Annotated in this window: 45 protein-coding genes and 1 pseudogene (1 of these 46 running past the window's edge); 22 read left to right on the top strand and 24 right to left on the bottom strand. The window is 65.0% G+C overall.

The window, feature by feature from the left end:
• Positions 1 to 338: the 3' portion of a nuclear transport factor 2 family protein gene (locus QP045_RS18070; protein WP_422516395.1), read on the top strand. 40 nt of this gene lie to the left of the window's left edge; the window shows 338 of its 378 coding nt (coding positions 41-378); its start codon lies off the left edge, out of view; it ends in the stop codon at positions 336 to 338.
• A gap of 204 nt (positions 339 to 542) precedes the next feature.
• Entirely contained in the window at positions 543 to 797 is a 255-nt protein-coding gene (locus QP045_RS18065) for an alpha/beta fold hydrolase (protein ID WP_422516397.1), read from the top strand.
• 121 nt (positions 798 to 918) lie between these two features.
• Here QP045_RS18065 and QP045_RS18060 read toward each other — a convergent pair whose 3' ends face one another.
• Positions 919 to 1,056, bottom strand: a complete 138-nt coding sequence (locus QP045_RS18060; protein ID WP_422516394.1) for a hypothetical protein — start codon at positions 1,054 to 1,056, stop codon at positions 919 to 921.
• A gap of 463 nt (positions 1,057 to 1,519) precedes the next feature.
• Between QP045_RS18060 and QP045_RS18055 the strand changes: the two genes are divergently transcribed.
• From QP045_RS18055 to QP045_RS18035, 5 genes are all read left to right on the top strand, one after another.
• On the top strand, positions 1,520 to 2,428 hold the full coding sequence (locus tag QP045_RS18055) for a LysR substrate-binding domain-containing protein (protein WP_422516393.1): 909 nt from the start codon (positions 1,520 to 1,522) through the stop codon (positions 2,426 to 2,428).
• Positions 2,429 to 2,580: 152 nt separating this feature from the next.
• Entirely contained in the window at positions 2,581 to 3,045 is a 465-nt protein-coding gene (locus QP045_RS18050) for a nuclear transport factor 2 family protein (protein ID WP_422516392.1), read from the top strand.
• Between the two features lie 102 nt (positions 3,046 to 3,147).
• Entirely contained in the window at positions 3,148 to 3,708 is a 561-nt protein-coding gene (locus QP045_RS18045; RefSeq protein ID WP_422516391.1) for a 2Fe-2S iron-sulfur cluster-binding protein, read from the top strand.
• Positions 3,705 to 4,697 carry an FAD binding domain-containing protein gene (locus QP045_RS18040; protein ID WP_422516390.1) on the top strand — a complete coding sequence of 331 codons (993 nt, stop codon included), beginning with the start codon at positions 3,705 to 3,707 and terminating at the stop codon, positions 4,695 to 4,697. Before QP045_RS18045 ends, QP045_RS18040 begins: the two co-directional genes overlap by 4 nt.
• The gene (locus tag QP045_RS18035; protein WP_422516389.1) at positions 4,694 to 6,916 is read left to right on the top strand and encodes a xanthine dehydrogenase family protein molybdopterin-binding subunit; all 2,223 of its coding nucleotides are present in this window, start codon (positions 4,694 to 4,696) and stop codon (positions 6,914 to 6,916) included. The genes QP045_RS18040 and QP045_RS18035 overlap by 4 nt, the downstream gene beginning before the upstream one ends.
• Positions 6,917 to 6,953: 37 nt before the next feature.
• On the opposite strand, the gene QP045_RS18030 is transcribed toward QP045_RS18035, so the two are convergent.
• From QP045_RS18030 to QP045_RS18020, 3 genes are read right to left on the bottom strand one after another with little or no spacing between them, the layout of a single operon-like run.
• Entirely contained in the window at positions 6,954 to 7,955 is a 1,002-nt protein-coding gene (locus tag QP045_RS18030) for an AI-2E family transporter (protein WP_422516388.1), read from the bottom strand.
• Positions 7,952 to 8,974, bottom strand: coding sequence for a lysylphosphatidylglycerol synthase domain-containing protein (locus QP045_RS18025; RefSeq protein ID WP_422516387.1), 1,023 nt, complete (start codon positions 8,972 to 8,974; stop codon positions 7,952 to 7,954). The genes QP045_RS18030 and QP045_RS18025 overlap by 4 nt, the downstream gene beginning before the upstream one ends.
• The gene (locus tag QP045_RS18020) at positions 8,974 to 10,209 is read right to left on the bottom strand and encodes a glycosyltransferase family 4 protein (RefSeq protein ID WP_422516386.1); all 1,236 of its coding nucleotides are present in this window, start codon (positions 10,207 to 10,209) and stop codon (positions 8,974 to 8,976) included. The genes QP045_RS18025 and QP045_RS18020 overlap by 1 nt, the downstream gene beginning before the upstream one ends.
• A 114-nt stretch (positions 10,210 to 10,323) precedes the next feature.
• Between QP045_RS18020 and QP045_RS18015 the strand changes: the two genes are divergently transcribed.
• Both QP045_RS18015 and QP045_RS18010 read left to right on the top strand, forming a co-directional pair.
• Complete coding sequence (locus tag QP045_RS18015) at positions 10,324 to 11,001, top strand: response regulator (protein WP_422516385.1); 678 nt, start codon at positions 10,324 to 10,326, stop codon at positions 10,999 to 11,001.
• On the top strand, positions 10,998 to 12,344 hold the full coding sequence (locus tag QP045_RS18010; RefSeq protein ID WP_422516384.1) for an ATP-binding protein: 1,347 nt from the start codon (positions 10,998 to 11,000) through the stop codon (positions 12,342 to 12,344). The genes QP045_RS18015 and QP045_RS18010 overlap by 4 nt, the downstream gene beginning before the upstream one ends.
• Positions 12,345 to 12,392: 48 nt before the next feature.
• Here QP045_RS18010 and poxB read toward each other — a convergent pair whose 3' ends face one another.
• Positions 12,393 to 14,144 (bottom strand): ubiquinone-dependent pyruvate dehydrogenase, encoded by a 1,752-nt coding sequence (poxB, locus tag QP045_RS18005; RefSeq protein ID WP_422516383.1) that lies wholly within the window; start codon positions 14,142 to 14,144, stop codon positions 12,393 to 12,395.
• A gap of 349 nt (positions 14,145 to 14,493) precedes the next feature.
• On the opposite strand from poxB, the gene QP045_RS18000 reads away from it, so the two are divergent.
• Positions 14,494 to 17,355 carry a TonB-dependent receptor gene (locus QP045_RS18000; protein ID WP_422516382.1) on the top strand — a complete coding sequence of 954 codons (2,862 nt, stop codon included), beginning with the start codon at positions 14,494 to 14,496 and terminating at the stop codon, positions 17,353 to 17,355.
• 314 nt (positions 17,356 to 17,669) lie between these two features.
• On the opposite strand, the gene QP045_RS17995 is transcribed toward QP045_RS18000, so the two are convergent.
• The 4 genes from QP045_RS17995 to QP045_RS17980 are packed head-to-tail and all read right to left on the bottom strand — an operon-like array spanning position 17,670 to position 23,315.
• Positions 17,670 to 18,923: a TolC family protein gene (locus QP045_RS17995; protein WP_422516381.1), complete on the bottom strand. Its 1,254-nt coding sequence runs from the start codon at positions 18,921 to 18,923 to the stop codon at positions 17,670 to 17,672.
• Positions 18,916 to 21,327, bottom strand: a complete 2,412-nt coding sequence (locus QP045_RS17990; RefSeq protein ID WP_422516380.1) for an ABC transporter permease — start codon at positions 21,325 to 21,327, stop codon at positions 18,916 to 18,918. Before QP045_RS17990 ends, QP045_RS17995 begins: the two co-directional genes overlap by 8 nt.
• Positions 21,328 to 21,339: 12 nt before the next feature.
• Positions 21,340 to 22,017 carry an ABC transporter ATP-binding protein gene (locus QP045_RS17985; protein ID WP_422516379.1) on the bottom strand — a complete coding sequence of 226 codons (678 nt, stop codon included), beginning with the start codon at positions 22,015 to 22,017 and terminating at the stop codon, positions 21,340 to 21,342.
• Between the two features lie 14 nt (positions 22,018 to 22,031).
• Positions 22,032 to 23,315 carry an efflux RND transporter periplasmic adaptor subunit gene (locus QP045_RS17980; RefSeq protein WP_422516378.1) on the bottom strand — a complete coding sequence of 428 codons (1,284 nt, stop codon included), beginning with the start codon at positions 23,313 to 23,315 and terminating at the stop codon, positions 22,032 to 22,034.
• Positions 23,316 to 23,401: 86 nt separating this feature from the next.
• Between QP045_RS17980 and QP045_RS17975 the strand changes: the two genes are divergently transcribed.
• The 5 genes from QP045_RS17975 (at position 23,402) to QP045_RS17955 (ending at position 29,951) form a co-directional block, all read left to right on the top strand.
• Positions 23,402 to 24,697, top strand: a complete 1,296-nt coding sequence (locus QP045_RS17975; RefSeq protein WP_422516377.1) for a sigma-54-dependent transcriptional regulator — start codon at positions 23,402 to 23,404, stop codon at positions 24,695 to 24,697.
• Positions 24,687 to 25,859, top strand: coding sequence for a sensor histidine kinase (locus tag QP045_RS17970; RefSeq protein ID WP_422516376.1), 1,173 nt, complete (start codon positions 24,687 to 24,689; stop codon positions 25,857 to 25,859). The genes QP045_RS17975 and QP045_RS17970 overlap by 11 nt, the downstream gene beginning before the upstream one ends.
• A gap of 87 nt (positions 25,860 to 25,946) precedes the next feature.
• Positions 25,947 to 26,969: a LacI family DNA-binding transcriptional regulator gene (locus QP045_RS17965; protein WP_422516375.1), complete on the top strand. Its 1,023-nt coding sequence runs from the start codon at positions 25,947 to 25,949 to the stop codon at positions 26,967 to 26,969.
• A 103-nt stretch (positions 26,970 to 27,072) separates the two neighbouring features.
• Positions 27,073 to 28,488: a glucuronate isomerase gene (gene uxaC / locus QP045_RS17960; protein WP_422516374.1), complete on the top strand. Its 1,416-nt coding sequence runs from the start codon at positions 27,073 to 27,075 to the stop codon at positions 28,486 to 28,488.
• A complete protein-coding gene (locus tag QP045_RS17955; protein WP_422516373.1) occupies positions 28,485 to 29,951 on the top strand; it encodes a mannitol dehydrogenase family protein in 1,467 nt (488 codons plus the stop codon). Before uxaC ends, QP045_RS17955 begins: the two co-directional genes overlap by 4 nt.
• Before the next feature lie 4 nt (positions 29,952 to 29,955).
• Here the strand turns inward: QP045_RS17955 and QP045_RS17950 are convergent, their stop codons facing one another.
• Together QP045_RS17950 and QP045_RS17945 are read right to left on the bottom strand one after the other, a co-directional pair.
• Positions 29,956 to 30,714 (bottom strand): FadR/GntR family transcriptional regulator, encoded by a 759-nt coding sequence (locus tag QP045_RS17950; protein ID WP_422516372.1) that lies wholly within the window; start codon positions 30,712 to 30,714, stop codon positions 29,956 to 29,958.
• 57 nt (positions 30,715 to 30,771) lie between these two features.
• Entirely contained in the window at positions 30,772 to 32,265 is a 1,494-nt protein-coding gene (locus QP045_RS17945; protein WP_422516371.1) for a UxaA family hydrolase, read from the bottom strand.
• 162 nt (positions 32,266 to 32,427) lie between these two features.
• On the opposite strand from QP045_RS17945, the gene uxuA reads away from it, so the two are divergent.
• Entirely contained in the window at positions 32,428 to 33,591 is a 1,164-nt protein-coding gene (gene uxuA, locus QP045_RS17940; protein WP_422516370.1) for a mannonate dehydratase, read from the top strand.
• Positions 33,592 to 34,653: 1,062 nt separating this feature from the next.
• Here the strand turns inward: uxuA and QP045_RS17935 are convergent.
• A protein-coding gene (locus QP045_RS17935; protein WP_422516369.1) for an IS5 family transposase occupies positions 34,654 to 35,411 on the bottom strand; the annotation gives its coding sequence in 2 pieces (ribosomal slippage) (positions 34,654 to 35,090 and positions 35,090 to 35,411; 759 coding nt in all).
• Positions 35,412 to 35,761: 350 nt separating this feature from the next.
• Between QP045_RS17935 and QP045_RS17930 the strand changes: the two genes are divergently transcribed.
• Positions 35,762 to 37,147 carry a hypothetical protein gene (locus QP045_RS17930; protein ID WP_422516368.1) on the top strand — a complete coding sequence of 462 codons (1,386 nt, stop codon included), beginning with the start codon at positions 35,762 to 35,764 and terminating at the stop codon, positions 37,145 to 37,147.
• Between the two features lie 72 nt (positions 37,148 to 37,219).
• Here QP045_RS17930 and QP045_RS17925 read toward each other — a convergent pair whose 3' ends face one another.
• The 8 genes from QP045_RS17925 to QP045_RS17890 all read right to left on the bottom strand — a co-directional run bounded on the left by QP045_RS17925 (position 37,220) and on the right by QP045_RS17890 (position 46,487).
• Complete coding sequence (locus QP045_RS17925) at positions 37,220 to 38,557, bottom strand: M14 family zinc carboxypeptidase (RefSeq protein ID WP_422516367.1); 1,338 nt, start codon at positions 38,555 to 38,557, stop codon at positions 37,220 to 37,222.
• A gap of 67 nt (positions 38,558 to 38,624) precedes the next feature.
• Positions 38,625 to 40,616 (bottom strand): glycoside hydrolase family 97 catalytic domain-containing protein, encoded by a 1,992-nt coding sequence (locus QP045_RS17920; protein WP_422516366.1) that lies wholly within the window; start codon positions 40,614 to 40,616, stop codon positions 38,625 to 38,627.
• Between the two features lie 34 nt (positions 40,617 to 40,650).
• Positions 40,651 to 41,862, bottom strand: a complete 1,212-nt coding sequence (locus tag QP045_RS17915) for a GDSL-type esterase/lipase family protein (protein ID WP_422516365.1) — start codon at positions 41,860 to 41,862, stop codon at positions 40,651 to 40,653.
• Positions 41,841 to 42,467, bottom strand: coding sequence for a 2-dehydro-3-deoxy-6-phosphogalactonate aldolase (locus QP045_RS17910; protein ID WP_422516364.1), 627 nt, complete (start codon positions 42,465 to 42,467; stop codon positions 41,841 to 41,843). Before QP045_RS17910 ends, QP045_RS17915 begins: the two co-directional genes overlap by 22 nt.
• A gap of 9 nt (positions 42,468 to 42,476) precedes the next feature.
• Entirely contained in the window at positions 42,477 to 43,205 is a 729-nt protein-coding gene (locus QP045_RS17905; RefSeq protein ID WP_422516363.1) for an SDR family NAD(P)-dependent oxidoreductase, read from the bottom strand.
• Complete coding sequence (locus QP045_RS17900) at positions 43,195 to 44,283, bottom strand: DUF4432 family protein (RefSeq protein ID WP_422516362.1); 1,089 nt, start codon at positions 44,281 to 44,283, stop codon at positions 43,195 to 43,197. The genes QP045_RS17905 and QP045_RS17900 overlap by 11 nt, the downstream gene beginning before the upstream one ends.
• 6 nt (positions 44,284 to 44,289) lie before the next feature.
• Positions 44,290 to 45,528 carry an MFS transporter gene (locus tag QP045_RS17895; protein WP_422516361.1) on the bottom strand — a complete coding sequence of 413 codons (1,239 nt, stop codon included), beginning with the start codon at positions 45,526 to 45,528 and terminating at the stop codon, positions 44,290 to 44,292.
• On the bottom strand, positions 45,525 to 46,487 hold the full coding sequence (locus QP045_RS17890; RefSeq protein ID WP_422516360.1) for a 2-dehydro-3-deoxygalactonokinase: 963 nt from the start codon (positions 46,485 to 46,487) through the stop codon (positions 45,525 to 45,527). The genes QP045_RS17895 and QP045_RS17890 overlap by 4 nt, the downstream gene beginning before the upstream one ends.
• A gap of 159 nt (positions 46,488 to 46,646) precedes the next feature.
• Between QP045_RS17890 and QP045_RS17885 the strand changes: the two genes are divergently transcribed.
• From QP045_RS17885 to QP045_RS17875, 3 genes are all read left to right on the top strand, one after another.
• Positions 46,647 to 47,369: an IclR family transcriptional regulator gene (locus tag QP045_RS17885; protein WP_422516359.1), complete on the top strand. Its 723-nt coding sequence runs from the start codon at positions 46,647 to 46,649 to the stop codon at positions 47,367 to 47,369.
• Positions 47,370 to 47,476: 107 nt separating this feature from the next.
• Positions 47,477 to 48,415, top strand: coding sequence for a dihydrodipicolinate synthase family protein (locus QP045_RS17880; RefSeq protein ID WP_422516358.1), 939 nt, complete (start codon positions 47,477 to 47,479; stop codon positions 48,413 to 48,415).
• Positions 48,412 to 49,587, top strand: coding sequence for a mandelate racemase/muconate lactonizing enzyme family protein (locus QP045_RS17875; protein ID WP_422516357.1), 1,176 nt, complete (start codon positions 48,412 to 48,414; stop codon positions 49,585 to 49,587). The genes QP045_RS17880 and QP045_RS17875 overlap by 4 nt, the downstream gene beginning before the upstream one ends.
• 71 nt (positions 49,588 to 49,658) lie before the next feature.
• Here the strand turns inward: QP045_RS17875 and QP045_RS17870 are convergent, their stop codons facing one another.
• On the bottom strand, positions 49,659 to 52,487 hold the full coding sequence (locus QP045_RS17870) for a hypothetical protein (protein WP_422516356.1): 2,829 nt from the start codon (positions 52,485 to 52,487) through the stop codon (positions 49,659 to 49,661).
• 43 nt (positions 52,488 to 52,530) lie between these two features.
• Positions 52,531 to 55,266, bottom strand: coding sequence for a TonB-dependent receptor (locus QP045_RS17865; protein WP_422516355.1), 2,736 nt, complete (start codon positions 55,264 to 55,266; stop codon positions 52,531 to 52,533).
• Between the two features lie 998 nt (positions 55,267 to 56,264).
• On the opposite strand from QP045_RS17865, the gene QP045_RS17860 reads away from it, so the two are divergent.
• The gene (locus QP045_RS17860) at positions 56,265 to 56,618 is read left to right on the top strand and encodes a DUF6152 family protein (RefSeq protein ID WP_422516354.1); all 354 of its coding nucleotides are present in this window, start codon (positions 56,265 to 56,267) and stop codon (positions 56,616 to 56,618) included.
• 3 nt (positions 56,619 to 56,621) lie between these two features.
• Positions 56,622 to 57,107, top strand: coding sequence for a hypothetical protein (locus QP045_RS17855; RefSeq protein ID WP_422516353.1), 486 nt, complete (start codon positions 56,622 to 56,624; stop codon positions 57,105 to 57,107).
• A gap of 95 nt (positions 57,108 to 57,202) precedes the next feature.
• Here QP045_RS17855 and QP045_RS17850 read toward each other — a convergent pair whose 3' ends face one another.
• The gene (locus tag QP045_RS17850; protein WP_422516396.1) at positions 57,203 to 57,433 is read right to left on the bottom strand and encodes a hypothetical protein; all 231 of its coding nucleotides are present in this window, start codon (positions 57,431 to 57,433) and stop codon (positions 57,203 to 57,205) included.
• A pseudogene (locus QP045_RS17845) lies at positions 57,431 to 57,549 on the bottom strand (IS3 family transposase); the annotation flags it as partial. The pseudogene QP045_RS17845 and the gene QP045_RS17850, both read right to left, overlap by 3 nt.
• Positions 57,550 to 57,671: the final 122 nt, after the last annotated feature.

The raw sequence follows: 57,671 nt of genomic DNA, 5'->3' as shown, positions 1-57,671 counted from the left end.
TTCACACCGCCTGGAACTCCAACTCCCTTGATGAGCGGGTGAAAATCGCCGCCGAGGTTCTTGACGAGAATATCGAGTACCAGACGGTTCGGCACAACACGACCTTTGGGCGTGCCCTCGTCATCGAAGACATGGCGACGTTCCACGAAATCTTCCCTGGCGGCCACTTCGAGATCGGTGATGTCTCCGCGCACCATAATGTGGCGCTCCTGACCTGGGTACTCATCCAGGCCGACGGCACGGAGTTCGCTCGCGGAGGGGACCAGATCACGGTTAGCCCGAACGGCAAGATCGTAAAGATCATCACGTTCGGGCCGTCCTCCAAGTCACCCGACTGAAGGACGGCGCCCATGAAACACAATCAAGGCCGCGTAGGCGGTGCTAAATCGCCTGCCGCGCAGAAGCCGACCATTGTGCTGGTCCACGGAGCCTTTGCCGATGCCGCCAGCTGAAACGGCGTCGCCAAGATCCACGCAGCGAAGGGCTATACAGCAGGACAAGTTCCCGCACCCATTTGCGGCCAATGTCCCTGCTAACGACGCATCGCCGATGGCCGTGGCGCAACGTCCGGCCAAAGACGCGGCACTCGGCGAGAAGCAAAGGTCGCTGCCTGGAAACACATCCCGTCATGGGCCGTCTATGGAACCGGGGACCTGAACATTGCCCCCAGCGCGATGACCTTCATGGCGAAGCGCGCAAAGTCGAAGGCGACCGTCATCGACGGCGCATCCCACGTGGTGATGATTTCACATCCACAAGAAGTAGCCGAAGTGATCCTCGCAGCGGCTGGCGAGTAGCCTCCTCGCGCCTCCGCCGGGCACCGCAGTACCCGTGCAGGAACCCTGGACACGCCCTCTCCTCCTGCTGCTCTGCGCGAGCGGCAGGAGGAGAATTCATTGGCCATCCGTAGGCTGCAGGTTACAGGCTGAGCCCTCGCCGGGACAGTTCCGCGAACGCAAACTCTGCTATGGGAGTGTCCCGCGTCTCTGCGAAAATGTCTGCAAGATCGAGCAGATCCTCGTCGCCCAGCTTCACGATCGATTGCTCGATTTCCATGAGCCGCTTTGCATCTCGCGCTAAGGCGCGCGCATTTGCTCCTGCCTCTCGCTTCATCCGTAATCTCAGCATTCCGGCATCCTACACGAAATGCGGGCACGTGGCAGCGGCCAAAGTTTGAGCGATGCAAGATTTAGCGCACGCGCTATAAGATGCCGTTCACCCCAGTCCTGCGGGCTTCCGAACTTGCGCCGCGTTCGGGTTTTCGAGGATTTCGGCGGCACACCCAGTATGATGCCTAGAAGACTGTCGCGAGTTGACTGCAGATGCGGGAGTGAATTGGATGCCGGCGCCTGTACGCAGCAAAAAGGCAAACCCGCAATGCGCTCCAATGCTTTGGATAATTACTAAACAAGGACGAGGGGGCAATGATGGTCGATCCAGAGCGCTAGATCGGTCGTGTAGTTAGTGGTGGCTTCTGAGGACGTCGTAGTATCTACAGGATCAGTTGCGGAAGGACGCAGTGGTGTTGTTCGACGGACGAATTATTTCAGGCATTACCGTATTCGTGGCGGTAGCCAGGACAGGCAGCTATGCGCGTGCCGGGGAACGGCTTGGGCTTTCACGTTCGGGCATCGGCAAGGCGATCGGCCGGCTCGAGGAGCGGACCGGATTGCGCCTGTTCGACCGGAATGCGCGCGCGCTGAAGTTGACCGACCAGGGCCGTGTCTTCCTGGACGAAGCGACACCCTTGCTCGAATCACTCGGGCGGATCGCGATGGCCTCGACGCCTGCAGATATCCGCGGGCGGCTGCGTGTGTCGACGGACGGCGCGTTGGGACCCTATCTTCTGATACCTCTCATCCCGGAGTTCCTGGCAGAGCATCCGCGGGTCAAGGTTGACGTCCTGGTGCGCGACCGCGTCGACAACCTGCTGCTGGAAGGCGTCGATGTGGCCGTCCGGTTCGGGGAGCCTGAATCCCGTGCTCTCGACAAGCAGCTTCTGTTTCACAGCCGGGTCGTGACCTGTGCAAGCCCGGCCTACATCGCCGCGTTCGGCACCCCGACAAGCCCGCTCGATCTGCTCGAACATCATCGGTGTATCCGCATGCTCGATGAAATGACGGGCAAGCCGCACGTCTGGGACTTCGTCAGTGTAACTGGCGAGAGGCAACCGATCGCACCCGACTGCGGTCTCACTCTGAACGACGCGCCCTCTCTCGTCGCGGCGGCGCTGAGCAACTACGGGATCGTTCGTCTCCTCGACCTCGTCGCGGAAGAACATTTGCGCGCGGGGCGGCTGGTGGAGGTGTTGCCCGCATGGAATAACCTGAGCTGGCCCGGGTTCTTCTACACGCCGGTCGACGGGCATCGTTCGCTGGCCGTCGATGCTTTCAAGCAGTTCGTCCACTCTCGACTCTGCCGAGGCTAAACTCACAAATCCGCACCATATCGACGACTCTATCTCCCCCCAGACGGGACAAAGGAGAGACGAACTCCCGCCGCGCGCCTACGTTAAATTGGCGAACCGAAAACAGGGAGTTCGCCTTGAAAACGCCCATGCGCCCTCTGGCTGTCGCTGCCTTGGCAACCCTTACGACCGCCGCGGCGACCGCGCAGGAGCCCAGGACAAGGGACACAGCGATCGAGGCAGCCAACCGCACGCTCATCTCGGACGCCTTTGCCCGCTGGGGGGCGGGCGAGTTCGACATTTTCAGCCTCCTTTCGGATGACGTCGACTGGCACATTACCGGCTATGATCCGGCAGTCGCGACCACCTATCGCTCGCGAGAGGCATTGCTGACGGCAACCTCCTTTCCTTTGCGTGCGCGGCTGGCAGGCCCTCTCAAGCCGAATGTGAGACGCATCTGGGCCGACGGCGACGACGTACTCGTCTACTGGGATGGAAGCGCGCCGCTGCGCGACGGGTCTGAATACCGCAATACCTACTTGTGGATCATGACCGTCCGGGGCGGGCGGGTGGTGGCGGTGACGGCATTCCTCGACAATTCCGTCTTCAAGGCAGCCCTCAACAAACCCGCCCCCTGACTCCACGCGCTGGTGCGCGCGCACCGGTCCCATCCGTCCACCTTAGGACGACAATTTGTCGCGGAACGGCGCGACCGATGGTGCCGTTTGAAGAAGCGGTTTTTGGGGAGAGGGAATTTGAGCTGGACCAAGGCGGAGGCGCATGTCGACCTCGCCCTCACGGTTAACGGCGCCAGGCGGTCGCTGACGATCGACACCCGTGTGACCTTGCTGGACGCGCTTCGCGAACACCTGCAGCTTACCGGCACCAAGAAGGGCTGCGACCACGGGCAATGCGGTGCCTGCACCGTGCTGGTGAACGGCCGGCGGATCAACAGCTGCCTGTCGTTGGCGATGATGCATGGGGTTGACGAGATCGTCACGATCGAAGGTCTGGGGACGCCGGAGGCGTTGCACCCGCTACAGGCGGCCTTCATCGAGGCAGACGGTTTCCAGTGCGGCTATTGCACTTCGGGCCAGATTTGTTCGGCCATCGCCATGCTGGATGAGGTCGATGCCGGCTGGCCAAGCCATGTCAGCGAGGATCTCGACGGGCATTCCACCCTGGACTCGCACGAGATCCGTGAACGAATGAGCGGCAATCTCTGCCGCTGTGCAGCCTATCCGCGGATCGTGGAGGCGATCGAGGCCTATGCCGGCGATCGGCGGGAGACAACCGCATGATCGCGTTCGACTATCTTCGCCCGGACTCCGCCGATGCGGCGCTTGCAGCCGCGCGGGAGCGGCCCGACGCCCGCTTCATCGCAGGCGGCACAAACCTCCTCGACCTCATGAAGCTGGGGATCGAGCGTCCGCGAAACCTGGTCGACATCGGTGCGCTGGAGCTCGCCGGGATTCAGGAGACCCCGGAGGGCGGGCTTCGCATTGGAGCACTGGTCACGAACGCGAGTGTCGCTGCCGACCCGCGCGTCCGGACCCATTACCCGGTCCTTTCCCGCGCGATCCTGGCGGGGGCATCGGCACAGCTTCGGAACAAGGCCACGACCGGGGGCAATCTGCTGCAACGGACGCGGTGCTTCTTCTTCTACGACACCGCCTCCCCGTGCAACAAGCGCGATCCCGGGGCCGGGTGTAGCGCCAAGGGCGGTTTCAACCGCATCATGGCAATCCTGGGTACTTCGCCGGAGTGCATCGCATCGCACCCGTCCGACATGGCGGTAGCCATGCGCGTGCTGGATGCCCGCGTGGAGACGAGAACGCGCTCGGGTGCGCAACGCACTCTGACGCTGGACGAGCTCTACCGTCTGCCCGGCGACACCCCGCACCTGGAGACGCACCTCGAACCGGGCGAGCTGATCACCGCCGTGACACTACCGCCCCCGCCGGTCGGTCGCCAATCCTACCGCAAGGTGCGCGATCGGGCATCCTATGCCTTCGCCCTGGTTTCGGTGGCCGGAATCGTGTCGGCCGAAGAAGGTCGCATCGCGGCCGCGGCTCTCGCCTTTGGTGGCATCGGCACCATGCCATGGCGTGACCGCGGCGCGGAAAGGCTGTTGCTCGGAAAGGCGCCGGACCCCGCATTGTTCGGGCAAGTCGCGGATGCGGTGCTTGCCGGCGCCGAGGGGAGCGGCGCCAACGACTTCAAGATCCCGTTGTTCAGAAGGACCCTCGTTAGGTGCCTGAAGGATCTGACGCAGGAGGTTGCACGATGAAGGCGACGATCAAGATGGACGTCCCCTTCGAGCACAGCCTGCTCGACACGGTGGCGAAGCCGCTTGTGGGCACACCACAATCTCGCTTGGACGGCCCGCGCAAAGTCTCCGGCCACGCGCGCTATGCTGCCGAGCATTTCCCTAAGGATATGGCGCATGGCGTCTTGCTGAGGGCTCCGTTCGGCAAGGGCCGCGTAACCCGTCTAGACACAAGCGCCGCAATGGCGATGCAGGGCGTTCTCACGGTCGTTACCGACGAACGGCTGATCCGCAACGGCGGAGATTTCGCCGGGGCTGCCGCGCCGGTGCAGGGCGTGCAGGACGTCGTGTACTTCGGCCAGCCGATCGGCGTCGTGGTCGCCGAGACCTTCGAACAGGCTCGCGCTGCCGCGCTGTCGGTTAGCGTGGCTTTCCATGCAGAGAACGGCGTCTTTGACATGATGGCGGCGCTCGACGCCGCAGCGCCCCCGACCGACGATATCTACGGCTTCTTCCAGATCCACACCGAAGAGGGCGACGTCGAGCGTGCAATCGCGGACGCGGCCGCGCACGTCGACGGGGAGTGGACGACCCCCAGCCAGAGCCACGCCGCGATGGAGCCGCATGCCTCGGTTGCGATGTGGCAGGGCGATCACCTGACGTTGCACGCGTCCTATCAATCTCCCGTTACCACCCGGGATCAGCTGGCAACGGCCCTGGGCGTGGGGCCAGAGAAGGTACGGCTCCTTTCGCCTTTCGTAGGTGGCGGGTTCGGCGGGAAGCTCGGTGTGATGCCGGAGGCGGTGGCCGCTGCCATCGCCGCGCAGAAGCTCGGCCGCCCGGTCAAGGTCGTGATGACTCGCCAGAATGTGTTCGAAACGACTGGCCGCCGACCGGCGACCCACCAGCGGCTCCAACTGGCCGCAGATCAAGCGGGTCGCATTCAAGCGATCGTGCACGAGACCGTCACGGATCAGCTGGACGGGGAAAAGTTTTTCGAACCGGCCGGGATCGCCACCCACCTGCTCTACGGCGGGGACAACCGGATGGTGGATCACAAGGTCGTCCGCGTGAACAAGGTGCTGGGCGTGTCGATGCGCGCGCCCGGCGAGGCGGTGGGACAGCTCTCGCTTGAGTGTGCCATGGACGAGCTGGCCGAGCAGCTGGGGCTGGATCCCATCGAATTGCGGCTGCGGAACGAGCCGGAGGACCATCCGGAGCTCGGCATTCCGTTTTCCAGCCGTTCTCTCTCGCAATGCCTGAAGGTCGGTGCCGAGCGCTTTGGCTGGGCCGGACGCAATCGGGTGCCGGGGGGAATGCGCGAGGGCGACTGGCTCATCGGCCACGGCATGGCGGCAGCCGCGCGCGGGAATCTGTTCGGCCCGTCGACGGCGAGGGTGCGTGTTGGTCCCGACGGTCGCGTCACGATCGAAACCGAGATGACGGATATCGGAACCGGCACCTACACGATCCTGGCACAGATCGCGTCGGACCTGCTGGGGATCTCGATCGACCGCATCGACGTGCGGCTCGGCGACACCGATGATCCTCGTAGCACTGGCTCCGGCGGCAGCTGGGGTGCCACGACGGCGGGATCGGCAGTCTACGCGGCCTGCGAGGAACTCCGCAAAATGCTGGCGGCAGCGGCGGGCATCGCCCCGGAGGAGGCAATCTTTGCCGACAATGCCGTGCGTGCCGCCAACGAAAAGCACTATGCCGTCGGCGATCTCGTTGGGAACGGAATTTCGGTCGAGGGCAGCGTCGAGCCGGGCGAAAGCAACAGCCGCTTCAGTCAGGCATCCTACGGCGCCCATTTCTGCGAAGTGCGCGTCAACGCCACCACGGGAGAGACCCGGGTGTCGCGCTGGAACAGCGTGTTCGCAGCGGGGCGGATCCTGAACACGAAGACGGCGAGTTCGCAGGCGATCGGTGGCGTGGTCTTCGGGATCGGTGGCGCCTTGACCGAGGAGATGGTTCACGATCCCCGTACCGGCAAGATCGTGAACCGCGACCTCGGCGAATATCACGTGCCCGCCCACGCCGACATCCCTGCGATCGACGTCCTCTTCCTCGAAGAGCGCGATTATCCGGCCAACCCCTTGCTGGCGAAGGGCGTCGGCGAACTCGGGACCTGCGGGTCCGGGGCCGCCGTCGCGAACGCCATCTACAATGCGACAGGCGTCCGGGTGCGCGATTTTCCCATAACCCTCGACAAGTTGCTGCCGGGGTTGCCGGACTGAGCGCTTTGCCCAGTTGCGCGAGAGGGGCGAGGCCTGCTCACGCCGGCACCGGCTTGCCGAGCGCGGCCGAGACCCACAAATGCCGCGTGAGGGTGAACAGCAGCACCGTGATCGGCCCTCCGAGCAGCACGCCCACAGGGCCCAGCAACACGCCAACCGCAAACAGCGAGAACATCGTGACGGCCGGCGGGATCTTGATCACGTGCCGCATGACCAACGGGTTCACGATATTTCCGTCGACGTTCTGCACGACAAAGTAGAGCAGCGCGATGCGGACCAGATCATCCATTCCCATGGTGAGGCCGACCAGCACGGCGGGGACCGCCGCCATCAGCGGGCCGATGACCGGAACGAACCCGAGGATCGCCGCGATCCCCGCGAGCGCCAGCGGTGAGGGCGTACCGATAGCCATAAGCCCGGCGAAGATGCTGATGCCGACGAACAGCATCGAGACGAGCTGAGCGCGAAGCCAGCCGCGAAGCGCGCCGCCGACCGCGTGGAGCACCTCCCCGGCACGACGCTCATGAGCACGTGGCATCAGGAGCAGCCATCCCTGAACATAGGTCTGCGGGGCGGCGGCAAGGAAGATGCCGCCGATGACCGCCAGGAACAGCGCCGACATTAGGCTGGCGACCAGGGAAGCCAGCGACTGCAGGATGGCAAGGATGTTGCTGCCGCTGGGTGAGAGACGCTCCGCCAGGCCGTTGACCCGATCCTCGCCGAGCCAGTCCTGCAGATCCCTCCACCCGCCGGGAAGAATGTCGGCCAGCTGACGTACCTGAAGGTCGAACTCGTGACCGAACATCCACCCCAGCCATCCGCCCAACGTCACCGCGATGATGGCCGACAGGGCGAGGCACATACCGCGCGGCATCTTCAGAAGCCGCTGCAACTTTCGCGCAAGGCCATCCAGGCCAATCGCGACCAATCCTGCTGCGAAGAACAACAGCAGGACCGCGCGGAGCTGCCACGCCACCGCCAGAAGAAGGAGGGGCGCCGCCCCCGCGACGGTGCGCCTTGCCACCTGTGCAGCGGTCACGACGTGGCCTCCGCCACGTCGCGGAGTGCGCCGTTTGGCCGCCGCCAGTAGATGCACTCATGGGCCGAGAACAACAGGATCCCCACCATCAGCGGCAGGAGGAAATAGACCACGCGATAGACGAGCAGTGCGCCCATGAGAGCGGCAGGATCAAACTGCGGAAGCGCAAGCAGCATGACCACTTCGAAGACGCCGACCCCGCCCGGCGCGTGGGTGATCAATCCCGACACGAGCCCGGCGAGATATGCGAGCAGCACCGCGGGAAATAGGCTGACGGATGTCGCCTCGGGCAGAAGAACGAACAACGCCGCAGTAGCGACGAACAGGTCCACCCCACCGATCAGCAGTTGAAGGAGCGCGACGCGGACAGTCGGAAGGGTCAAGCTCCACCCGAACAAGCGGACGGGTCGGCCTGTGCGAAAGTGCAGGAGCACCAGATAACCCGCAAGCGCGCTCAGGATCATGCCCCCGGCCGCGGCCTGAGCGGCGTAGGGGATGTTCAGCCCGTCGCTCACATAGACGCCGGGATGCGCGACGAGGCCGATTGCGAAGAACAGGAGAACGCTCAGCCAGAAGGCGAGACCGGCCATGAGCATGATCTGCGCGATTTCCCCCAGCATGAGGCCGGCCAGGCGGTAGATCCGCAGCCGCGCCGTTCCGCCTGTCAGGGGAGCAAATCCGAAATTGTGGCTGAAGATATAGCTGGTGAAAGAGGCGAGAGCGGCGCGCGGATAGGATACCCGCCTGCCGATCATGCGGAGCGACAGGACGTCATAGCCGGTGAGCACGATGTAGCTGACCACGGTAAACCCGAGCGATGCCAGCAACCGCGCATGGCCAATCTGCTCGATCGAGCCGCGAATTTCGGACCAGCTGGTTTCCTGAAGAATGTGTCGGAGGGCAGCCACTGCGAGCCCGACCGCAACCAGCATCAGCCCCGTGAGCCCGAGATTGCGGGCCAGGGGTGACTTGATGAGGCCGTGTTTCCGCAGGGTCGCCGACGCGCCGGCAAGCGACATCAGCGGATGTCCTTGCTTCGCCGCAGGTCGAAGGATGCTCGATCCACGACCGCGCCGCAGCCAAGGAGCTCCAGATAGCTCTCCCACACCTGAAGCGATGCAGAATCCCAGTCATAGGCGGCGCTGGCCTGGCGGGCGCGTTGGCCCATGCGAGCGCGCATGTCGCCGAACGCGGCGAGGCGCGCGATGTGGACCACCGCAGCGTCCAGGTCGCCGGGCGGGTACAGGACACCCGCTCCATCCCCCAGCAACGCGCTGCCGCTCGGAACGTCCACGCTGACGGTCGGCAGGGCCGATGCCATCGCTTCCAATGTCACGTTCCCGAACGCCTCGGTCGTGCTGGGATTGAAGAAGATGTCGGCGCTCGCGATTGCCTCGCCGAGTGCCTCGCCCATCAGGTGCCCGGTCAGGCAGGCGGACGGCAGGCGTCTTTCCAGCCATCTCCGCTCGGGCCCCTCGCCCACCACGACGGGGTGTATGGCGACACCGCGGGCCGTCAGCCGGTCGCAGACGTCCGCGAAGTCGCTCAGCCCCTTTTCGCGTACCAGGCGGCCGAAGAACAGGAGCGTGACTGCCGAACGCGGAACGGCATTGCGCGCACGCCACTCCGCGGAGCGCCGGGCAGGGTTGAACAGGGCGCGATCCACACCCCTGCCCCACTGCCGCACCTTCCCTTCCAGGCCCGCTGCAGAAAACTCGTCAGCAATGGCTCTGGTGGGCACGAGCACGCAGTCGCTTCTGGTGTAGAAGCGCGCCAGATGGCGCTCTATCGCCGGTCGTACGAAGCGTGCCCCGTAGAAGTCCGCGTATTTCTCGAACCGCGTGTGGAGGCTGGCGACGATCGGCACGCCAAGGTCCGCCGCGAACCGCTGCGCCGCGCTGCCGGTCCAGTCGGGCGCCGAGAGATGGAACAGGTGCGGGCGGAACGCGCGAAGGTCGCGCCGCAGGCTCGACGGGAGCCCGAGGCCCAGACGGTATTCTCCCCGGCCCGGCAGCGACACCGATGGCACGGAGACAAGCTTTCCCTCAGGCGCGAAAGCGGGAGTTTTCGAGGTCGGCGAATAGACACGAACCGATGCACCGCGCCGCTCCAGATACTCCACCAGCCGGTTCAGCGCCTGGTTGGCGCCGTCCCGGACATAGTTGTAGTTCCCCGAGAAGAGCGCGACGCGAAGCGGCTCTTGCCCCCTGGGCGTGAAGCGGGAGGGCGTGACCCGCACGGCGGACTGGTACATGCTCGGATCCGTTTTCTGCGCCTGCGGCACGAACGGCCGTCGACTTCACGGCCGAGCTAGGGCAGCGCGCTTACATGAGCCTTACATCCGGCGGAGAAACGCGCGAGGAGCGGAATGAGACTGCTGGTTGTCGAAGATAATGGCGAGCTGGTGCCCATGCTGGGGCGTTTGCTGGACACTGCCGGCTTCGCGATGGATCATGCCGGCGCGGTGGAGGATGCGCAGTTGATGGTGCGGGTGGGCGCCTATGCGGCCGTCGTACTGGATCTCGGCCTCCCGGATGGATCGGGCCTGGCGGTCGTTCGAGAGATGCGCGGCCGTGGCGACACCACGCCCGTGATCGCGCTCACCGCCAGGGGGGCAATCGCGGATCGCGTCGCGGGTCTGGCGGCGGGTGCGGATGACTATCTTGTGAAGCCCTTCGCACCCGAGGAGTTGCTTGCCCGGCTCCAGGCGCTGCTCCGTCGCAGCGGCACGATCGTCGACCGCGTGATCCAGTGCGGGAACGTAGAATTTGATCCCACCACTCGCGGGGTCGTGATCGCCGGGCTGCCGACGGTGCTGTCCGCACGCGAACTCGAACTGCTCGACGTGCTGATCCGCAGGCACGGCCGCGTCGTTCCAAAAGCCACCGTCGAGGCACAACTCTTCGGCATCGACGACGATCTCAGTTCCAACGCGCTGGAAGTGTGCGTGCATCGTCTACGCCGGCGGCTGGCTAGCGCGGGGGCGTCTGCGGAGATCGTGACCGTGCGTGGCCTTGGATACATGCTCGGGGTTCGCGGCGCGTGAGCTTCCGCTTCCCTTCGCTTCTTTCGCGAATTCTCTGGTGGCATGGCCTGGCCGTGCTTTTCACCGCGCTCGCGGTCTCTGCCGGAGTCTACTGGTTCCTGGACTCGACCGCGGAGCGCTTCCAGCGCGAGACGTTGCAGCTGCATGTGGAGACTGCGCTCAAGGACCTGCGCGTGGGACCCGATGGCCGTGTGCACCTTGTCGCAGCGCCGCCCCAGCCGACCGAGCTGCCGCGCATCTTTTCGGTCGTGGTGCTGGATCGCTCCGGCCGGCGCGTGACCGGCTCTGAGCCGGTCGCGACCCTGACCGGGGACAAGATCCCGCGGCGTGCAACTGCAACCTACTTCACGCGCCGCTCGCGCGCCGCGATCTACTCGGGCTACAGCATGCCCGTGCAAATTGCGGACACCCGTCTCTGGGTGGTCGCAGTGCAGAACCTCCAGCACCCGGACTATATAGTTGACGACGTCCTCAGGCAGTTCCTGATCTATGGCGTGGTCATCATCCTGCCGCTGCTCCTGCTGTTGCTGCTGGTCGACGCGTGGATCGTTCGCAAGGCCCTGCGACCAGTCAAGGACGCCTCCGCGCTTGTGAGCACGCTCAATCCCTACCGGCTCGATATTCGCGTGCCAGAGGCGCAGCTTCCTTCCGAGGTACGGCCGCTCGCGAGTGCCGTAAATGCCGCGCTCGACCGCCTCGTCGACAGCTACCGGAGCCAACGAGACTTCACGGCCGATGCGGCGCACGAACTGAGAACCCCGATCGCACTCGCGCGAATGCGGGTCCACGCCGTGACCGATGAACCGCTCCGTTCTGATCTGAAGCGGGACCTCGACCAGCTTGGGCGAACCGTCGGCCAGCTGCTGGACATCGCGGAACTGGACAGCGCCCTTCCCCCGCTCGATCAGGCCGTCGATCTGCACGCCATTGCTGCGGCAACCGTGGCGGCCATCGCGCCGCTCGCATTTCGCCGCCGGCAGAGTATCGGCCTGAGCGGATCCGAATGTGTCATCGTCCCGGGCAATGCCGAGATGATCGCACGAGCGCTGCAAGGGCTTGTGGAAAACGCCGTCACACACACGCCGGATGGCACCACGATCGAAGTGGACGTCCAGCCCGACGGAACGCTCCGGGTAATCGATGACGGTCCCGGGATACCGGAAAGCGAGCAGGAACTCGTCTTTCGCCGCTTCTGGCGGGGGGATCGCAGCGCGATGGCCGGCTCCGGGCTCGGTCTCGCCATCGTTTCCCGCGTCGCCGAAGCCCATGGCGCGAAGGTCTCGCTATCCACCAAGCCCGGGGAAACGGTGTTTCAGATCCAGTTTCCGACTTCCCATCCTTGATGGTTTGGTTGGGCAACCGGCCGGGACGCCACCCGAAAACACCGAACCTCATCGCAGCAATCGGCCGAGAAGCCCGGTATTCGTTCGCCCAAGTTCTACCAGGGCATCGCCCCTGCCGCTCAGCACAGCCTTCGCCATGTAGAGCGTGAAACCCTTCATTTGGGCGAGCGTGACCTTTGGTGGCATGGTCAGCTCGCTCCGTGCGGTGACGGCATCCAACAGAGCGGCACCGGGATGCGCCAACACCTCCCGCACTCCCGCCTCCACGTCGCCCGGATCGGTTACACGCACGCCATGAATGCCGATCGCGCGAGCCATCGCGGCGAAGTCCGGGTTGTCGAGCGCGACCCCCGTCTCGATCATGCCGGCGACCTTCATCTCCATTTCGACGAACCCCAGGGTGCCGTTGTTGAAGACGATGATCTTCACCGGAAGCCTCAATTGGCGGACGGTCAGCAATTCTCCCATGAGCATCGCCAAGCCGCCGTCCCCCGACAGCGTTATCACCTGCCGCGACGGATAGGCGGCCTGGGCTCCGATCGCCTGCGGCAAGGCATTGGCCATCGATCCGTGATTGAAGGAGCCGAGCAAGCGGCGACGCCCGTTCATCGCGAGGTAGCGCGCCGCCCACACCGTCGGCGTTCCGACGTCGCAGGAGAACACCGCATCGTCCGCTGCCATCTCGCTCACCAGACGTGCGACATGCTGCGGGTGGAGAATGCCGCTTCCCGGCTTGCCCTGGGCCAGATCTTCCAGCCCTTTTCGTGCCTCGGCGTAGTTCTTGCGCGAGGAAGCCAAGAAAGCGCTGTCGCGCCCGCCCGCAAGCTTCGGTAGCAGCGCGTCGATCGTCACGCCGACGTCGCCCACGACTCCGATGTCGATCGAGGTCCGGCGTCCGAGGTTCGCCGGTCTGAGATCGACCTGTGCGACCTTTGCTTCGGTCGGATAGAATTGACGGTACGGGAAGTCTGTGCCGAGCATGAGGAGCGTGTCGCACGCCATCATCGCCTCATAGCCGCTGGAGAAGCCGATCAGGCCGGTCATGCCGACGTCGTAGGGATTGTCATACTCGACGAACTCCTTTCCGCCGAGCGCATGCACGATGGGCGCCTGGAGTCTCTGCGCGAGCGCGAGCAGCTGGGAATGTGCAGTGCGACAGCCGCGACCCGCGAGGATCGTCACCCGCTTAGCGTCATTCAGAAGTGTTGCCAGCCGCTGCAGTTGATCGGCGCTCGGGACAACAACGGGCGCGGCGGGAAGGATCGCCTCTGCTGAGCGCGCGAGCCCCCCCGCCGCCTCGCGCAGCGCCACATCGCCGGAAATGGAAACGACAGATACGCCACTGTGCCCGACGGCTGCCCGAATGGCGATTTCCAGCGTCCGCGGCATTTGCTCGACGTCGGCGATGGTCTCACAATAGACGCTGCACTCGCGGAACAGGGACTCCGGACGGGTCTCCTGAAAATACTCGGAGCCGATCTCGGCGCTTGGCACCTGTGCAGCGATGGCGAGCACCGGCGCGCGACTGCGATGGGCATCGTACAGCCCGTTGATCAGGTGCATGTTGCCCGGCCCGCAAGACCCCGCGCACACTGCCAGCTTGCCGGTCAGCTGCGCCTCGGCGGCGGCGGCAAAGGCGGCGGCTTCCTCGTTACGAACGTGGATCCATTCGATCTTTCCCTGCCGCCGAAGACTGTCGGTGAGACCGTTCAGGCTGTCCCCGACCACACCATAGATCCGCTCTACCCCGGCCAAGTGCAGGGTTTCCGCAAACAGATCCGCGATCGTGGGCTGGGACAAGGCACTTCTCCGGAAATAGCGAACTGCGGGACCAACGCGGCACGCGACGAGGGGATGCGTCAAAATTACCCAGGGCTGCGCGGCGTGGCCACAGTCATGCAGCAAAGGATTATTACCGAGCCATTCAGGACTCACCCTTTGTTACAAATGACATGTCAGAACGCGTGTGAGGTTAACAATGTAGTTACGGTTTTGGCGATCTCAGCTCATCGCCAGTTCTTAGTTGTGCCGTGTGTTTATCGGGGCAAGTGGAGTCCCGATTCAAGCCTCGAACATATTGTTCTTATCTCAATAGCAAATTACCTTTCTCTTATAGCGGGGCAAACCCGCAACATCAGGGAGAGCAAGGATGCATACCTTCAAGGTGGGTTTGCTGATCGGGACGATGTTGGCTGCGTCGCCAGCCCTCGCGCAGGATGGTCTTAGTCCTGAACAAGCGTCACCCGCACCGGCGCAAGATCCATCAGCTGTCATGGAAGATGGGCAGGATGGCACGGCCTCTGGCGACATCGTGGTCACTGGCATCCGAAGCAGCCTTTCAACGTCGGCGCGCGTGAAGCGCGACGCAAACCAGATCGTCGACAGCATCTCCGCTGAGGATGTCGGGAAGTTTCCGGACGCCAACGTCTCGGAATCCCTCCAACGCATTACCGGCGTCGCGATCGACCGGTCCGGTGGCGAGGGGCAGTTCATCACCGTGCGTGGGCTTGGGCCCGAGTTCAACACGGTGCTGGTCAACGGTCGCATCATGGCGACCGACAATCCTGGCCGAGAATTCTCATTCGACGTGCTGTCTTCGAACATGATTCAGCGCACCGATGTCTTCAAGTCCAGCGTGCCCGAGCTTCAGGAAGGGGGCATCGGAGCCACCGTCAACATTATCACAGCGCGCCCTCTGGATCAGCGCGACGGGTTCCACTTCGCCGCATCCGCAGGTGGCATCTATGACACTTTGCGTGAAAAGGCCGGCCCGGACGCATCGGCCGTCGCATCATGGACCAACCCCGACAAGACGTTCGGCGTCGTTCTGTCCGGGGCCTATTCCAAGCGGAAGAACCAGGCGGATCAGATCGCGATCGACGGGTGGATCAACGGTCGCCCGGACATCATCTCGATGATCAACGACCAGCCTACGCTGCTGACCGGATCGGACCCGCGCTACCCGCGCGAGGGCAACGTCAATGTGCCCCAGAGCCTCTATTATCAGCGGGTCGAGGAAACGCGCGAACGGATCAATGTCGCCGGTTCGGTGCAATACCGCCCCGCCGACAATCTGGAGATCACGGTAGACGGCATCTATTCCAAGTTCGACGTGTCCGGCGTGGTGCGCAGGATGGATAACTTCCTGGCGGCGCCCTATTTCGAGCCGACGTTCAACGAAAACGGGACGGCGACCAGCCTCGGCATGATTGGCGCCGACTTCATCGCCCTCTACCCGCAGTTCCTGGAAGACAATCGCGACCGGCTTACGAACAACGGGCTGAACGCAAAGATCGACCATGTCTACAACACCACGAACCGCCAGTCGGACAGCTACCAGGTCGGCGGAAACGTCAAATGGAACCCGACCGACGGCGTCGAACTGCGGTTCGACGCGTCGAAGACCGGGGCGAATCGGAAATCGCCGAGCCGCTACCTCGTGATCGGTGCGCTACTCCCCTATAGTTATCAGTTCGACGTCGCAGGCGGCGCCGGCCTGCCAACCGTGGGGTTCGATAACAACATCATCAACGATCCCGACCGGATGCGCCTCCACTATATGTCCGTTGACCGGAACACGTCGCGGGACCGTGGATCGGAATTCCATTTTGATACCAAGTTCGATGTAAACGACTCGGTCTTGCGGTCCGTGTTGATTGGCGGTTCTTATACAGAACGTCGGAAGATCAACCGGTCCTTCAACAACAGTGACACCAACTGCACCTATTGCGGATATCAGGTCCCGATCGCTCAGGGTCTTCTGAAAAGTTACGAGTGGGGTGATCTGCTCGGAACGGGGACCACCATCCCTCCGACCCTGTTCGAGTTCGACGCGGACGCGATGCTTGCCTATCTCAACAACCCCGCAACGCTCGCGATCCCGTCCAATGGACGAACGCCAGAGGAACAGGCCGCGTTTGCGGCACGCCTCCTTGCTCTGCCCGGCGGGCCATTCGGGGTGCGCGAGCAGCTTCGGGGCACGGTGAACGTCCAGGAAAAGCTGACAGCCGGCTACATCGCCATGCAATTCGGCGGGTCGAACTGGACCGGAAATGTCGGGGTTCGCGTGATCAAGACCGACGTCGTCTCGTCGGGTTTCAACACCCCGGTCACCAGTATCACCAACACCCCCGGCGATGACACTCTGCAATACACCTATGGTCCGGCAACGGCCGTTTCGGTGCGGAACAGCTATGTCAACGCGCTGCCGTCGGCCAACATCAAGATCAACATCACCGACAATTTCATCACGCGTGCTGCGTTTTCACAGACAGTGACACGCCCGACGCTGACCGATCTCGGCGTGAACAATAATTTTGGCGGACGGATTTCGGTGCCACAATCGTCCGGCGGCAATCCGGGCCTGTTGCCGTTCAAGTCGACCAACTATGATCTGTCGGCCGAATGGTATCTTTCCTCGGTCAGCTACCTGAGCGTAGGCGGCTTCTATAAGGATCTGAGCAACTTCCTGGAGCTTCAGACGCTGCCGGTCGTCCGCTTCGGCCGCACGTTCCAGGACACGCGTACCCGCAACGGCCAGACCGGCTATATCCGCGGCATCGAGGTGGGCGGACAATATGCGTTCGACTGGCTGTCCGGCTTCGCTTCGGGCTTCGGCGTCACCGGCAATTACACCTATGTGGACAGCAAGGTGCAGCGCGACCAGACGCTTGCGGACTATGACTGTGGCTATAACGGCCTGTCGCCACACTCCGCGAACGGAAGCGTGTTCTATGAAAAGTTCGGGATCTCCGCCCGGGCCTCGTACAACTGGCGTTCCGATTATCTGCGCTCATGCCGTTCCAGCCAAGGGCGTCCGCGCAACCGCTCATCCTATGGCCAGTTCGATTTCAATCTTGCGTATGACGTGACCGAGAACGTGCAAGTCTACCTCCAGGGCGTGAATGTCCTGAACGAGAAGGTCAACGAGTGGTCTGCCATCGAGGAGCGCTATCTGCTCCTCGAGGAGACGGGCGCGCGGTACAATTTCGGTGTGCGCGTGCGGCTCTAGGCACAGGCATTGATGGAGTACCGGTTACCGGGACGCTTCAACGGAGCGGGGGGCTTTCACGCAAGCCCCCCGCTTCCGGTGACAGAGCCACGTCGCCGTGAGTACGGTAGCTTAGGCGAGAGGTCGTCGGGCAGGGTGGGACCGACGTCTCATCATTCTGGCCGCAAGATCGAAATGGCATCGTCGCCGACAACGGTCGCCCACTCGCGGATGCGCCAGCTGCGTACGAGGCCGTTGTTCACATACGCGTCTCCCCTTCCCGCCAAGCGCCGGATGACCCGGCAATTCCGAGGGCGGCCCCAGCGCTCCCGCTGTCATTGCGTGAACGCCGCCTCCGTCATCCGTCCCGTCGCGCGCAACAGCGCGGCCTCCGCATTGAGCACGTCGCTGCGGCTGCGCGCCACGGAAAGCTGTGCGCTTCTGAAGCTCTGATCCGCAACCAGGATGTCCAGCGTCGAGCGAAGATCGAAGCCATATTCCGCTCGTACGCCCTTCAGCGCGAGATCGGCCGCGGCCAGGCCTTCGATGTCCGCTTCGAGACGACGGCGGGCCGCGGAGAGCGTGCCCCAGGCGGCATCGACCTGACGTTCCGCCTCGCGCTGCGCCGCCTCGGTGGTGAACTGCTCCGCGCGGAAGGTCGCTTCCGCCTGCCGGACCCGCGAGGCAACAAGCCCACCGGTGAGCAAGGGGATGCGCAGGGTGAGCCCGCCGCGCGCGGCCGCCTCATAGCCGCGCAGGTCGCCGTGGACCCGCTGCGCCCCATAGCCATACGCACCACTGAGCCCCAGGGACGGGGCCCGCTCGGCGCGCTCCCGATCGATCTGCGCCGCTGCCGCTTCCGTCGCCCGGCGCTGCCGCAGCAGCATCGGATTGTCGAAGCCGGCTGCCTCTCGCGCGGTCTCGATCGTCGCAGGCAAAGCGGCGGGTGTGGGAATTTCCGGCGAAAGTGCCCCCACGGGAGGCCGGCCGACGATCGCCCGATAGGACGCGGCAACGGCCGCCAAGCCGCCCTCTGCGTCGGCCAGGTTGCCGACCACCGAGGCGCGTTGTGCCTCCAGCTGCGCGACATCGGTTCGCGTCGCCTGGCCCAGGTCCAGCCGCGCGCGGGCTTCCGCCACCTGCCGTTCCAGCCGCTCGATCCCGACCCGCGCCACTTCCACCGCCTGTTGCTGGTAGAGAAGATCGGCATAGGCAGCGACAACGCTCTGCAGGATCGCAGCCTCGGTATCGCGCACCCCTTCCGCGCCCGCAGCGACCTGGCGCTGCGCGGCCCGAACGCTCGCGGACACCCGCCCGCCGGTCCAGATCGGGAGGTTTGCGCCGACCGTGCCCACGCCGCCCGTACCACTACCGAAGCGATCATACCCCAGGTCGCCGTTCGCCTCCGCGACCAACCGCCCTTCGGCACGAGCCTGTTGCGGCGCCTCGGCCAGCGCCTCCTGTCGGGCCCGCGCTGCGGCGAGCTCCGGGTTGGTTTCATAAGCCGCCGCGATCGCTTCGCGCAGCGTTTCGCCCTGCGCGGGCTGGATCGCCAGCAGCAGCGATGCGGTTGCAAGCCACTTAGTCATGGCGAAGCGCCCAAGCCGGAGCCGCACGGCTCGCGCGCAGCGACTGGCCGATGACGGTCACCACTGCGACGATGGTAGCGACGAGGCTGCCCACCAGGAAGAAGAGCGGGGAGAGACCGACGGGATCATCGAACCCGGCCAGCCAGGTGCGCGCGGCGACGAATGCCAGCGGCCAGCCGATCAGATTGGCCAGCAGCACCGGTCGCAGGAACTCGCCCACCAGCAGCTTGACGATGTCGGTGGCCGACGCACCCAGCGTCTTCCGGATGCCGATCTCCTTGACCCGCCGAGCCGTGTTGAACGAGGCCAGCCCCCACAACCCCACGCAGCCGATCAGGACCGCAAGCCCGGCGCCGATCGCAAACAGCTGAGTGGCCTGTTGGTCGTCACTGTAGAACAGCGCGAGGCGTGCGTCCGCGGTGTCCGCGTCGAACGGAACCTGCGGCACCGTGCGCTGCCAGACGCCGCGCATTGCCGCCAGCATCGCCCTCGGGTCGCCCTGGAAGCGGACCGTGGCAACCCGGCCCTCACCCTCCTCGGGCTGTCGGAAATAGATGTAGAAGGCAGCGCTGTTGGGCTCACGGGGTGAGTAAAAGCGCATGTCGTCCACCACGCCGATGATCGTGCGGGGATAAGTTGTTCCGCCAACGCTTTTGCCGATGGCATCCTGCGGCGACCGGAAGCCGAGGGTGGTGACGGCGCGCCGATTGATCACGATGTTCCGAGCCTGCCCTTCCGGCAAGCCCGCAGCGTCGTCAGCGCCATGCGCTTCGTCAAACAGACGTCCGGCGATCACGCGCGCGCCATAGGTCTGGAAGAAGCTGGGACCGACCTCGATCCATCGCACCGACGTACCGAGACCCGGCGTGCCCGCCTGCTTCAGGTTGGTAGCCTGGTCTTGGCCCGTGCCTCCGGCCGCGCCGTCTCCCAACGCGACGGACTCGACGCCCGGCAGTCTGCGGATTGCGGCGCCGACCGCGCGCCGTTGGGCCAGCGTGAGGGCGCTGTCCCCCATCGAGCGGACGATGAGCAGTCCCTCGCGCTGAAAGCCGAGATCGGCCTGCTGAACATGCCGGGTCTGGGCGAAGAGTACCAGCGTCCCGACAATGAAGGCGCTCGCGAGCCCGAACTGGAAAACTACCAGCGCCTCACGGATGCGGGTTCCCGCGCGACCGCCGCCCGGTGCGCGCGCGGAGGCAAGGACCGCCGCGGCGGGGAAGCGTGACAAGAGCAACGCGGGATAGATACCCGCGGCGATGCCCACCACCAGCACCAGGAGCGCCAGCGCCGGCACTACGACGCCATAGGGTATGGTGAGCGAGTGCCCGCCCGCCGCGTTGACCAACGGCAGACCCAGTTCCGCCAACATCAGGCCAATCAGCGCTGCGAGCGCAACGGTGAGCACCGCCTCACCCAGGAACTGCTTCACCAGTGCACCCTGGTCTGCGCCCAGGACTTTGCGCATGGCGACCTCGCGCGCGCGGAGTCCCGCACGCGCCGTCGCCAGGTTCACATAGTTGACGATCGCGATCAGCAGCGTGAGCAGGCCAACCAAACCCAGTGTCACAATCGTGATCTTGCGGCTCGAGGATGCGGTTAGCTGCGGCTCCAGATGCTGGCGCGCCACGGGGAGCAGCGCGAGCTTCACGTGGTCGGACGCCTTCTCGCCCAAATCAGGTCGTCCCCGGCGTGCGACAAAGGCGGGTAGCTTCTGTTCAAAGACACGTGCCGCCTCGGGCGTTTCGAAGCGAAGGAAGGTCTGAAGACTGCTACCTCCCCAGCGATACCAATTCTCGTCGTCATGGACCCTAGGCATCGGAACCAGGATGCCGAGCTTGAACTCGCTGTTCTTTGGAAGGTCGCGAAACACGCCGCCGACGCGATAGTTTTTGGATGCGATCGTGATGGTTTGCCCGACGGGATCGCTGTTTCCGAAGTATTTCCGGGCTATCGTTTCGCTCAACAGCGCGCCAGTCGGATCCTTCAGCACCGTTGCGCCGTCACCACGCGCCATCGGCAGGCGAAACACGTCGAAGAAGCTTGGATCGACTTCGGCAACGTCTTCCCGAACCGCGACGCCGCCGCGAAGCACGGAACTCTCACCGCCCCCAATGCGGGTGCCTACGACGCCTGGAAAGTCCTCCTGAATCTGCTCCAGCAGTCCTGACATCGTAGAATTACTGGGGCCGTTGAAGGGACTTCCGGGGAAATTCCAGATGCTCTGGACGGTGTAAATCTTCTCATGCTCCGGCAGCCATTTGTCATAGCTGGTCTCGAAACGGACGTAGAGGCTGAGGACCAGGAAGACGGCGATGCCGACGGCAAGGCCCCCGATGTTGAGCGCAGCATAAAGCTTGTGGCGCGTGAGCGAACGATAGAGCGAAAGTAATGCGAAGCGGTTCATGGCTCGGCTCCTTCAGAGCGCGCGCGCGACGGATGCGACGATGCGGCCGTCCAGCATGTCGATGCGGCGGCGCGCCATGTCGGCATGGCTGGGCGAGTGGGTGACCATCACGATCGTTGCGCCTTCGGCGTTGAGGCCGGTGAGAATGTTCATCACCTGCTCGCCGTTGGCGGTATCGAGGTTGCCGGTCGGCTCGTCGGCCAGGATCAGCTTGGGATCCCCGACGATCGCGCGCGCGATGGCGGCGCGCTGCTGCTGACCGCCCGAAAGCTGATGAGGATAGTGACGCGCCCGGTGCGCGATGCTGACCTTGTCCATCGCCGCGGCAACGCGGCTGCGGCGGTCGCCGGCGCTCGCGCGATAGGCGAGGCCGAGCGCGACATTCTCCTCGATCGTTAGCTCGTCGATCAGGTTGAAGCTCTGGAAGACGAAGCCCAGCGTCTCGCCACGAAAGCGGGCGAGCGCCTTTTCGTCCAGCGCGGCCAGGTCGCGGTCGTCGAACAGATAGCGCCCGCCCGTAGGTCGATCGACCGTACCCAGGGTGTTTAGCAGCGTCGACTTGCCGCAACCCGAAGGTCCCATGATGGCGACGAACTCACCGGCTTCTACCGCAAGGTTAATGTCGTGAAGTGCCGTCGTCTCGACCTCGTCGGATACGTAGCGGCGCTGGATGTTCTCAAGACGGATCATGTTCGGGTCCTGGTCTAGCGGAGGTTCAAGGTGTCGCCCTTCACGGACGGCAGATTGGTGATGAGGATGCGGTCGCCCGGGGTGAGCCCAGACAGGACCTCCACCTGCTCCGGATTGCGGCGGCCGATCCGGATGGGCCGGCGGCGGGCATGGCGCCCGTCCGGGTCGACCACGAAGACGCTGTTCCCGCCGCCGCCATCGAGCCACCCACCGACCGGTACGACCAGCGCGGGCGCGGTGCTGCCGAGCGTGATCCGGCTGTCGAGCGTCTGACCGCGGTTGAGACCAGCGGGCGGACGGCCGCTGAACGTCAGTTCGACACGGAAGCGCCCTTCCTTCACGGCTGGCAGGACCTTGCTCACCACAAGCCTGGCGTCCTGCGCGGTGGCCGGTTGGCCGACATGCACGCGACCGAGATAGAATTCGTCGACGTCAGCCTCCAGCTTCCACGATCCCTCGCTGTCGACCTGACCCGCCGGGTCGCCGGCTTTGAGCGTCTGGCCTGGCTGGATCGTGAAGTTGGTGAGGCGGCCCCCTGCCGGTGCGCGGACGACCAGCGCGTCCAGGCCCGCGCGCACTGCGGCAAGGTTGCCTTGCAGCCGGTTGCGGGTGTCGGCAAGCCGTGCCGCCTGAATGCCGGTGATCCGGGCTTCTGCAGCACCGCCGCTCTGAAGCTGTGCGAGGCGCTTCTCCTGATAGGCGGCCTCTTCGGCAAAGCTCCGCAGGCCTGCGTCCGCTACAAAACCCTGCTGGTGCAGCTGCTCACGGATACCAAGTTCACGTCGCGCCGTGAGAAGATCGTAGTTCGCCTGAGCAATCTGCGCCGCACGGTCCAGTCGATTGCGGGCGATCCCCAGATCCTCGCCAGCGACCTGCCCAAGCTGGCTCGCGATCCCCGCCTCGCGCGTGAGCACATCGAGCTTGAGTTCTGGGTTGGCCAGCGTGGCCAGAGCTTGACCCGCGGCCACCATCGCCCCGTCCTGCACCACCAGTTGCTCGACCTGCCCGCCCGACAGCACCCCGACGAGGGTGGTGACGCGCGGCGCTACGGTCGCTCGAACCGGCAGATAATCGGCAAACGGCGCGCGCACGGCGCTGCCCATCTCGATGTCGGCGGTGGCGACATCGGTCGACCCCGCCGCCGGCAGAAAACGCCAGATGCCGATCGCGGCGACAAGGATCAACGCCGCAGCGATGGTCGCTGGACGCCGCCACCACGGCTTGGGCTGGGCCTTCACGCGGCGATCCATCGCCGCGCCGGGAGAAGCTGTTGCGGTTGCGGGCTGTTCAGTCATCATGCGAACAGTGTCCCGCAGTTCCGCGGAAAACAGAAAATCGTGCGAAAACAATGGTCAACGAAGAATCATCCGCGGTGTCCCCGTCCATGTCCGGACAGACTGTCCGGGATCGGACAGGAGAATACGCGTCAAGCGACCACACTATTCTGCTGATCGACGACAATCCGGAAGTAGCGCGCGCGATTTCGCTCGCATTTGATTGCGAAGGCTACGGGCTGGACTCTGCCTCGACCCCGGAAGAAGCATTCTCGATGCTGGCACGTCGCCGCTACGACGCAATCCTGCTCGATCTCAACTTTACGCGCGGGCAGACGAGCGGTGCTGAAGGTTTCGCAACTCTCGCCCGGATCATGGCCGACGACCCTTCCGCTGCGGTGGTCGTGATCACCGCACACAGCGGCATCCGCATTGCGGTGGCGGCCATGCAGGCAGGAGCGCTGGACTTCGTGATCAAGCCGTGGCGCAACGCCGATCTGATCGCGCGGGTCACAGCCGCCATCGCCAAGCGGGAGCGCACGCGCGCCGGTGCCGCGACTACACCGGCCGTTCCCGTCGCTACCGGCTCCGCTGCAGGCACCGGCTTGCAGCGATTGCTCGGCGACAGCCCGCCGATGGTCGTACTGCGGGATTTGATCCGCCGGTCCGCGCCATTGGCTGCAGGCGTCCTTATCTCTGGACCTTCGGGCGCAGGCCGTTCCCTGATCGCCGCAATGCTGCACCAGGGGTCGCCGCATGCCGACAGCACGGAGACGGTCGTCGACGTGCGCGACCCTGCTGGTTGGGAGCGGATCGAACGGGCGACAGGAACCCTTGTGCTACGGCATCCCGATTTCCTCGACGATGTCGCGCAGGAACGGCTGGCGAGTTCGATACCGGCTCGCGCCCGTCCGATCGGCATCGTCGACGACTGCCGGCCGTTGATTGCGCGCTTGCGGGCACGGCTAGGCACTATCGAGCTGGCCGCCCCGCCCCTCGATCAGCGGGGCGACGATGCGCTGCTGCTGGCGCGCCATTTCGCGCGCGACATTGCCGCGCGGCATGGCCGTGCCGCCCCGCCGTTCACCGCCTCGGCGGAGGCGATGATCCTGTCGACACGCTGGCCTGACGAGGTGCGCGGGCTCCAGCAGGCGGTCGAACGCGCGGTGTTGCTGGACGACACGGGCGTCATCGACGCCGCCGCGCTCGCCCCCCGGCTTGTACAGGCAGTGGCCGCGGTCACACCGCCGGCCGCGGCACCGCTTGGGGTTTCGCTTGAGGACTCCGAGCGGGTGATGATCGAGGCGGCACTGCGGCACCACCGGCACAATGTCTCGCACGCGGCCGCGGCGCTCGGCCTCAGCCGCCAGGCACTTTATCGCCGGATGGAACGCTATGGACTCTAGGCGCGCGGCCTATCGCAGGGGCGCGGCCATCGTCACGGGATGCCTGGTGCTGGTCGGGGCGGGCGCCGTCATGGCCTGGGCCGCCCGTCACGGCTTCCTCGCCACGCTCGCGGTCGCAACGTTCACCGCCCTCTGGGTGGTGGTGCTGTTCGTGTGGGGCGGCGTCAGAAGCGTGGACAAGCCGTCGTCTTCCACGAGCCGCGCCGCCGACGGGTTCGAGGAAGAGCGCGTCCTGCTGCATGTGCTTTTGGATCGCGCGCCCGGCGCACTCCTCGCCCTTGAGCAGGGTCGGAACGTGCGCGCGCTCAACCGCGCCGCGCGCCAGCTGTTCGCCACCGACGACCGGGTGCTCCCCGTTCCGCCGGCCCTGCTCGCCGCAGACGTACAACGCCTGCGCCACGGCGGCCGCAGCTGGCGGATCGACCGCGTCACCGTTCAGGATGCGCGCGCCGCACGCACCGTCGTCGCCTTAGTCGATGTAGAGGCGGAGGAACACGCAGCGGAGGCGCGGGCAACCCGGGAGCTGCTGCGGGTGCTCGGCCATGAAGTGATGAATGCGCTCGCCCCCGTCGCCTCTCTCGCCGAAAGCGCAGTCGCCGTGCTCGACGCGCCGCAGGCTCGTCGTGACCGGCTGCTGCCCGAAATCCTCGGCACACTGTCCCGGCGCGCGGATGGGCTGCGCCGGTTCACCGAAGCCTATCGCCAGGTGGCGCGACTCCCTGAGCCGAGCCTGGAGCCGATAGGCATCCCCGATCTGTTCGCCGAGATTGCCCGCCTGTTCGAAGGCGAATGGCAGGCCCAGGCCTCCTTGTCGCTAGGCGAAGTGCCCGCCGTCACCGTGTCCCTCGATCAGGCGCAAATCATCCAGGCACTCCTCGCCTTGCTGCGCAACGGGGTGGAGGCGAGTGCCCCCTCCCCCGCGGCCGTTGTCCGGCTGGCAGCCACGGCGGCGAACGGGCGCCTCACCTTCCAGGTCAGCGACAGCGGCCCCGGCGTCGATCCGGCCAATGGGGCGTCGATCTTCCTGCCCTTCTTTACGACCAAGCCGGACGGCAACGGCATCGGCCTGGCCGCGGCTCGCCAGATCGCCCAAAGTCATGGCGGCGATGTTGTCCTGTTGCCGGGCGCGCCGACGACTTTCGAACTCTTCGTGCCCGTTTGAGGCTCAGAGCGTGGCCGGCGTTCGCGTTGAACATGCCCGTCGAGATCGTGCTGGCAACGATCCGCCGTTTCTCGCTATGGTTACGCTATGACCAAGGCGTCCCAGCCCACCATCAACGACGTCGCCCGCCTTGCGGGCGTCTCGAAGAAGACGGTCAGCCGGGTCATCAATAACAGCGACCTGCTCAACGACGACACGCGCAAGCGTGTCGAGCAGGTAATCGCCGAGCTTGGCTACACCCCCAATCCTCAGGCGCGCGCGTTGGCGTTGCGTCGCAACTTCGTGATCGCTCTGATCCACGATAATCCGAACGCGCAGATGGTGCTGGGCGTCCAGCACGGCCTGTTGGAGGTGTTGCGGGACACCGAGTTCGAACTGCTGGTCCACCCGGTCGACCGCGGCGACCCCGATATGCTCGGCGAAGTCCGCCGGTTCCTCGAACGCCAACGCCCCTATGGCGTAATGCTGCTCCCCCCGATCTCGGAGAACGACCAACTCGCCGGCCTCTGTGCCTCGATCGGCTGCCGCTATGTCCGCATGGGCTCCGCACCCTTCGACGTCCCGCAGCACATGGTGGCATCCAATGATCGCGAGACGGTTCGCCACGCGATCGACCATCTGATCGAGGCGGGGCACCGCCACATCTGCGTCATCGCCGGTCCCCGCGGCTTCCGCTCCGCGCTCGAGCGCCAGGCCGGCTATGAAGAGGCCATGACCGCAGCCGGCCTGCCGTTCGACCGCACCTGGATCGCGCCGGGCGACTATACGTTCGAGTCCGGGATGCGCGCGACCGAGCGGCTGCTCGACCTGTCGCCCCGCCCCACCGCGATCTTCTCGTCGAACGACGAGATGGCTGCCGGCGCCATTCATGTCGCGCGCCAGCGTGGGTTGGAGATCCCCGCCGACCTGTCGATCATCGGCTTCGACGACACGACCATTGCCTCCCACCTTTGGCCCCCGCTCACCACGGTGCGCTGGCCGATCGAGACGATGGCCCGAGCGGCGGCGCTGAAGCTGATCGGCAACGGTGTCGGCGATGACGGCGACGAACACGCGCTGTTCCTGTCGACGTTGATCCGGCGCGCCTCGGTTGCAGCACCGCCGGCCTGAGATATCTGACAAATTGGCTGGACACGTACCGGCCGCTTTTGCATCCTCCCGCTCGACTGCAAGGCGGCTTCGTCCGCCCTCCCTCTCTGCTCGAGGCCGTTCGATGACCAAGCTTTCGCTCCACCCTGATCGGCTGTTGCCGGCCGAGCCGACCACCCGCGCGATCGCGCGGCGGCTGCACGAGCGGATCGCCGGGCTCCCGATCCTCTCCCCGCACGGACATACCGACCCTGCATGGTTCGATCGCAACGAGCTCTTCGGCAACCCCGCCAGCCTGCTGATCGTCCCCGACCATTATGTCTTCCGCATGCTTTACAGCCAGGGCGTGCCGCTGGAGGATCTGGGGGTGCCCCGCGTCGACGGCGGCCCGATCGAGGCCGATCCGCGCGCGATCTGGCGGCGCTTCGCCAGCCACTATCACCTGTTTCGTGGCACGCCTTCGCGCATGTGGCTCGACTGGGTGTTCGTCGAGATCTTCGGGCTCGACGAAGTGCTGTCCGCCGCCAACGCCGACACCTATTACGACACCATCGACGCCGCGCTGAAGCAGGAGGCGTTCCGCCCGCGCGCGCTGTTCGAGCGCTTCGGCATCGAGGCGATCGCCACCACCGAGGGTCCGCTCGACCCGCTCGACCATCATCGCGCGATTCGCGCCAGCGGGTGGCAGGGCAAGGTCATCACCACCTATCGCCCCGACCCCGCGCTCGATCCCGAGTTCGAAGGCTTCCAGCAGAACGTCGAACGACTGGGCGAACTGGCACGCGAGGACGTGTCGAGCTGGAAGGGCTATCTGCGTGCCCATGAGAACCGCCGCGCCTATTTCCGCGAAGTCGGCGGCGCCACCGCGACCGACCATGGCCATCCCAGCGCCGCCACCGCCGACCTGTCCGAAGCCGAGGCCGAGCGCCTTTACGCCCGCGTGCGCTCCGGCAGCTGCACAGCCGAGGAAGCAGAGCTGTTCCGCGCCCAGATGCTCACCGAAATGGCACGGATGAGCATCGAAGACGGCATGACGCTGCAGATCCACCCCGGCGTCCACCGCAACCACAATAGCGCGTTGATGGCGCGCTTCGGCCGCGACAAGGGTGCCGATATCCCGATGGCGACGGATTTCGTCGGCGCGCTGCATCCCCTGCTCAGCCGCTATGGCTCCGACCCGCGCCTGACCATCATCCTCTTCACCCTGGACGAAGACAGCTACACGCGTGAACTCGCGCCGCTTGCCGGCCATTATCCGGCACTTCGAATCGGGCCGCCCTGGTGGTTCAATGACAGTCCGGAAGGGATGCGCCGCTTTCGCGAACGCGTGACCGAGACCGCAGGCTTCTACAACACCGTCGGCTTCAACGACGACACCCGCGCCTTCCTGTCGATCCCCGCGCGGCACGATGTCGCGCGGCGGATGGACTGCGCGTTCCTCGCGCGCCTGGTCGCCGAGCACCGGCTGCCCGAGGAGGAAGCGCACGAAGTCGCGCAGGCGCTGACCTATGATCTCGTCAAGCAGGCCTACAAGCTGTGAGCGCACGCCTTTCCGAAGCGGCCCTCGCCACCCTCCCGCCCGATGTCGCCCGCCCCGCCTATGATCGCCGCGCGGTCAAGGCCGGGATCGTCCACCTCGGCATCGGCGCCTTCCACCGCGCGCACCAGGCGGCGTTCTTCGACGCCGCGCTCGCCGCCGGCGACCTGCGCTGGGGCATCATCGGCGTGTCGCTTCGCTTCCCCGGAGTGCGGGACCAGCTGGTGCCGCAGGACGGGCTCTACACCCTGGTCGAGCGCGATGGTGACGCCCGCCGCCTGCAGCTGATCGGCGCGGTGCAAACCGTGCTGGTCGCGCCAGAGGATCCCGCCGCCGTGGTGGCCGCGCTCGCCAGCCCCGACACGCATCTCGTCACGCTGACCATCACCGAAAAGGGCTATAAGCTCGATCCGGCGACCGGAGCGCTGATCGAAGCGGATCCGGACGTAGCCGCCGACCTCGCCAGCCTCGATGCCCCACGTACGGCCCCTGGTTTCCTGGTCGCGGCGCTTGCCAAGCGTCGTGCTGCCGGCCTCCCACCCTTCACGGCGATCAGCTGCGACAACCTGCCGCACAATGGCGCGCGCCTTGCCCAGGCGGTGTTGCGCATGGCGGCCGCCCACGACGAGGATCTCGCAACCTGGATCGAGGCCGCGGGCGCGTTTCCGCAAACCATGGTCGACCGCATCGTCCCCGCCACCACCGACGCCGATGTTGCCGATCTCGCGGCGGTGCTCGGCGTCGAGGACCAGGCAATGGTCAAGACGGAGCCCTTCACCCAGTGGGTGATCGAGGACCGCTTCACCGGGGCCCGCCCCGACTTTGCAGCCCTTGGCGTCCAGCTGACCGACGATGTTGCCCCTTGGGAAGAGGCGAAGCTCCGGCTCCTCAACGGTGCCCATTCCGGCATCGCGTATCTCGGCGGCCTCGCCGGCATCGACTTCGTGCACCAGGTCGTCGCGCTGCCGGAGGGCCGTCATTTCGTCCAGCGGCTTTGGAACGAGGCGGCAGCGACGCTTTCCCCTCCCCCGGGTCTGGATGTCAGCGCCTACCGGACCCAGTTGATGGCGCGCTTCGCCAATGCCGCGCTTCAGCACCGCACCCGCCAAATCGCGATGGACGGCTCGCAGAAGCTGCCCCAGCGGCTACTCGCGACCATCGCCGCCCGCCGCGCGACGGGCGCTCCGTGTCCTGCGCTGGCACTCGCGGTCGCGGCATGGATGCGCTGGCAAGGGGGGGTGGATGATGCGGGCAATAGCTTTACGGTCGACGACCCCCTTGCCGCCCGCACCGCCGCGGCGCTGGAAGGTACCGACACCGCCGAGGAGAAGGTCGCGGCGTTGCTAGCCATCGACGCGATCTTCCCGCCCACGCTGAGGAACGACACCGGTCTAGCGCAGATGCTGGCGGCCTGGCTCCATCGCCTGACCACCGAGGGTGCGCGGGCGACAATCGCCCGGCTGTAGAGGTTCAGCGGATCGCGGAAAAGCGGTTCGCACGGTCGCGCAGCTGGGCGGCCTCAGCGCGAACGCGTTCCAGGGCGTCGTGCTGGGTGGCCTCGAGCAAATGCTCGATCACCCGCCCCAGGTGTCGCCGCATCGCGTGGCGCGCAGCATCCGGATCTCCGGCAGCGATCGCGTCCAGGATGGCGCGATGGTCCTCGATCCGGGGCTTCACCCCCGCTCGCCGCGCTCGGTCGAGCATGGCGACGCAAAGGGGGGAATGGTGGCGCACGTCCCACAGCGTTTCCACCGTCAGGACCATCGCGGTGTTGGCGGTAGCGCGCGCGATCTGGCGGTGAAACTCCCGGTCCGCGAACTCGTCGGGGCTGTCGATCGCGTTCTCGGCGATCATCCGCTCAAGAATCTCGCGGAGCGCCGCTATATCCTCTTCGCTGCGCGTGATCGCGGCCAGCGCCGCGCATTCCCCCTCCACCAGCCTGCGTGCCTCGATCAGCTCGAACGCGCCGATGTCGAGGTCGGAGGGCTGGAGGAGCCCCGGCGCATTGGCCGTGACATAGACTCCGGATCCGCGCCGTGCCTCGACCAGGCCCAGGATCTCCATGCCGATCACGGCTTCGCGCACGGTCAGGCGGCTGACGCTGAAACGTTCGACCAGTTCGCGCTCGGTCGGCAGTCGATCACCCGGGGTAAAGCGGCCACTGGCAATGTCCGCCTGAAGGGCGTCGATGATCGCCTGGTAGAGCTTGCGCCCGGCGCCTCGGGTCATGCTGGGTTCCTGCACCCTTGCAGCCTAGGCGGCACCGGAGCCGCTGTCATCCCTGCCTCAAACGGTGACCCCCTGCTTCCACAGGGCGATCTCACGCTCGCCGTTGCGCTCGGCACGCGTCTCGCGACCAGAGGCGGTCGCGATCACCAGATCGAGCAGCCGCTCGGTCACGACTTCGGGCGCCTCGCCGTCGAGGAGCGGGCCTGCATCGAAGTCGATCCATCCCGGCTTGCGCTCAGCAAGGCTCGTGTTCGAGGCGATCTTTAGCGTGGGCGCGGGAAAGCCCATTGGGGTGCCCCGCCCGGTGGTGAAGAGGATTACGGTCGCTCCTGCCGCCGTTAGCGCGGTCGAGGAAACCGCGTCGTTACCGGGTGCCTCCAGGAGGAGGAGGCCCTTCTGGCGGACGCGTTCGCCGTAGCGCAGCACATCGACCACCGGCGCACGCCCCGCCTTCTGCACCGCGCCCAGCGACTTTTCGTCGAGCGTGGTGATGCCTCCCGCCTTGTTGCCGGGCGACGGGTTTTCGTAGACGGGCTGGCCATGGGCGATGAAATAGCCCTTGAAGTCTTCCACCAGCTTGCAGATTTCGCCGAACACGGCCTCGTCCTTGGCCCGCGCCATCAGAATGCGCTCAGCGCCGAAGATCTCCGGGATCTCCGTGAGGATCGGCGTCCCGCCTGCGTTCGCGACGGCGTCGGCGACGCGCCCGACCAGCGGGTTGGCCGACACTCCGGAAAAGCCATCCGAGCCGCCGCACTTCAGCCCCAGCACCAGTTCCGATAGCGGCACCGGCGCACGCCGGTCCTGTTCCGCGATCGCCACCAGCTCCTCGATCATGGCGAGGCCGGTTTCATATTCATCGCTCACCATCTGCGTGGTGAAGGACCGCAGCCGATTGCGGTCGATCCCGGGCGCGGAGGCGAGCAGTGCATCCATCTGGTTATTTTCGCAGCCCAACCCGATCAGCAGCACGCCGCCGGCATTCGGGTGCTGGGCAAGGCTGGCGAGCATGGTGCGTGTGTGGTCGAGATCGTCCCCCAACTGCGAACAGCCATAGGGGTGCGGAAATGCATGGATGCCGTCCACCCGCCCGCCAAAGCGACGCTCGGCCAGCTCTGCAAGGCGCCGGGCGGTCCCGCCGACGCAGCCGACGGTGCACAGCACCCAAATCTCATTGCGCGTGCCGACGGCACCGTTCGCCCGTCGATAACCCTCGAAGGTGCGCGGCGCGACCGGCGCCAGCTCCTCGGAGGCCGGCGGCGCATAGGAATAGTGCTGAGCCTCTTCGAGTAGTGTGCGCACATTGTGGGTGTGAACGTGTGCGCCCGCCGGGATGTCCAGCGTCGCACGGCCGATCGGCCAGCCGAACTTCACCACCTCTGCCCCAGCCGCCATCGCGCGAGCGGCCAGCTTGTGCCCCTTTGGCACCGGCTCACACAGCGTCACCGGGCCTTGCGCCAGCGTGACCGTCTCGCCGGCCGGCAGGTCGCGTAGCGCCGTCGCGACATCGTCCCGCGGATCGACCTGTAGCGCGGATTGGACAGTGATCATGAAGAAGCACCATTTGTGGAATTGTTCAGATAACTTTTGACGAGCATCTCTGCAAGAAGCGGGGCGACGCACTGCGACTTGTCTGACGTGCAGGTCCGCACTAGCCTGTCCGCGACCGCCGCGGCGGTTCCACGAAAGCGAAGGTCTTAATCGCCCATGATGATGACGCAGACGATGCGCTGGTTCGGACCGGCTGACCCGGTAAGCCTGGGCGACATTCGCCAGACTGGCGCCACCGGGGTAGTGACGGCACTGCACGAGATTCCCAACGGCGCCGTCTGGCCGCAGGAGGCGATCGCGGCGCGCGAGGCGCAGGTCGAAGCCGCAGGGCTCGCATGGACCGTTGTCGAAAGCCTGCCGGTCCACGAAGGCATCAAGACGCGCACTGCGGCATGCGAACAGCTGATCGATGCCTATCGCGAGAGCCTGCGCAACCTTGCGGCCTGCGGAATCAACGTGGTCACGTATAACTTCATGCCGCTGCTCGACTGGACCCGCACCGACCTGGCGTGGCCGCTGCCGACCGGCGCACGCGCGCTGCGCTACGATCCCGTCATGGTCGCGGCCTATGACCTGCACATGCTGCAGCGCCCGGGTGCCGAGCGCGACTATGACGGCGACATGATCGAGACCGCCAACCGCGCCTTCCACGCGATGGACGAGGACGCGCGGCTGGGCCTGGAGCGCACGATCATCGCGGGCCTACCGGGAAGCGAGGAGCATTTCACCTCCGCCGAGTTCCTGCGCTCGATCGGTACCTATGACGGGATCGACGCTGCGCAGCTTCGGGCCAACCACGTGGCCTTTCTGGAGGCAGTGTGCCCCGAAGCGGACGCGCTCGGTATCCGCCTGGTCGTCCATCCCGACGACCCCCCCTTCCCCATCTTCGGGCTGCCCCGGGTGGTGAGCACCGAGGCGGATGTCGCGGACCTTTTCGCCCGGGTTCCGGCCGCCTCGAACGGCCTGTGCTTCTGCACCGGATCGTTCGGCGTCCGTGCCGACAACGATCTGCCGGGGATGGTCGAACGCCTCGGCAACCGCATCGGCTTCCTCCACCTGCGCTCGGTCCAGCGCGAGCCCGGCGGCGCCTTCCACGAGGCCGAGCATCTTGAGGGGAGCGCCGACATGCCGGCCGTCGTGGCCGCGGTCTACGCGCTCCAGCAGCGCGAACAACGGTCGATCCCGATGCGACCCGACCACGGCCACCAGATGCTGGATGATCTCAACAAGCACACCAACCCGGGATATTCGCTGCTGGGTCGCATGCGCGGCCTCGCCGAACTCCGCGGATTGGAGCGCGGCATCGCAGCGGCGGCTGGGCGCTAACAAGCTGGAAGCTGCTCTTCCAAGGACGCGCCGCAGAGCAAGGTCCTCTGCACTAAAACGGGGCGCCAAGGCCTCATCGGCGGGGTGACGGAACCGCGGAGCTGAGGCTCCGCGGCTTGGCAGGCGTCCGCGCTGCTAGAACGAGCATAACGCCGGCCAAGCCAAGGTTCTGCTTAAAGCGACTTCAGTCTATCGTAAGCGGGCGCCGACGCGCCGCCCAGACTCACACGAATTCGCAACCACAACACCTCGTCCCCGTAAAGGGCGAGCACTGCCTGCTGCGGGCTACGCTCATCCGATCGTTGCAACGTCACCAATGCACCGGTCGAACGATCTTCTACGCTGATGCGAGCGCGCCCATTGCACCGGCGCCAGCATAGACAGCTGAGCCTGCGATAAGTGATAGAGGCTTTCGCACGGGCAGACCGTCCGTCGGTTGAATGACTTTTGTCCGTCGATGAAAGGTTCGATCTTACGTGGCATCTGGCAGCAGCGCTCGCCGGCAGACCAGTGTACCTATCCGCGTGGTGGCCTGGAACGTGGTCCCGAGACTTTGCCCCAGATCTCCTTTCATCGGTAACCTGGACGACATCATCCGGAAACGCAGCGCCGTCATTCAGCTGGCGTGCGCTGGGCCCCCTCAGCGTTCCCGCCCCGGCCATTCGACAGGCAGGTCGACTGCCCCGGGGCGGTATCCCCTTTCGGGGCCGAAGAAGCGATGGACAGGATCTCTCCGCCTACGAAACCGAACTAACGCCAGGATCTACGGGCTCTTCGCCGACGGACTGAGAATACGCATCCACTTTCTGCGCCACATGGCCGGACCGAGGGAAAAATGGCGGCGCGGTTGGGCGGCAGATTGTCGCGCCAAGCGTACTTGGCAGTCGATCGGCCACCCCCTCCTCGATGGCTCAAACCCCACAGCCATCCTTCGGCCCCTCAGCAGCAGCGGTTCAGGCTCGCCCGTGAATCGCGGCCCCTGCAGTGCAACAGCGGGCGCCCGCATGGGCGGTGGGTCGGCGCTGTTACCGGGCGCAGCGCCCTAGGGTCAGGACTCATTGGTCATAGCCAGAAGATGACGGTGGCGGCGAGCGCGATGGCGGAGAAGAAGGCGGTCGGGCATCGATCGTAGCGCGTTGCGACCCGGCGCCAGTCCTTCAAACGGCCGAACATGATCTCGATCCGATTGCGACGCCTGTAGCGGCGCTTGTCGTATTTGATCGGTTCGTTGCGCGATTTTCGGCTTGGGATGCAGGGCATTATGCCTTTCTCCTGGAGCGCATCCCTGAACCAGTCAGCGTCGTAGCCCCGGTCGCCGAGCAGCCATTGCGCCTTCGGCAACTCGTCGAGCAGAGCGGCCGCGCCGATATAATCGCTGACCTGACCCGCGGTCATGAAGAAGCTCAGAGGACGGCCGTTGGCATCGGTAATGGCATGGAGCTTGGTGTTCATGCCCCCTTTGGTGCGGCCGATCAGGCGCCCGAGACCCCCTTTTTTACCGCCAGGCTCGATGCCGTGCGGTGCGCCTTCAGATAGGTCGCGTCGATCATCACCGTCCTGCGCTCAGCGCCCGCCAAGGACAGCCCCTCCATCATCCGCGTGAAGACACCCATCTCACCCCAGCGCTTCCAGCGGTTGTAGAGCGTCTTGTACGGCCCATAATCCTTTGGTGCATCACGCCAGCGCAGCCCGTTGCGGTTCACGAAGATGATCCCGCTCAGCACCCGTCGATCGTCTACCCGTGGTCTGCCGTGGCTCTTCGGGAAATACGGCGCCAGCCGCGCAATCTGCTCATCCGTCAGCCAGTACAGGTCGCTCACATCCAGTCTCCTCACGGAGCCTGAATCAGATCGCAGCCCTCACATCAATGGGTCCTGACCCTAAGCCGCCTCTCCCTCATTTCCAAAGGTTGAATCGTGGCTACGATCAGTCGCTGGCAACGTTCAGGCCATGCGCCAACTCGCTCCCGATCGAACCGGCTCCGCGTGGGTTCTCCACACCTTGGCAGCAGTGCCGAAGCACAGCGGTCCGTTCGTGGCACGTAATATCGATTTGCGCTCTTACTGTTACTTATATAGCTATGGGCTGCTGAGGTCGTTCCCCCGTCCGAGCTCAGCTTGCGCCGGCGACGTCAATAGGCGCGCTGGCCTTCCTATCTCAAGGAGAGGCTATGAGGCGGCACCAAATCTTTATCGGCATGGCTGTGACGACAGGCATTGCGACGCTCGCCGCCGCGGCAAGTGTGTTGACATCAGACACACTGGAGCCTGGCCTTATCAAGGCTCCTTCCTCCAGTCCGTTAGAGGCCCGGACCTCGGCGCAACAGAGCGCGCCGGCCAGTACAGGTCAGTCGTTGGGGGTGGCCGCAGCAGCACCCATCCTTGCGCTTTCGGACTCGGAGATTAACACCTTCCACGACAGCGAGACGATGAAGTGCGGCACGGAGAAAGTTCATATCGACGGGCCGGTCAGGGTGTTCGAGGATCAGTTCAACGTCATTCACATGACAGTATCCGATCCTGACGCCAAAGGCTGGCAGTGGACCGGCTCGGTGACGGGTTTCACCAACTGGCCGGACAAGACCGCGGCGCTCGATTGCAGCCCGGTGATGATCGGCAATGTCGGCAACAACAATCAATCCCAATTCGATCAGAAGACCTGGATACAGGCGTTGTACTTCAACGCCGGTACCATCTACGGCTATGGCCACGGAGACTATTTCGGAACCCGCACCTCGGAAGCAGGATGTCATCAGGGCGGAACGTCCGACGGGCTGCCGAATTGCTGGTATTCGTCGATCCCGGTGTGGACGGCGCAGCCGATTTCTAGTGCGAACCGCCATCTTAGCTTCTCCAAGATCGCCGGCGCGCCGAACCATGTCGCCATCTATCCGCATGCCCAATATCCCGGCCATTCGAATACGCCGGCGGCTGGCTGGATCGGCTATGGAACGCCATCGAACATCGTGCGAGGGCGCAATCAGGACGGTACGCTCGACGGCTATTGGTACATGTACGCCTACAGCAATTCGACGCCGGCCTATGGCGGCCAATCCAAGGGCGTCTGCCTGTTCCGCAGCGCCGATCCATCGAACAAATCGAGCTGGCGTGCCTGGAACGGAAGCACGTCCGCCCCGGCCTTCACGCAGACGATGGGCAATCCCTATACGACCACCAATCAGCCATGCGCCCCAGTCCAGCCGGCGCTGTTCAACACCTATGTCCGCAGCGTCGTGTGGCACAAACCGTCGAAGCACTACATCGCGATCTTCCGCGATTCGACTTCGGTGCGCTATGCGACCTCCACCGATTTGCTGACGTGGAGCGCCGCGCAGACGTTGCTGACATCGAGCAGCAGCGACGCTGTATATCCGGTGACGATCGATTTCGATGGCGGCGACTATGGCGACGATAACTTCGATCGCATGTACGATAACGGAAAGACGTTCCTCTTCTATCGCAAGTCGGTGGCATATGGGCATACGCGGATCACGCGTCGCAGGATCAACGTAACCAACTATGCGGCCGATGTACCGGGATCTGGCAACCCTGGATAAGCCAGATGAGGGCGAGCAAATGCCTGATCGGCAGGAGGATGCTCGCCCCCCGTGGGCTGTCAGGAGGCGTTGCTAGTTCCGGATGTGCGGGTTCGGCGCTCGACCGGCTCCATCCAGTTCCTTCAAATATTCGACTAGCGCGCGGGCTACATCCGCGCCCAGCGCACGAGCGCTTTCCTGCGTCACTTCGCCACCCGACGCATTGGCGAAAGGAATTTCGAGCGTCGTTGCGAGCCTGGCACCGTCAACCTGGGCCAGCCAGTCCTTGAAGGTCGCATCAGGCTGCGGCGATCCCTTGTTCCAGCTTGTGCCGAAAGCCAGGTCGCTTGACTGCGAATAAACGAGGCGGGATGCCGCGCTGGCCGTTTGCAGCTTGTTGCCGAACTGCATCTGCTGCTTCCAGATCGCTGGATCTCGATGGCCGACCTGGTGGATCCTCTCGTGAGAGCCGCCGCGGATCCATGGGCAATGCAGGTCGATCCCGACCAGGGGTTTGCCCGCTGCCCATATTGGAACATATGCGCGCAGGGCAGCTGTCGCGGAATAGATGCTGGTGCCGCTGTAATCCTTGTTGTGGTCCCTGCCGCGCCTTCCCTTGCCCTGCTCGCCGTTCTCCACGCCATCCTTGTCCATGAACGGGATGATGAGCGCTTCGCCATGCTCGCGAAACCATCTCCCGTTCACTGGATCTTCGAGCAGATATTGCATGATCCCTTCCAGCACGTAGCTGGCGGTCATTTCCGACGCATGGTGCCGCGCGGCCAGAACCACTCGATACTTCGGGTTGCCGTTCAAATTGCCGAGATGCACGCGCTCGACCCGCCGGCCCTCGCGGGTGAGGGCGAGCGTATTCACTTCGACGTGCGAATTGTGCCGGTATTTTTCCATGAACGCATCGAACTGGTCCGACACGTAAGGCATGCCGCTGCTGAAACGCGCCTCCTGCTGCCCGCGTGGAAAGCGATAAGTGAACGACGTCCCGTTCGCGGCTTCCGCTCCCAGCCATTGCCATGTGCGACCACCATCCAGGCTGACAGCAGGCCCGCGCACTCCGATCGGGTTGAGAGGCTTCCGGCCTGCCCCCCAGGGATGAGTGAATGAGAAGGTGAGCGCCCGGCCAGCGGCGCCTTTGACCCTGAAGTTCCAGTAGAACCAGTTGCCCGATCCCATATCCCTGAGATCCTGGTGCAGCAGGACCCGATCGCCCGAAATGGAAGCGACGACGACGTTTCCGCCCGGGAAGCGGCCGTCGATCGTGAACGGAGCTTCCCGTCTGCTGAGCGCCGCACGTGCGTAACCGGATGCTGCCGAGCCGTCTGCAGCTGGCGACAGATCCGTTTGCGCAGCGGCGACAAGAGGGAGAGATGCCAGGCCGCAGCTGGCCGCCATCCCCGCCAGCATTCTCCGCATGACCTCTCCTTTTCGAATCTCGCGTGGGTGCCCGGTGCGAAACCGCCCGGCAGTCTCCGCCTGGCGTTCAGCGCGACATGGGCGCCAGCACGAACCCTCCATACGGCTTCAAGGTGATCTGGAAGGGGCGTTTCGCGGGCGTATAGCTGCTGCTTGAAAGCGGCGAGCCCAATTTTCCGTCGGTGAGCAATGTCGCCCCGTGCGGTATGAAGCCCAGATTCAGCTTCAGTTTGATTTCGCGGTTCTCGCCGTTGAGGCCGGCTACGTACCAGCGCTCGCCCGACCTGCGTGCGACGACTGCGTAGCGTCCGGGTTCGGAAGGCAGGAAGCGGGTCTCGTCCCACGCGGCGGGCAGATGCTTGAGATAATTGAGCAAGGCGCTGGGAAGAGCGCGGTAAGCCTCGACTGAATCGGGGAGATGCTGAACCCCCGACTCGAACAATATGCCGGTCGCCGCTTCGTGCGCGGGCGTGGTCAGGCGGGGCGTCCTGGCCTGGCTGAATACGACCGGCGTAAAATCCATCGATCCGCCGACATTGCGGGTGAACGGCAGCAGCGAATTCTGCCCCGGCGCACCGGCGGTGTAGCCGGGGTCGTTGAGCGTATAGACCTCCGCCCCGCGCACCCCTTCCATCGACATCAGATTGGGAAAGGTACGCTGCCAGCCGCGCGGCGTCGTGGAGCCATGATAGACCACCAGCAGCTTGTAGTCCGCGGCGTCGCGCAGGATCTCCAGATATCGCTGGATCATGAACTGCTTGTCGGTGTGGAAGAAATCGATCTTCACCCCGGCGATGCCCATCATGCTGATCCGCGCGAATTCGGCGCGGCGGGTGTGGGTGTCCGCCATCAGGTTGCGCGGCTGCTCGGTGACGTGATTGTTATCGCCGCCGCTATTATACCAGAGGAGCAGCCGGACGCTCCGCCCTGCCGCGTAATCGATCAGCTGCTGGAGCCGATCATAGCCGAAATCGGTCCAGTTCGCGTCGACCAGCGAATAGGGCCAGGCCATGTCGCCGGCGAAGTCGATGAACGGCTTCATCTTCTCGGGGTCGCGGGGACTCGAGCGGTCGGACCACCAGCTCCAAGATGCCAACCCGGGCTTTACCCAGGCGTCGTCGCCGATCGCATTGGGCGAGGCTAGGTGGAAGAGCAGGTTCGATTCCGCGATCGCGCCGGCGGTCTCGCCGACCACGATCACGCGCCACGGCAGCGTCCAGGGCAGCGGGTGCCGCGCCTCGGCGGAGCCGACGCCATAGACTTCGCCCGCATCCGGACCGGCAACCCGGTACCGCCGCGTACCCGGCACAACCTGAAGGTGGCTGCCATAGCTTTGCCCGTCCAGCCCGGACTCATGGATCAGCGCCCAGGCGCCCGGCAGGCGGAAGAGCGCGGGAAAGCCCCAGCCCGTCGCCTCGGCAGTCGGCGGCGCGGCCCCGACGGCATGGCCCCCGGCCGCCGCCAGCATCGAATAGGCCGGGCGATACGCCGCGGGCAGATCATAGGTCTGCCCGAACATGCGCTCCGCCCCGGAGAGGTCGAACTCGGTCGCCTCGCGCTCGAGCCGCCGATACAGGCCGGTCATCTGCTTGGGTCCTGCCAGCCGGTAGCGGAAGGCGACGCCATCGTCATAGGCACGGAAATCGATCGAGACGCGAATCCCGTCAGACTGGTCGAAGTTGAGCGTCAGGCTGTTGGCGCGGGCATCATTGTCGCGCCGCTTGCCGCTCACCATGCGGTAGCGCTCGTGCACCGAGCCGCGCTCGACGCCGGCGAAGGCCGCAGACGCCAGCAGGTCCGGCGTCGCTGCGGTGGGATATGCCGGCCTTGAGGTGGCGATGCCCAAAGCCGACCAATCGACCACTAAACGCTCGGCGCCACGCCCCGGCTTCAGGGTCACTCGATAGGCGAGGCCACCGGAGGGCGCGCGCCGGACCTCGGCAGCCACGCGCGCATCGGGCGAGGCGATCCGCCATTGTCCAACGGGTTCGGCCGCCCAGGCGGCAGGGCTCACCAGCAGCAAGACCAACACAGCCAGCACCTGACAAAAGTTCGTCATGCCGGCAGACTTGTAGCGGCTCACTGACACCTCATTATGGGTAGAGGACGCCCAGCGGCACGGCTTCGGCAAGGGCGCGATACCCGGCTGGGCTGGGGTGCAATCGATCGCCGCTGTCATAGGCGGGCAGCAGCGCGAGCGGATCGGCGGGATCACGCACGCCGGCTTCGAAATCGATCCGTCGATCGTAAAGCGGGCTGGTGCGGATAAAGCCGTTCAGCGCCGCGCGCACGCCTTCGCGCTCTGCGGTGAAACCCTGACGACGCGTCGGCAGCAGCGTCGCGCCGATGACGCGCAGCCCCGCCAGCCGTGCCCGCAACGCGAGCTGGGCATGTGCCTGGATCAGTGGCCCTGCCGTGATCGGCGTGCCGTAAATGTCGTTGATCCCCTCAAAGATGATGAGCGTGTGCACGCCCGCATGCGAGAGCACGTCGCGATCGAGGCGCGCGAGCGCGCTGGGGCCGGAGCCCGGCCGCTCGGCGGCGACGCGATTGCCGGAGATGCCGGCGTTGACCAGCCCCAGCCGCTGCGGCTCGGGCAAGCGGGCAAGCCGATGCCCCAGCAAATCTACCCAACCCTGGTACGCCCCGCGCGGGGTTCCGCCGCTGTCCGTGATCGAGTCGCCGATGATCGCCACTGCCCCCGCGCCCAGGCAATCCTCACCGACCAGGGCATCGGCGAAGAACCAGTGCGGAGCGACCGTGGGAAAGGCTTCGCCATCCTCCCGCGCGCCGTGATCTCCAGGGCCGGACAAATAGCTGTTGTCCTTTGGCCGCAGATGCCCGGTCGTCTGTCCCGGGCTTCCCGCCACTGCGATGCTCAGAAGCAGATCGGCATTTGCCGCGACCGGCACGGGCACGACATCGCTGATCGCGCTGCCGCCCGGCGGGATTTCCACGGCAGCTTGGCCGTTGAACGTCGCCCGACGATTGCTCCCCGGACGGATGGCCGGTCCCGATGCCCGCGCGCCGACATGCAGCGAGCCAATCCGAAGCGGCGCGGTGCCAAAGGCGTTGCTGATCCGCGCCCGCAGCCGGGGTGCATCCCCGGTCGCGCGGACGGCGAGACGGACCGTCCGGTCGGCGATCGGATATTCCAGCGGGGCATTTGCGGTCGCCCAGACAGTGGTTGTCCGGCCGCAACTGCGTTGCCGAGGCGCGAAGGCGGCCACCGGAGTGGCTGCCAGGCCAGCAACGACCCCGAGCGCTGCCCGCCGGCCCAGGATCATCCGATCGATCTCCGCCACTCGGCAACGATCTCGCCGCCCCGGCTGGCCACCGCATCGGCCGTCATCCCCGGCTTGAACAGGGCAGTGCCGATCCCGAAGCCATCGACCCCTGCCGCCGTGAACTGGGCGTAGCTGGCGCCATCGATGCCACCCACCGCGAAGATCGGGACGTGCCGCGGGAGCACCGCGCGCCAGGCCGAAACGGTCCCCGCCCCAAGGCTGCTCGCCGGGAAGAGCTTCAGCGCAGCGGCGCCCGAGCGGATGGCGGCGAAGGCCTCGCTGGCCGTCGCCACGCCCGGCATCACCGTGAGACCGCGGCCGCTTGCATGGGCGATCACTTCCACATCGGTGTTGGGGGCCAAAATGAGCCTTGCTCCGGCCTCGGCCGCTGCGTCGACAGAGGGCTTATCGAGCACCGTCCCCGCCCCTACCATGGCCCGTTCCCCCAGCCCGCGCGCCAGCCGCGCGATGCTGTCGAACGGTTCGGGAGAGTTGAGCGGCACTTCGATCAGCGTGAAGCCGGCGGCAACCAGCACCTCACCGACCTCGAGCGCTTCGTCCGGCCGGATCCCGCGCAGGATCGCCACCAACGGAAGCTGCGCACGCGCACTGTTGAAATCCATCACCACCTCTCAGCGCCGCGTGATACCGGCGCCGCCATCGATGGCGAGCACGGTGCCGGTGATCCAGCCCGCTGCATCCGACGACAGGAACAGGATCGCCTCGGCGATATCCTCCGCCGTACCCAGGCGGCCAAGCGGATGGCGCAGGACGTTTGCGGCAAGCGATGCTTCGGGATCGGGGTTGCGGGCAAACGACGCGCGAAGCATCGGCGTATCCACCGAGGCCGGCGCGATACCGTTCGCGCGAATCCCATCCGGTGCGACTTCGAGCGCGAAGGTCTTGAGGAAGGTCTCCAGACCGCCCTTCGACGCCGCATAGGCCGCGAGCCCGGGTGCTCCCATGCGCGCGTTGATCGACGATACGAAGGTGAACACGCCGCCTCTGCCCCGCATTGCCGGCGCAAATGCCTGCACCAGCCTCAGCGCGCCTCCGACATTGACGTCATAGACGCGGAGAAATGCCGAAGGGGACGAATCGAGCGTCCCGGCGAATTCGGTGGTTGCGGCGGCATGGACGACGATGTCGGGATCGCCCAGGGCTGCGCGGACCTGATCGGCCGCACCGGCGACGCCCGTGTCATCCGACAGGTCGCAGCCGACCCGCAGGTCCCCGATCGCGGGCTCCGTCAGATCGAACGCCGCCACCTTGGCACCGGCTTCCATGAAGCGCCGGCACACCGCTTCGCCGATCCCGCCGGCAGCGCCGGTGACCAGCGCGATCTTGCCTTCAAGCTGCATCGCCGGCCTCCAGGCTCAGGGTACCGTCCCATGCCATGCCGGTCACTGCCCGCTCGTCCGCGGAGAAGAGGGCCGCGACCAGCCTGGTCGCGCGGGTCTCGCGCGGGGCGAGCCGGATCGCGGTGCCATTCGCAACCGCATCGGCCAGCGAAGGCAGTTCATTGCACGGCTCCAGCGCGAGCATATTGCGCGAACCGTACCAGGGATAGTCGCTGCCGCCGCCGGCGAGGCGCCAATAGCCCAGCAGGGGGAACAGTTCTTCGTCCCAGCGCAGCGCGACGCCGGCCTTTCGCACCGGGTTGCGGATGGCGAACCAGCCGGCATCGAAGTTGCTGACGCGCAGAAAGTCCTGGCTGTTGCGGGCGTCGTCCGGGAAGACCGACAAGTCTTCGTCGCCCAGATGCGGCCAGCGCCCCTCGCTTGCCACGGGCAAGGTGGCGTCCGGCGGCGCTTCGGCCGCCGTCTTGATGTCCGAGGGGGGCAGATCGATCCGCGCGCCCGCGCCAAGCAGCGGCGCCCCGAACGTCGGGTGATGGCCCCAGATCATGTCGAGCGGCTGGGAGGAATCGTTCGTCACTGCCTCTTCGATGTGCAGCACGGCATCTTCGGCGCCCAGCGTGATGCGGCGTTCGATCAGCAGCGGCATGCGGCGAAGGCGGGCATGGCAGCGGATCACCACCCGCTGCTCTCGATCCTCCTCCACGGCATAGTCCCAAGGGAGGAACGTCGCTTCGCCATGATGGCCAAAGGCGATCCCGCCATGCTCGCACGGACCGGGCCCGTTCGGTAGCATCACATACCAGCCGCCGGGGAACTGGTCTCGAAACCCCCCGCCCGGCAACGGTGAGGATTGCATCGCGAGTGGGGGGAACATGCCGCCGGGCGCCTGGTGCAGCGTCTCGGTGTCGGTCGGCTTGTGAGTCAGCTCCAGGATATCGCAGCCCTTTTCAAGTGCGATCACGGTGCGCAGCTTCGCATTCTCCAGGCTGACGCATCGGCGCCCTTGCCAGACATATTCGCGCAGCCTTGCTCCGTGGTTGCGGTGCGTGCCGATCCGGCCTGCTTCGAAGCTCGTCATGTGGTGTCAGACCCGAGAGGGAACGGGCACGCGCCGGGCGCGCGAGATCGAAAATCGGGCGATCAGCCAGCCGATCGGATGCAGGGCGGCCATCGCGAGGAACAGCGGCGCATAATCCCGCCCTTCGGCAAAATGCCCAACGATCCCGGTGGAGATGATGCCGCCCACTCCGCTCCCCGCCGCGATCAGGCCGAAGATCGTGCCAACCTGGCGGGGGGGAAAGATGTCCACCGCGAGCGTAGTGAGGTTCACCAAGAACGCCATGTGCGCCAGCGCGACCAGTGCGCCCAGGGCATAGGTCAGGGCGAGCGAGGGCTGAGTGGCGATCAGCGCGCCGAGCGGCGCGAGGCACGCGGCGAAGCCCATCAGCCGCAGCCGCGATGTCGCCGGCGCCAGTCCACGCTTGACCAACCGGCCAGAGGCGCCACCGCCGAAGATGCTTCCGACGTCGGCGGCGAGATAGACCAGCCATGCCGTTGCCGCGACGCCCATGAGGGTCATCCCGCGCCCGTCGATCAGATATTTGGGGAACCAGAAGAGATAGAAGTACCAGACCGGATCGGTGATAGAACGGGCCAAGGCGAGACCCCACACGCCCCGGTCTGAAAGGATGCGACGCAACGGCCATTTGACCTCGCTTTCCCCTTCGCCCTCACTCCCCTCGATCTTCGGCGCCTTGCGGAAGACGAGCAGCCATGCGGCGATCCAGACGAAGCCGAGGCCACCGGTGACAAGGAACGCCGCGCGCCAGCCATAGGTCAGCGCCAGCCAGCCGATCAGTGGTGGCGCGATCGTAGCGCCCACCATCGCTCCGGCAGTGTAGACGCCGACCGCGAAGCCCCGCTCCTGCGGCGGGAAGCGTTCGGACACGGTCTTGGGGGCGGCGACGTAATTGCCGGCTTCGCCGAGGCCAAGGAAGAAGCGCGCGGTGCCCAGCTGCCCTGCCGACTGGACGAAACCGGTCACCATATTGGCGATCGACCACCACGCGACGAACAGCGTCAATGCGATCTTCGGCCCGAGCCGGTCAGTCACCCATCCGACGCCCAGATAGGCGATCGTATAGGCGATCAGGAACAGCTGGACGACGCCGGCATAGTCGGTGTCGCTCAGCTTCAGATCGGCCTGGATCGTGGTGGCCAGGATCGAAAGCGTCTGGCGATCGACATAGTTGAGGACGGTCGAGCCGAACAGCAGGGCCAGGATCGCCCAGCGGATCCGCGACCGCGGCGCGGCGACGCTCACGGTCGATCCGTCGGTTCGCGCACGCCCGCGAGCGCCGCCAGTCCGCGGATGCTCGCGTCATGGGCAGGCAGCATACGAACCTTCAGCCCAAGAGCTTCGGCCGCCGCGCCATATAGCTCCATGAGCGGCTGGGCACCGACCAGGGTGATCGCGTCGAACGCGTAGCCGCGAGTGCGATGCGCGGCGACGGCATCGCGCACTTCGGCGCCGATCAACAGCCCGGACAGATAGGCGCGCGCCGCTTCCGCAGGCAGGTCGCCGGTGACCACGCGGCTTCGCGCCGAGAAGGCGGCAAGCTCGCTTGCCAGCGTGGGATCGCCCCGCACATGAGACAAACCGTCGCGGAACGCTGGCGTCGTCGGTTCGATCGGAAGGGAAGCAGCGGCCGAAGGCAGTCCCCGGCCCACGAGGCTGTGCGCGAGCAATATCTCGAAGGTTTCGCCCTGCATGCTGGTGAAGAAGCTTTGGACCGTGCCGTCCTCGACGACCGCCCACTTGGCGTGGGTGCCGGGCAGGCAGACGAGCATGCGCTCCGTCGAAGTCTCGATCAGGCTGAGCAGCCCGAAGAGCTGGACTTCCTCGCCGCGCATCACGTCGGGCAGCCCAAATAGATTCGTGCAGCGCAGCCCGGGCGCGATGGCGATCTCGAGCCCGCGCGCGCTGAAGCGATGCATCTGCTCGGCCAGCACAGCTGGTCCAGTGGGGCAGAGCGCATAGGCGCAGTCGGCCCAGCCGAGGTTCGAACCGATCATCCCGGCAAGCACCACCGGCATCGGCCCATGCGCGGCGACCCAATCACCGACGGCCTCGAAGAACGCCTGCTCGAAATTGTCGCAGAACTTTACACCCGCGCCGGCGGCGCTGGCCAAGACCCGCACTTTCCCGGCCTCGCGCTCACACAGATGCAGCCGCATCGCGGTGGAACCCCAGTCGCCGGCGATGAACAGGTCGCGATCCAATCGACAATCCTTTTGATACGGACACATGTCCCAGTAGAAAATCAGGATTGTTGCGATTGAAGCAACAATGTCAACATCATTTGCATCCTTACCCCCAGCATCGCTTGACCTCCCCCTGCCCCGCGCCTCACCATGGCCGCACAAGAGGGAACCACTACCATGCGGCCGAAGCCAAACGCCCAACCGAACCAGAGCCTGATCGACGGAATCGCCACACTTCAGGCACTTGCGGTATCCCCGGAGCCGATCGGAAACCGTGAACTCGCCCGCCAGCTCGGCTTCAACCCGACGCGCGTGAACCGGCTGCTCAAGACGCTCGCCTATCTCGGCATCGCCCGCCAGACAGCGAACCGCAAATATACCGCTGGCCCCGCCATGCACGTGCTCGCCGCGCAGAGCCTGTTCGCCTCCAAGATCGTGCAAACGTCGCTTCCGGCGCTGGAAAAGCTCCGCCGATTCGAACTCACGATTGCCATGGGCGTCCTGTGGAATGACAGCGTCTGCTATCTCTTCCATGCGCCGCCGGGGATCGAGATTCCCAAGGGGCTGGGAAGGATTGGCCTGCTCCCTGCCAGCAGCAGCGGCATCGGCATGGCGCTTCTCGCCCAGCAGGATGACGAGCATCTCGCCGAACTTTTCGAGCACGCCGAAATTCCTGATTTCCCCGGCGGCCTCCCCGAGCTGATGCAGGCCATCTCCCGCATCCGCGAACACGGCTTTGCGCGCATCAGCGTGGGAGAAAATCACGACAAGCATACGATCGCCTTGCCGGTTTCCGAGCCGGCATTTGCGGCCATTGGCCTGTCGGGGTGGATTCCCGAGGGGAACACCGATGCGATCGTCGACGCGCTTCGTGACGCGGCCGCGGAGATCCGCGACTAGGAATGATGCAGTATGAGAAACATTGATATTGCTATTTTAGCATCGATGTAGTCAGGTGCCTCCGTGACGCGGCGTTGCCGCATTATTTCGTGCGGGAGGCACATCGAATGACGAAGATTGCAGGCACTTTCCCGGTGCTCCCCACCATTTTCACGGCTTCGAGCGAAGTCGATGAAGCAGGCTTCCGGCGGGTCGCCGAGTGGGCGATCGCGTCGGGCGTGGATGGGATCGTCTTCCCGGGCCTCGCCAGCGAATATGATCATCTGACGCTGGAAGAACGCCTTCGCCTGGTCGCCCTGGTCGGCGACATCGCCCGCGGGCGCGTTGCGTTCGTAGCAGGATGCGGCGGGCATACCGACGAGGAGAGTGCGGAAGTGATCCGCGCGGCCGCGGCAGCCGGGGCGGTAGCCGCGATGGTGGTGACGCCGGCCCGCAAGGGCAACGACCCCGCCGAACTCGCGCGCTTCTACAATTATCTGTCCGAAGCCGCTCCAGTCCCGATCATGCTGCAGAACGCGCCCAAGCCGATGGGCCTTGGCCTCACTCCAGCAGAGGTGCTGGATGTCGTCGCCCGCGCGCCCGGCATTCGCTACGTCAAGGAAGAGAACATTCCCTGCGGCCAGCGCATCACTGCGCTGCGCGAAGCAGGCGCAGAGTCGCTGGAAGCGATCTTCGGCGGCGCCGGCGGGCGCTACATCACCGACGAGCTTGCCCGCGGCGCCGATGGCACGATGCCGGCCGTCGAGATCGCGGACCTCCATGTCGCGCTGATCGCCGCCAGCCGCAGGGATGACTGGGCAACGGTTCGGCGGCTATTCGAGCGCACCTTGCCGCTGCTGAACATGCAGGCCGTCTATCGCTGGCGGCTGACCAAGGAGGTCCTGCTGCGGCGCGGCCTGATCGATTCCGCTTATGTGCGCGCGCCCGGCCCGGTTCTGGACCGTCACGACCTCAAGGAACTCGACGAGCTGATGACCGGTCTCGCCGATCTGATCGGACACGGTTCGCCGGAGGGCGCGAAGCAGCTATCGGCGGTAACTGCATGACCGACGCTATCGCCCATATTGAGACCTTCGTCGTCACGATCCCGCGCGACACGCCCTATCTCGGGCCGCTCAGGGCCGGCGAGGAAGTTAACGAGCGCGGTTATTTCGTCCGCACTTCGAACCGGACGATCTATCCGGTCGAGGACCGGTCGGTGCTCGTGAAGGTCACGACGCACGACGGCGTGGTCGGCTGGGGCGAGACCTATGGACTGACCGCGCCCGGCGTGATCGGCGTCTTCGTCGAAGACCTGATCCTGCCGCTGATCCGCGGCCGCGATCCGCTCGACGTGCGCGCGATCTGGGACGACCTCTACGATATCCTGCGCGTGCGCGGCTATGGCGGCGGCTTCTGGCTGGATGCCGTCGCGGCGGTCGACATCGCTTTGTGGGACATTTGCGGCAAGCTCGCCGGGGTCCCCGTGCGCAAGCTCCTAGGCGGCGAGCGGCGCAGCAGCATTCCCGCCTATGTGTCGGGCCTGCCCCGCGCGACCGTTGCCGAACGGATCGAGCTTGCGCAGGAATTCGTCGGCAAGGGCTATAGCGCCATCAAGTTCGCGGCAGCCGTCAGCAGCGAAGGCATCGAAGCCGAGATGAAGGCGCTGCGCGAGGCGCTAGGCCCCGAGATCAAGCTGATGATCGATTTCCACTGGATGTTCGGCGCGGGCGACGCCGCGGCGTTGATCCGGCGGCTGGAGCCCTATGGACTCTTCTTCGCCGAGGCGCCGGTAAAACCCGAGGACGTCGAGGGGCTGGCGCAGGTGGCGCGGTCCGTCTCCGTTCCCGTCGCGGCGGGCGAGGAATGGCGCAGCATCCACGATGCGCAGCCTCGCCTCGCGGCCGCTGCGGTCTCGATCGTGCAGCCCGAAATGGGCCACACGGGAATCACGCAGTTCATGCGCATCTCCGAACTGGCGGCCTGCCACCATGTCGCGACCATTCCGCATGCGACGATCGGCGTGGGCATCTTCCAGGCAGCGAGCCTTCAGGCCTCTGCCGCGATCGCCGATCTGCCGATGCACGAATATCAGCATTCGATCATGGATCGGAACGCCGCGCTCCTCGAGGGCCAGCTCAAGGCCGAGGCAGGACATTACCTGTTGCCCCACGGCCCTGGCCTGGGCGTCGCCCCGGCCGAGGCGCTCTGGAAACACGCCGCCAAAATCCAGGGCTGAACAAGAAAAAGCCCGCCATCGGCAAAATGCTGGTGGCGGGCCTGTTCTTTCCGGCGTGTGCGCTGCAAGCGTTACCGCCCCAGGGTCACGGGCTTCGTCTTCCCGCTCGATCCGTCCTGACGCGTGCCAGCCAGCTCGAAGGTGAACGACTGCCCCGCCGGCACCGGTACGCTGAATTCGAACGGAAAGGCAGCGTCCTTGCTCTGCTGCCACGGCCCGTTGCCGATCCGGTAGCGCAGGCTCGCATCCTTGATCGTCCGGTCGTCCTCGCGAAGATAGACATAGCCGCGCCGGCCAAACCGTCCGAAGTCGAGCAGATAGGCGCGCGCGTCGCCGAACGACACGGCCGCGGCATCAGACGGCACGGTCTTGCCCGCACTCTCCAGCATCGCGCGCTGGAAGCCGGCCTTGGCGCGCAGACCGTCGATCCGGATTGCCACCTGACCGCCCGCCGGCACCTCGACGCGGTAGCCATTGCCCAAAAGCGCAGCCCCGCCCGCGGGCGAGAGCCGAGTGATCCGCGCCACGCCTACCTTGTCGAGCAGGCCATCCGCGAGCGTGAAGTTCGCCGTGACCGGTGCGTTCGACTGGTTCGCGAACGCCAGATAAACCGCGTTTCCGCGATAACCGGCGATGTGATTGAGCTCGGCAGCATCGCTCTTCACCAGTCCCTTGGGCATCCACAGCTGGACACCCTGATCGCCGTAAAATTTGCCCGGCTGATAGCCGTAGAACTTGTTCTGGAGATAGGCATAGCCCTCCATGAACTGCGCCGGGAAATCGATCGCCCCGTCGGAGCGGGCATAAGCATCACTGACCAGGTAATCGAGCAGCATCGAGGCCATCGGCCAGATGTGGTTGTAGTGGAACGAGTTGACGCTCAGCTCTTCATGTTCGCGTAGTGGATAATCGGCCCCCTCGTAGATCGTCGTGCGCGCCGTGTTCATGTGATAGCCAGGGAAGTTTCGGTAGCGCCCGATGACGGCCGCCTTCGCGACCTGCTGCAGGAACGCGTCGCCGGCATCCTCGCCGATCCGCACCATCCACGGCGCATAGTTCGCCATGAAGATAGCCCGATGCCCGGTGCTCGTCCCCGATGATTCCGCCGTCAGCCCGACTTCGGACACACGCCACGCCGGCACCTGTTCCTCCGGCGCCTTCATGGGCTTGTGCCCCTTGCCCCTGAGGTACCAGTAGACCGGCGCCTTGCCACCCAAATTGACCCTCACTTCGCCGTCAGGAATGCTCGGCGCCATCCAGGTGAACATGGTGTAGCGCCTCGCTCCCAAGCGGGCCGCGTCGAGGAAGCGACGCTCACCGCTGGCCTCGTAGAGTCGGTAGAGATCGACGAAATCGGGCACGAAGGCCGGCCAGAAGAAGAAGCTCGCATCGGTGAATTCCGCCTGCCCCTGATCGACCCGGGTCGCGAGGTAGCGGTCGGCCCCGGTGATAGCGCGGCTGAGCATGGCCTTGTCGCCCGTCGCTTCGAAGAGGGACAGGGCATTGGACCATGTCTGTCCCGACTCCGGAACGTCCAGATTGCGTACCCGCTCGCCGTCATATTCGCGGCGCGCGAGGTCCAGATAGGCCGGATTGCGCTTGCCGAAGATGGCGTAGAGCGTGGCGAGTTCGGAGACGGGCGCGGCCGGCCCGAGCAGCTGGCGCGACGGGTGCTGGATCTTCTGCTTGGGGTCGAGCGAGAACAGGAACTTCTCACGCGACAACATATACTCGATATAGGGGACCACCCTGTCGTCGAACATGTCCTGCCGATCAGTAACCATCGCCAGCATCAGCGGATTGAGGCTCGAGACGTTCTTGACCGCGCCTGGCACGTCGGTCGAATAGGACGAACCCTTCAGTTCCGCGATCCACCGCGCGTACCGGCTCATCGAGTAATCGACCATGCGATCGAAGGTCGCGTTCAGCGAACCGGTCGCGTTCGAGCGATAGTCGCGGAATCCGTAAACGCTCCGCGCCAGCGTCTCATACACCTTGGTCAGGTCGTCGCTTTTCTCACGCACGAGATAGAAACTGAAGCTGCGCTCGGCGCCCACCGGCACGTGCGATCCTGCACCGCCCATAACCGGCGCAAAGATCATCGGGCTGGCGCGTCCATCCTCCGTGCGCAGCGAAACGCCGAACGGGCTGTTATCCGGCAGCGGCAGTGGCTGGAACGGCAGCTCGGAGGGATGCGCCAGCGCACCGTACGCCACGCCATGGTCGCGAACCAGCGTGGTAGGCAGGGGCGCGCGATATGCCAGCGTCAGATAGGAGCGATCAGGCATCCGCCGCTCCTGCCACACCAGCGGCTGCCATATCTCATCCGCATCCGCGGCGGCGACCTTGGGTGCCCCCACATAGCCGACGGAGAAATGCCCGGCCGTCTTGGCCTTCAGCGTCCAGCGGACGAGCGGATAGGGCTTGCCGGCGAGGTCGACTTCGGCGGTGAGCGCGAAGCGCGGATCCGCCGGGTATTCAGCGCGCAGGATGTTCCCGGCGCGCGTCACGCGTACCGGCGACAGTCGCACCTGCTCGCCGCTGTTGAAGTAGTTCGCGCTGCGCCGCTCTGCCTTGGCATCCAGGATCCGGTCGTCGAACCCGTCGCCCTGGCTCGATACGTCCCGCTTTGTCTTCGCCAGATCCGCCTTGGCCGGATCGAACGCTTTCCACGTCTCAACATTGTACACGACGTTCGGAATCCCGGCGGCGCGCGTGGCCAACTCCGGATCCGCCGTGCTGTGAAGCACGAGGAAATCCAGGCTGAAGCCTTGCATCTCCGATGGCATCGCGACGGCCGGCCCCTGCTGCGCCATCGCGCTGGCGGGAGCCAACGCCGTGGTGGCACCCGCCGTACCGACCAGCAGTGCCATGGCGCTGATCCCCGCAAATCGCGTCATCACTCGATACTCCTTGATCACGATCGGTTCGCCGGCCTCTTCCCTAGAAGCGGGCGCGCAGCGTCGCGGTAAACGTGCGGCCGTTCTCCAGATAGCTCTGAGCCGCCTCCTCGAAGCTGCTGTACTTGAGCACTGGCGTGTTGAGCAGGTTCGATCCCGACAGGCTGAGATTGATTACCTTGGTCAGGTCGAGGTTCACCGAGGCGGAAAGCGTTTCGAACGAGCGGTAATAGACGCCGTCTCCGCTTCCGCCGATCTTGTCGAGGAACTTGCCGCGCCAGCTATAGCCGACCCGGACCCCAACCGGCCCACTCTCATAGTAACCGACCAGATTCGCACTGTGGCGCGACAGGCCCTCCAACGGGAGCTCGGCCTGCGTGCGCAGATCCTCGATGCCGGACGTGCTGTCGATGAAAGTGTAGGTCGCATTCACGCCTAAGCCGGCGAGCGGTCCCGGCAGAAAGGTCAGCGGCTGCTTGAGCTGGAACTCGAAGCCGCGGATCGTGGCGCCTTCGCCGTTGAAGGTCCGGCTGATGCGATACGGCGTCTGCGGGTCCGCGTCGTTCGGGTCCGCATCGAGGCCGGGCAGCACTTCCTCCACCAAGCGGGTGAAGATGAAGCTCTCCACGTCCTTGTAGAAGGCGGCGACCGAGACAAGCGAGTCGCGCGTCGGATACCATTCGATCGAGAGATCGAGCTGGTTGACGCGGAACGGCTGGAGGAAAGGATTGCCGCCGGAGCCGCCGCCCGAACTTGTAATCGAGAAGGAGGGCGAAAGATGGCTGGTGTTCGGCCGCGCCAACACCCGCGCCGCGCCCAGGCGCACCAGCATCTTGTTCGAAAGCTCGACCCGGAGGGCTGCGCTGGGCAGCCAGTCGTCATAGCTGACGCGTTCGTTCACGGGATCGAAGTCGCCGGTGGTGCTGCCGCGAATGCCGTAGAAGCCATCCGCACGCACCTTGGTCTTCACATAGCGCAGGCCGACGTTTCCGGAGACCGGTAGACCGAACCAAGTCGATCCGAGATTGGCTTGGACATAGGCCGCATAGTTCGGTTCTTCGAGGTCATAGCTCGAGGTGGGATCATAGAGGCGCGGCGTGCAAGTCGCTACGAATACGCGACACACCCCTTCCAGATCGCCGAATTCCGGCACGCCTAGCAGGAAGCTCGTCGGGAAACTGCCCTCGGCTCCGGTCAGGAACTTGTCGAACGTGACTGTCTCGAACTGGTTCGGATATCCCGCCACCGGGATCACGCTCGCGCCTGAGGCGGCAAAGGTGGTCTGGTTGCGATATGTTTCCCGGTTGGTGCGGATGTTGCTGTAGCGAACGCCCGTCTCAATGCTGCGGAGCAGTGGCCCCTCCACCTCGAACGTTGCGTCGAGCCGGCCTGTGATCTCCTCCGACTTGTAGACGTAGAGATTATCGAAGCTGGTGCGAAAGATGTAGAGCGCCGGATCGGTTAGGTCGAAGCCTGTCGGCAACGTAACCTGCGGCAGATTCCCGTCACGGAAGTCGAACGGAATCGGATGCGTGGTCCGAGTGTCGGCGCGCAGGTAGTATTGGGCGTAATCCTGCGTACCGCGCGTGTAGGATCCCTCGGCCCGCAGTTCCACCCGGTCCCCGGCACGCCAGCGCCCGCCCAGCGAGCCGCTGAAGATATCAGTGGGAAGCGTCATCCGCTCGCCGTTGCCCTGGATGGTAGCGCGAACCGTACCCGCGATGATGTTCTCGCTCGGGGTGATCACCGGGTTGGTATAGGCGGATGCGCTCGCGCTCAGCGGAATCGATATCCAGCGCCGATATCGGTCGGTGTCGGCGTGGGTGTACAGGAAGTCGGCAGTTAGCTCGAAATCGTCGGTCGGCGCGAACGTGAGGCCCGTGGTCACGCCAAACTTGCGGCGCTTCTCCTCCAGCCGCTGATAGCGGATGTCGTTATAATAAAAGACATTGATCCCGTCCGCGTTCGGGTCGCGCACGGTGGGATTGGTGCTGAAGCTGTCCGGCGCCTCGCGCCAGCCGTTGAAGCTGTCGCTGGAATCCTGAACGATGTTCAGTTCCTGATAGTTCACGCCGAGCGAAAAGCCGAACTTGCCGTCGGCAAATGATTTGGCGATCAACCCCGTTACGCGATACGACAGGTCGTCGGCCTTGTCCTTGTAGACTCCCTGCACCGAACCTCCGACGAACCAATCGCCATCTTTAGGCGCGCGGCGGGTCTGGATGTTGACGGTGCCACCAAGCGACCCTTCGATCATCGACGCCGAGGGGAGCTTGGTCACGTCCATACGGGCGACCAGTTCCGACGGGATCAGCGTCAGCACGTTGTACGCGCCGTCATCGGGACCATCCGGGCCGCGACCATAGGGGCTGATCAGCGTACGGCCATTGAACTCGAGCCTGTTCTGTCGCAGCCCGCGCACCGAAATGTCGCTGGCCTCATCGATCCCACGACGCACCTGCACGCCGGATACGCGCTCCAGCGATTCAGCGACATTCTGATCGGGCAGCTTGCCGATATCTTCCGCTACGATCGAGTCCATGATCTGATCGGAGCTGCGCTTGATATCGATCTCTTCGGCCTGGCTCGCACGGATGCCGGTGACGAGTATCTCCGATTGATCGGGCGCGGATACTTGGGCGCTTTGGGCAGGAGAAGGCTGAGGCGCACTACCGGTCGACGAAGCCTGATCGGTCGTCTGAGCGAAACACTGGGACCCACCCGCAGAGAGCGCTAAGCCTGCAGCGGTAGCTAGGAATCTGTGAGTGAATTTAGCCATTTATCCTCCCCTATCGCTCACGGTGCGGTTTTCGCATCTCGCTCTATCGGAGGAGTATTGTTGCTATTTTAGCTATGTGTCAACGCCCATTCTCTGCCCGGAGTGGTTGTCGAGGATCTAAATCCGGGTACAGGCACAGCTCTTCGTTGAACACAGAACGCGCTGTCACCTCACGATGTTTGCTCGGTGCGCGGCCATCTCCGCCGCTTTGCGGACGGCCTAATACCAAATGGAGTTCTGTGGCGCTCCGACGTTACTTTGTGGGTCCTGGACCGGATATTCCGCCGCACCGGAATGTCGGCTTCCCATCTGTGGACGCCCCATTGGTTGCAAGCGGTATCTGGAAGTTGTGACGCGTAGTCGGATGCTGCGATCTGTCCGGCCTTTGATGCAGCGGTAAACTGCTGGCCCGTATGGGAGTTCGCGAACCGGAACCACTTCACCCAAAGCGTGCTCATGGCACGGTGGAAAGCCCTGGTTCTTCCGGTCCCGTCTCGCCGACTGTTGCGCCATACCCTCCTTCGACCGACTGCGCCCTCCGACGCCTCTGGTCCGCTCTGGCCTACGCCTCGGCTGCGACCGGAGCTCTGTAATCCTCCTGCTTCGCCTGCAACGCCCAGAACTTAACAACTTCGAACTTGGGGCCCCTTGACGCGCATGAACTAAGGGCCGGTTAAGGCGAACCCCGCCCTGGAACGGCCGAGCCGCTTTTTGCCGCTGGCGGGCGTTGAAGCCACCTGCTCTCACGGCTGAATGAACGTCCGCTGCTTCGCGATTGCTGACCAGAAGCCGCTATTCCGCTAAACCCACCATTCGTGTCCGACGCCATAACCTGAACGAACGTCTGCTTTCAGGACTTGCGGCTGGCTCGGCGAAAGACCGGGATTGGGCGCTTAGCCGACCTCGTCGTGCTTCAAGCAGACCTCGTTGAATTCTGCCATTGTGAGTGGCCGCCGCAAGGGTACAATCGCGTTGGGGGCGTAGCTGGAGATAGCACCATGTCTCGCATCATTGCACTGACCGCGGCCGCAATCGGCTTGTCTGTTCCTGTGGCGGCTCTCGCACACCATGGTTGGAGCTCTTACGACGAGTCCAAGCCAATCGTCGTCACTGGCACATTGCTCAAAGTCTCTTGGACTAACCCGCACGGAAGCGCCCAAATGCAGTGGCAGGGCAAGCAATGGGGCGTTGTTCTGGCGCCAGTCACCCGCATGGACTCACGCGGGCTAACTGCAGCAATGATCGACAAGGGCCAGACCATCACACTCACCGGCTATGCTCGCAAAGACGGAACTGCGGAAATGCGCATCGAACGGGTAAAGGTGGGCGACAAAACTGTCGAGCTTCGCTGAGTCTTGGAAGCGGCGCTGCTCGGGCTTGTTAGTTGGCTCGATGTAATCGGCCTGAGCCAATGGGCTCGCAGCACGAGCTGGGCGTACCCTACCGCCAACACACTGCACCTTCTCGGGCTGGTGATGCTGGTCGGCGGCATTGGAGTGGTGGACCTGCGTCTGGCCGGAGCGTGGCCGAAAATACCCGCCGCTCCACTGTCACGCGCACTCACGCCGCTTGCGATAGCAGGCCTGCTAATGCTTATAGCGACTGGCTTGATTCTGTTCGCAGCCGACGGAAAGGCCTTAGCTGGCTCATCGACGTTCCACCGCAAGCTCGTGTTGATTGCTCTGGCTCTCGCGAACGCAGCGGTGTTTCGCGCGACTTGGCAGAAGCGCGTTGAAGCCGGCGAAGACCTTCCGCTGCTGGTCGGCCGTGGGATGGCAGTCGCCTCGCTGCTGGTATGGCTAGCAGTTGGCACGATGGGCAGATTGATCGCCTACAGCTAGTTCCCGCGGACGACGGCCCCTAAGCGGAACAGCAGCTGCCGCCCAATTATCGCCGTTCAGCGCCACGCCGAACCTACCCGATAGTCGCCGGTCGTTCAGCTATGACGCTTTGCCACGCCTAGGAGGAACAAGAGGGCGGGAATAAAGAAGACGGGAAATGGCAGCCAGTCTGCGCTCGCGTAGCCGACCGCATCCAACGCCGCCTGTCCTGCGAGGATCGCCAATACTGTTGGAAAGATGACGGCCGCCATCACGGCGGACCCATTCCAATGACACGGTATGTAGCTCCACAATACCTTATGAAACCAGATTTCGCGTCGCACCATCCACGACACCGGCCAGATCCCTCGGTGCTTCGCGATGAACTCGAACCTCATATCGAGTCCCTGGCGAAGTAGGCCGCCGCTTTTTTTAGGATGTCGCGCTCGGCCTTCATTCTAGCACTACTTTGGCAGAAGCATGAGTTTAGGGATTCCCTCGCCGCTGATTGCGTGATTCATGGGGAGCCAGCTTTGACGGAGGCTGGCGATGGACGAGGACTGGCAGACGGATCTGGAGCGATGG

It is taken from the genome of Sphingomonas sp. 3-13AW (genome assembly GCF_049311085.1).
Lineage (GTDB): Bacteria > Pseudomonadota > Alphaproteobacteria > Sphingomonadales > Sphingomonadaceae > Sphingomonas.
This window is presented reverse-complemented; position numbering and strand designations above follow the sequence as displayed.

Coding starts and splice junctions, on each gene's coding strand:
- QP045_RS18060 (WP_422516394.1), bottom strand. CDS start 1,056: ATGGAAATCGAGCAATCGATCGTGAAGCTGGGCGACGAGGATCTGCTC.
- QP045_RS18040 (WP_422516390.1), top strand. CDS start 3,705: ATGATCGCGTTCGACTATCTTCGCCCGGACTCCGCCGATGCGGCGCTT.
- QP045_RS18035 (WP_422516389.1), top strand. CDS start 4,694: ATGAAGGCGACGATCAAGATGGACGTCCCCTTCGAGCACAGCCTGCTC.
- QP045_RS18025 (WP_422516387.1), bottom strand. CDS start 8,974: ATGTCGCTTGCCGGCGCGTCGGCGACCCTGCGGAAACACGGCCTCATC.
- QP045_RS18020 (WP_422516386.1), bottom strand. CDS start 10,209: ATGTACCAGTCCGCCGTGCGGGTCACGCCCTCCCGCTTCACGCCCAGG.
- QP045_RS18015 (WP_422516385.1), top strand. CDS start 10,324: ATGAGACTGCTGGTTGTCGAAGATAATGGCGAGCTGGTGCCCATGCTG.
- QP045_RS18000 (WP_422516382.1), top strand. CDS start 14,494: ATGCATACCTTCAAGGTGGGTTTGCTGATCGGGACGATGTTGGCTGCG.
- QP045_RS17995 (WP_422516381.1), bottom strand. CDS start 18,923: ATGACTAAGTGGCTTGCAACCGCATCGCTGCTGCTGGCGATCCAGCCC.
- QP045_RS17990 (WP_422516380.1), bottom strand. CDS start 21,327: ATGAACCGCTTCGCATTACTTTCGCTCTATCGTTCGCTCACGCGCCAC.
- QP045_RS17985 (WP_422516379.1), bottom strand. CDS start 22,017: ATGATCCGTCTTGAGAACATCCAGCGCCGCTACGTATCCGACGAGGTC.
- QP045_RS17980 (WP_422516378.1), bottom strand. CDS start 23,315: ATGATGACTGAACAGCCCGCAACCGCAACAGCTTCTCCCGGCGCGGCG.
- QP045_RS17975 (WP_422516377.1), top strand. CDS start 23,402: ATGTCCGGACAGACTGTCCGGGATCGGACAGGAGAATACGCGTCAAGC.
- QP045_RS17970 (WP_422516376.1), top strand. CDS start 24,687: ATGGACTCTAGGCGCGCGGCCTATCGCAGGGGCGCGGCCATCGTCACG.
- QP045_RS17965 (WP_422516375.1), top strand. CDS start 25,947: ATGACCAAGGCGTCCCAGCCCACCATCAACGACGTCGCCCGCCTTGCG.
- uxaC (WP_422516374.1), top strand. CDS start 27,073: ATGACCAAGCTTTCGCTCCACCCTGATCGGCTGTTGCCGGCCGAGCCG.
- QP045_RS17950 (WP_422516372.1), bottom strand. CDS start 30,714: ATGACCCGAGGCGCCGGGCGCAAGCTCTACCAGGCGATCATCGACGCC.
- QP045_RS17945 (WP_422516371.1), bottom strand. CDS start 32,265: ATGATCACTGTCCAATCCGCGCTACAGGTCGATCCGCGGGACGATGTC.
- uxuA (WP_422516370.1), top strand. CDS start 32,428: ATGACGCAGACGATGCGCTGGTTCGGACCGGCTGACCCGGTAAGCCTG.
- QP045_RS17930 (WP_422516368.1), top strand. CDS start 35,762: ATGAGGCGGCACCAAATCTTTATCGGCATGGCTGTGACGACAGGCATT.
- QP045_RS17925 (WP_422516367.1), bottom strand. CDS start 38,557: ATGCGGAGAATGCTGGCGGGGATGGCGGCCAGCTGCGGCCTGGCATCT.
- QP045_RS17920 (WP_422516366.1), bottom strand. CDS start 40,616: ATGACGAACTTTTGTCAGGTGCTGGCTGTGTTGGTCTTGCTGCTGGTG.
- QP045_RS17910 (WP_422516364.1), bottom strand. CDS start 42,467: ATGGATTTCAACAGTGCGCGTGCGCAGCTTCCGTTGGTGGCGATCCTG.
- QP045_RS17905 (WP_422516363.1), bottom strand. CDS start 43,205: ATGCAGCTTGAAGGCAAGATCGCGCTGGTCACCGGCGCTGCCGGCGGG.
- QP045_RS17900 (WP_422516362.1), bottom strand. CDS start 44,283: ATGACGAGCTTCGAAGCAGGCCGGATCGGCACGCACCGCAACCACGGA.
- QP045_RS17885 (WP_422516359.1), top strand. CDS start 46,647: ATGCGGCCGAAGCCAAACGCCCAACCGAACCAGAGCCTGATCGACGGA.
- QP045_RS17880 (WP_422516358.1), top strand. CDS start 47,477: ATGACGAAGATTGCAGGCACTTTCCCGGTGCTCCCCACCATTTTCACG.
- QP045_RS17875 (WP_422516357.1), top strand. CDS start 48,412: ATGACCGACGCTATCGCCCATATTGAGACCTTCGTCGTCACGATCCCG.
- QP045_RS17870 (WP_422516356.1), bottom strand. CDS start 52,487: ATGACGCGATTTGCGGGGATCAGCGCCATGGCACTGCTGGTCGGTACG.
- QP045_RS17865 (WP_422516355.1), bottom strand. CDS start 55,266: ATGGCTAAATTCACTCACAGATTCCTAGCTACCGCTGCAGGCTTAGCG.
- QP045_RS17860 (WP_422516354.1), top strand. CDS start 56,265: ATGTCTCGCATCATTGCACTGACCGCGGCCGCAATCGGCTTGTCTGTT.
- QP045_RS17850 (WP_422516396.1), bottom strand. CDS start 57,433: ATGGTGCGACGCGAAATCTGGTTTCATAAGGTATTGTGGAGCTACATA.